The organism is Mycoplasma sp. 2248 (genome assembly GCF_034863245.1).
Lineage (GTDB): Bacteria > Bacillota_I > Bacilli_A > Mycoplasmatales > Metamycoplasmataceae > Mycoplasmopsis.
Window position 1 is genome coordinate 1 of record NZ_JAYFFC010000006.1, and the last position, 44,643, is coordinate 44,643.

Consider the following 44,643-nt stretch of genomic DNA (forward strand, 5'->3'; position numbering starts at 1 on the left):
ATCTTGAGGTGTTGTGACAAATTAAACTTTTGTCCAATTTTCGTGTCCTAGTTTAATAAAAAATCTTTTTAAATAGGTTATATAGAGCTAAATAATAATTACTTATTCACAAAATAATGATAGAATAAATAAGCATAAAACAGCAGTTTATTATGACTTTTAAATAAATTTAACATGACTATAACATTGCAAGTAGATTAGCTGATTTAATCCAAAGCATTAAGTTAAATTTAACTAGTTAGAAATAAACCCTCTAAGTTATGCAGAAAGAGGTAAAAATACTATGTCAAGATACACAGGACCTGTATTTAAAAAGTCACGTCGTTTAGGATTTTCTATCTTAGAATCAGGTAAAGAATTCGCTAAAGGTAAAAAGAGAACTTATGCTCCAGGACAACACGGAAACAAACGTGTTAAATTATCTGAATACGGATTACACTTATATGAAAAACAAAAAGTTAAACACTTATTTGGTTTAAATGAAAAACAATTAAGAAGAGTTTTTGAAAAAGCTGTTAAAGCTAAAGGGATTACAGGGACAAACTTACTTCAATTATTAGAAGTTCGTTTAGACAACTTAGTTTATAGAGCAGGATTTGCTACAACAAGAAGACAAGCTCGTCAACTTGTTAACCACGGACACTTTGTTGTTGATGGTAAAAAAGCAAACATCCCTTCTATGTCAATCTCATTAGGTTCAGAAATTACTCTTAAAGAAAAATCAAGAGACAACAAACAAATTCTTGAAGCTATGGAACAAAAAGCTGCTTCAGCTTGAATGACAAGAAAAGACTTTTCAGTTAAATTAGACCGTTTACCAGAACGTAACGAAATTCACCCAGAAATCAAGGATGCTTTAATCGTTGAGTTCTACTCAAAATAGTAATTAGGAATATTAGGAGTTTTATTTATGAAAAAAGATATTCACTTACCATACCACGAAGTAAACGTTACTTGTTCAACTTGCCACAAAGTGTTCCAATTCAAATCAGTTAAACCAAACTTTACAGTAGACGTATGTTCAGGATGCCACCCAGTTTACACAGGGTCAAGAGCACAAGTTAAAGCGACAGGTAGAATCGACAGATTCAACAAAAGACTTGAAAAAATGAACGGTAAATAATTATTGTTTCATTTATACATCTAACTCAAATTACTTTATGTAGTTTGAGTTTTCTTTTTTTCACCTAGGAACAAGGTAATTTAGTTTATTTAATAAATTAAATAACTTAATAATAAAATTTCACTTTTATATATAAACAATTATAATTAATAGATATTTTATAAACCTTTAAAGGAGCATTATGAACTTTGAAGAAAAATATTTTTTCTTAAAACCTGGTTTCTGATCTTGAACCGGTGGAGGTCAAATATCAGAGACAATGCTAGCTCAAACTAATTTAGGTCTTAGATTATCTTGAGTTATTGCTATGTTGATTATTTTTGTTATTTGAATCTTCAAAAGACAAATACACGAAGCAATTAAGCGTAAAAATGTTTCTGCAAAAACTCAAGAAATATTAATTAGAACTGCAGGAGCACTAACGCTTACATTTATCGCTGCTAGAGCTATTGTATTTGGAGTGACACAATATCCAGGTAAATGAGAAACTATACCACTCCATATGTGTAGAATTTTAGGAATTTCAATTGGTATTGTGCTTTTGTTAAACAAACCACAATGAATGAAATATTTAATTTCACTTAGTTTCCTTGGTGCAACTATTGCGCTTATATTACCTGATGTTAAGATAACTTACACACCTGATGAAACATTTACAGCATTTGGTAAATTCTATGAAAAAGGTAAAGAATACGAGTTCCATATTTACTATGATAACTACATATTCTATGACTTAATGGCACTTCACGTATTTATGTTGCTTTCTACATTTATTGTTTCTATCGTGTATCCATATTCAATGAGAAACAAAGATATCTTAAGAACACTTGCATTATTCGGATTACTTGTTGTAGCTTGCTTCTTCTTAAACTGAACACTTGATGACTTAGCACCAAGTGCTTGAAAGAGCAATTACATTTACGTAGGAAAAGACAAATATAATCCATTCTCAAGTTTAATTGGGCCATTAATGAAATGACCATTTAATGTGTTTACATTAATTGCAATAGGAACGCTTTACTTATATGCATGTGCCGGTATCTTTATTCTTCAAGATAAAATTATTTTTAACTTTGGAAAAGGTAAGAAATTCTTATCATTCGGTAAGTCTTCAAAACAATTCTTAAAACCTAGATTCAATGTTAAAAAGTATGATAATTTATATGTATTTTAATTAGAAAATTAAGCAATCAAATTTGGTTGCTTTTTTTCTTTTACAATAGTCTACAAGCTGTAAAAAAAGAGCAGTCATTGCTGACTACCCTTTAGTTTTTTCATTGTAATATGTGCTTGTGCTTGATGAAAGTTCATCATCAATTGGTTGAAGTGTTTTGTGAATTGTTGAACTATTATTGATTTCATAAATATCAATTACGTTAGCATCTATTCCATCTTCAGCTGAAGCGAAGTAGTTTCTAAGCACTAATTCATAATCAACTGCTTGTGAAGGAACATAGTTAATGTAATTGAAGTTTGTTAAGTTTTTGTATGCACCAATAACATCTTCATTACTTAAATCGAGGTATGAAATTACTTTTGCAATGTAATACTTAATAAAGTCTGCTAATTTTTCAATTGTAATTTCTGCATTTTCTTCTTTTTGTTCTTTAAATGTTTTTTCATTTTCAAAAACTAATGCAAATAAGACTTTAATTTCATAATCTGCATTTTCAGGCAATGAAAGCGCTGAAGCTTCTTCATCTGCTTCTGGATATGTAAAGTTCTTAATATCAGTCGCAACTTGTGTAAAGAAGTTGTTTAAGTTTTCTGTTTTGCTAAAGTAATCTTTAAGTCTGTAAGGATAGATGTTAATTCTATCGTCTAGATCAACATCTTCTTCACGTTCGTGATTTAAGAATTTGTTGTGTTCTGCATTTAATTCAAGATACTTATCTAAGTATTCTTTGTTAGCAGGAAGTGATAAATCAAGTAAGTCAGCGTATTTGATAATTACGTTATTTAATTTGTCTTGATTTTCGTTTTCGTCTATGAGACCTAGCTCAACGAATTTATCAGTAGCTAATTCCTTAAATGCACTTGGTGAATCTTCTGTACCTGTTTGAAGTACTTTTCATCTTTGTGCAACAGCGTGCTCAATGAATAATTGTTTTTTAAGACCGAATTCTTGATTTGTATATTTTTTGTCGATGTGGTCGAATTGTTCTGCTAATTCTGGCAAGTTATCTAAGAATCCATCTCTAATTGTTTCTAAGTAGAGTTTGTTTGATTCTTCTGTGTTAACTTTAGATAAGATAAGTCCATCGACTAATAAAATGTTTTCTTTAGGTTTAATAACTCTAATTTCGCCATCTTCGACTGTACCTGGGAAGTTATCTTCTCCATAGTATGCATCAATAGCATCACCATTGTACATAATAGCTGCATTGACATCTCTTTTAGGGTTAATTAAGTTATTTAATAATTCAAGTCCATCTCCTTGGAATGAGATGTTTTTGTGTCCAATCGGAAAACCTGTTCCATCTTTAATAAGTGAAACAAATGAATCAATTAGACCTTTGTATGTTTCTTTTGTAACTGCACCAGTGAACTGATCTGCACTGTGAGTTCCATCTGCATTTGTTCAATAAGATGAACCATATAACAAGTTATCTCTGACTGCGTCAGTGATGATTCAAGAATCAAATCCATTATCAGCAACTATTTTAAGTGAGTTGATAATAGAATTTGTTTCATATCCATTATTAAATTTATCAGCGTATAAATCAAGATTAATTGCACCATCTTCAGTTTTCTTTTCAGGTGCAATTGGTTTTTTCTTAATGTTGTAAGCAATTACCATATCTTGAGAAAAGTAAGGGAAAAAGTATTCTCAAAGTTCAGGGTAATTACCTTTTTCATCTTTAAGTTCTTCACCATTAAATTTAGTCTTTAATTGTTCGTTGTAATCTTCAAGATGCTCTCAAACTTCTGATTTGATAATGTTTTTAAGATATTGTTTTGTTTTTTCTCTGTCGTTTTTAAGTTCAGGTTTGTTAAGTAAAATTGAATAATCAATTTTTTGTAAGCATTCTTTTTTAATAAGTGATGCAGCTAGGAAATCTCCACTGATTCCTGCAGCTGCTTTGTGGTTGATTATTGCATTATTAAACTCATTAACTTCGTTAAATTCAGCATAACTGAATACATCTCTTAACTTCTCTTTATTATCATCTGACATATATGATCTAAAGTTGTAAAAAGGTGGTTTATAACCATTAATTGCTTTTGAAACAATTAAGCCAGTCCCTACTGCTGCGATTGTTAAAATCCCAGCACTAATTAATGATGTTTTAATAATTTTCTTCATTATTATTTCTTACCTTTCTTAACTGCAACGTAAATAATGTTTCCGATAATAGTTAATACAAGGATAATAGCACCAAAAATAAGTCCTCAAGGCTCAAATGAACCTGCATATAAATCAGTTCCGATTGTTTGCATATTAGACACTGTTCTAGTGATGATAAAATCATCAAATGAAAGAACAGAAGCTACTATTACAGACATAATAATTGAAGGGATCATATAAACAAAGTAAGTTTTGAATCAAGATCTTAATTTTGAGTATCCTAAATCTTGACTTGCTTCATAAAGGTTGTTGTTGAATTTTTCACTTCTTGGTAACATAAGTGAAATTGCATATGGAAGCGTCATAATTGTGTGAGCTACTACAACACGTCCAAATCCTTCGCTATCTGTTTGAATAACTCCAAAGAAGATACCAAAGACAAGAACAAGTCCAATAGCTGTAATGTTGTCTGGGTTAATAAGAGGAATGTTAATTGTAGAACTTACGTATGATCTAACAATTTTGTTCTTCTGTCTGTATAGTGCATATACAGTTACAAGTGAAATTGTACATACTAAAAAGCTTACAATAAGAGCTAAAAGTAAGCTGTTTACAAGCGACATCGCTCTGTTGTTATCAAATAAATGAAGTCAGTTGTCAAATGTCCCTTTAGTTCAAGTTGGATTGAATTGACCTTTTGGTGTTGGTTGGTTAAATGAGTAAATAACTCCAAATAAAAGTGGTATATAAACGATTGCTAAAATGATGTAAATATAAGATCTTTTTAAGAATTTACTCATAGTGCGCTCCTTTTTTAAGTCTGAAAATTATTTTAGGAGTTAATAAAATAATTCCATAAATACTTAAGAAAATAGCTGATACTACGATAACTAAAACAGAAACTGCTGCTAAGTCAAATTTATTTCCTGGATTTGCTCTTGAGTTGATAATATCCCCAACTGTTTGATATTGTGAACCATCTGGCAGAAGTTTTGCTGAAATAACAAAAGTTGTAGCAGACGCAAGGAACACCATACCAAAACCACTTAAGATAGCTCTAATACCATATGGAATGATAACTTTGAAAACTGTTTGAGTTTGATTGTAACCTAAGTCGTGACTTGCTTCAATGATGTTTTTTGGCATATCTTTAAACACTGTGTATAAAGGCATAATCATTAAAGGTAAGTTAAGGTACATAAGTCCAAATACCATAAACGCTTCATTGTTTAAACTTTTTGTGTTGTGTGCCATAATCCCTAAGAATAAGGCCTTAATTGAATAAATTCTAGCAATTGTGAAAATTGCAAGTGGTGAAATTATTAAACTAAGTGCACAAATTTTGAAAATCTTAGATTTAGATGTTGAAACAAAGTAAGCATATGGGAATCCAATGATTAAGCATAACATTGATGCTGCTAATCCGATTCATAATGAACGTCCCATAATTTTTCAAGTACTTGATGACTTGATTAAAACTCAGTTATCAAAACTTTCGTTTGGAATAAGTGCATAAAGCACAATTAAAATAATTGGAAGAATAATAAGTAAGAGCGCAATTAGGAAATAAGGTCAAACTAGATGTGTTTTTTTATCAAAAGTGAAGTTGAATTTATTAGTTTTGGAATTCATTATTCGAATAATCTCACTTAGCGTCTTTACGCATTAAATGGATTGAGTCAATTGTTCAACTTAAGTAAACTTTTTCACCTAGTTCAAATTTCTTAGATGTTTCTACATAAATAACTGTTTGTTCATCGATTTCAACTTTAATGTAGTAGTAGCTTCCTCTGTAAGAAATGTCAGAAATGTGTCCTGATAATTTGTTTGAAGTTTTAGATGGTTCTGAGTAAATGTCAATATCTTCTGGTCTAATAAGTGCATCAAGGACTTCGCCTGGTTCAAATTCATCTGCTTCGTGAATTGTTTTGAACTCTTTGTTTAATATCTTAATTTTGCCTTGTTTTGTGAATTTAGCATCAAAGATGTTTGAATCACCGATAAATTTAGCAACTCAGATGTTAACTGGATAGTCGTAGATGTTTTTAGGTGTGTCATATTGTTCAATAACACCATCACGCATAACAGCAACTCTATCTGAAAGTTCAAGAGCTTCGTCTTGATCGTGAGTAACAAAAATAAATGTAAGACCTAATTCTTGTTGAATACTTCTTAATAACACTTGCATTTTTTGTCTAATTTTTGCATCAAGTGCACTAAGTGGTTCATCTAAAAGTAAGATTTCAGGTTCAATAACAAGCGAACGAGCTAATGCAACACGTTGTTTCATACCACCTGAAAGTTCGGAAATAGCTTTATCAGCATTTCCTGTAAGACCTACAAGATCGATGATTTTCTTAATTTTTTCATCCATTTCTTGTCTTGTCATTCTACGTTTGAAGTGGAGGTTTTGGAATGCTTCAACTTTTAATGCTGTGTAACTTTCTCAATATGAATAAACGAAGTCTGAGTTATCAAGTCATTTTTGAATTTTCTTGTATTGGTATGTTCCTTCTTTTAAGTTTTCAAGTTGTTGTTCATATTTTTCTTGTAACTTATCAAGTTGTTCCATTTTTTTATGACTTAAAGCATCTCATTTTTTAGTTAATTGTTCAAGAAGTTTTACTTTCTTTTGGTCAATAACTTCTTTAGGAATTCTTTTAAGTTTAAGACCATATGCAATGTTTCCATAAACGTTTAAGTGTGGAAAAAGTGCATAATCTTGGAAGATTGTTGAAACATTTCTTTTGTGTGGTTCAAGATCTTTAATGTCTAAACCATTGAATTTAATTTCACCACGTGTAGTTCACTCAAAACCACCGATTAATCTTAAAATAGTAGTTTTCCCTGAACCTGATGGACCTAATAAAGTAACAAACTCACCTGGTTGAATTTGTAAATTAATACTATGTAAAACTGTTTTATTTTGAAATTCTTTAACAACGTCAATTAATTCAATAATTGGTTGCTTATCTTTTTTTCTTTTAACTTTAATAGCCATTATTTTTAATCTCCTTTCCTTAATATAGTTTTAATAGCTATTTTATTTAAAAGGGAGACCGTATCAAATAAGTTTTCAATATATTCTTCACGTAAGTATTTTTTAGTTGAATAGTCAATATCATTGAATACTTTTAATACATTTGATATAGGTAAAATTTGAATTAAAAGCGCCTTACTTTTCATAAATGCTATTTTACTAAATTGATTAATTTTGGCCTTAATTTTTTTAACTTTTTTGAGGTAAATTTCAAGCAAAATTTTTTGTAAGAGCATAAAAAAATAAGTGTGTTAAAATGGTTTGATTTTGATTGAATTTTTGACCTTAAATTTAAAACAAAAACCACCTTGTGGTGGTCGACTTTATTAGAAAATAATATTTCTTTGAGGGAACTTCAGTTCTCTTTGTGTTGTGTTTTCAAAAGTTCTAAGAATTTGGTTTGCTCTATCTAATTCTAATTCTTCTAAATTTATATTGTATAGTTCTTCAATTTGTTGTGCATCAATTTGGCCTAAAGATGATTTGAATGCAAAGCAAATTGGATCCATAATAATTTGTGAAACACCACTTTCTTCTTTTACATAAAACTTATAGACAATGTTTGAAAATGCAACATAAAATTCATAGTATCCCGGTTTAATTCTTGATTCAGTTACATTTGAAAAACTTGTTGGCCACATATTTCCAACTGGTTTGATTTCATTTGTCATATATGTATAGTGTGTATGTCCTGAAGTTGCATTAGTTTCTGAGAAACTATTAACTTGGTTAATTGAATAGTGTAAATACTCATCTGAATGTTTTGGTTTTGAATCATCTTCAAAGTTAAATGATAATAAACCGTAATCATAAAACACAGTGCTAAAGTAGTAAATGTATTTTAAGAAGATGTAAATGTTTTCAGATAGCAATTGTGACATTTGTTCTAATGAAGCAGTGAATTCAGGTTTTTGTGTACCTTCGTTTTCCTTTTTAATTTTTAAAACTGTGTCTTTAAGTGTTGCTAATTTGCTTCTTAACTTAGTTAAATCTTCATTTGTGAAGTTATCTAATTTTTCTTTGTATTTAGGATCTAATGTAATGTTTTGTTCTTTTAAAAATTCATCAAATTTAGTTACTACGTAAGGTTTAGCTATTTTGTATTGATTACCACCTGTTAAATCAATGCAAGCTACAGAAGCAATTGGTAATGCCGAGAAACTAAGTAAAGAAAGTGAGAATAATAATTTTTTCATAATGAATGTTAATTAACATCTACAAATGTATATGTTAATTTAACCCCTCCATAATTGTCTATAAATAAAATTTCATTGGTGTTACCTTTGTTAGAGTTATCTACACCGAATGGAGCAAATAACTGCACATATTTGTTTAAATCAAAAATGTCTAATATATAGTCATTATTGATAATATTTGGAAATGTTTTTACATATCCGTGTAATTTAGGTTTGAGTAATTCAGGATTTTCTCAATCCTTTTCAATTCCAATTTCTAAGATAAATCCATTTTTAGATAACAAGTAATATAAATCATCAAGTGTTTCATCACTGTTTTTTGCATAAACATAATCAATGAATTGATTTGAACTTATTTTTGCATAGTTTGAATAAATTTTTTCAGGATCATTAGATGCGACATCTAAGTTTTCATTATCTAATAATGTTGATTTAATTAAATCAAATTGAGTAATTGTAAATAGTGCATATAGTCAATTTGTTGATAATAATTGATCTATTTGAGCAGTTGATTGTTTTACTATAAATGGTTTTATTCTTGAGAATGTTCCTCAATCAAATTCTCCTTGAATAAATGATTGAGTCATGTTGTTCCCGAATACAAATGCATTTTTAATTTGCTGTTTGTAATCAGGATTGCTTAGTAATTCAAATTGTGAGTCAATGTAAGCTTGTTTTTGGACTTCATCTTTATATACGATGTTAAGTAAGTTTCAAATTGAATCTTGTTTAATAAAGTTATTTCATTCAAGTTTTAAAGCGTTTTCTTGTTCGCTAGTTTCATCTGTTTTCGATACTGTGCTAGGTGTAAAAGATAAAGTTGCTAAAGGTAAACTTAATGGTGATATCATTAAAATCTTTTTAAATAATTTACTAATTTTCATTAGTCCCCTTTCATAAGAAGAAAACATTAGCAGGTTCTCCATAACTTAGATCTTTAACCATACTTTTTTCAAATTGAACTAATCCTGTTTCGTATCCGTGAATAAATCTTGAGTGAACAATATTAGAAATTAAGTTAAGTGATATTTTGTTATTTTTTAAATCTCCAAAGTATCAGTTTAACGGTTCTAATTTTAAATTAGAAACAGGTTGCAAAATGTTGTTGATAGTAATTCTGAAAACTAGTTTATTTTTCTTTAAATAATAAACTCTAGCATCAGACATTTCACCTGATTCATCACCTAATTTGATGTCGTCAATGAATGTGTTTGGTACGTTGTAGTTTTTGTATTCGCTTTTTGTTTTTAATGATTGTTGGTATTCGTCTGATAGTGTATAACCATTTCCGATTGGATCTAATAATCAAGATACAAATGTGAAGTCAAATTTATCTAAATTATTTAAGATAAAGTATCAGTTTTCTGAAATAAAATCTGAGAAACTATTAGCGAATTTTTCTTTTTTAGCAGGTGTATTATGTTCTTTAATTTCATTAATTTTTGCTGTTAATTCAGTTATTTTGTTTTCTGCTTCTGTTCTTTCATCACCTGAAAAGTAGACTAAGAGATCTTGCAGTCTGCTTTTTTCAGCAAGAGAATCATTTAATTCATCAGATCTAAATTCTTGTTTGTAACTTGTTGTTATTTCTTTGAATTTTTGAATGATTGATGATGTGTCTTGTTCTTGATTGTATACATATAAACTGCGTTCTCTTTGACTTTCTGGTTTGTAAACGTTGTTTAAAAGAGTTTCGATAATCTTTTTATGATTAACTTGCTGCAAGTTTTCAACTTTAGGGTTAATTTGTGTTGAGTTATCTATGTATGCTTCCAATTTATCTGAAGATGTGTAATTAGCACAAGAAATTGCAACTCCACTAATAAGAGGTAAACTAATTAAACTTAACATTTTTTTAATTTTAATCATTTTGCACTCCTACTAATGTGTATCTAATAATTTGTCAGTTATCTTGATTAATTTCTTCTAACGCTAAGTACAAGCTTTGAAAGTAATTGTATGAATTAAATAACATAATAAATTTAGCATAATCAAAGTTCTTATATATAAATGATAAATCTTCAACATTTATATTTTTACTGTATTCAATGTCATCATTTAATAGTTTATTGTGTGCAGCAACTAATTTGCTGTGCAAATTATCAATTGTTGCATCAATGTTATCTGTATAGACAACTTTTAAGATTTCAGCAGATGCTTTTAAATGTGTTTTGTCTTCTTGTGAATATTTAAATACAGGTAGTATTAAATTTTCGTTTAGTACAACGTAAATCACATCTAAACTTTGAAGTGTTGAGTTGCTATCTAACTGAATATTTTTAACAACATATTTATTCAATTTGTAATTATGTAAATCAATATTTAACTTAATACCATCATGTGTTGCTTTTGTGTATTTTGCTAATGTTAAATTCTCACCAGCATCATTTTTTTTATCTTTGAAACTTGATGGATAAAAGTTTAAATAGTAATTGAATTTATTTAGATTACTTAAGTATCAAAATCAGTTATCTCTAAATAGCATTTCTAATGTTTTTGATGCTTTTAACGTATCTTGAATTTGAGTGTTGTTTTCTAAAATTGGATTGTTTAATATTTGGGCATATACCAATGATGATTGAATTTCTTTAATAAATTCATCTGGAATATTGTTTTGTGCATTTATATATAAATTCAAATCTCTTGAATTATTTATAAATTCAGAAGATCCTAATTTCTTTAGAAATGCTTGATGTGGTCTTTTTTCTTTTGAAACTTGTGGAGTAGTTTTTTCTGTTGTATTAGTACAAGAGAGTGCTATTGTTGGTAAGAACAATAAAGGTGCAAGAAGCTTAATTTTGAATAATCTTTTCATAATAGATATCTTCAAGACTTCTATTTTTTTGTCCTGATGAAACTAATTTACCTTTATGAATAAGTGTGTATGAAGTTGCATACTTATCAATCTCACTTAAAATGTGAGAACTGATAATTATTGTCTTACCTTGTTTATTTAATTCAGATAATATTTCGAACAATTTAAATCTAGCTGTTGGGTCTAAGTTAGCAGCAGGTTCATCAAGAATGATTAAATCAGGGCCGTTTAATAATGCTTGAATTAATAAAACTTTTTTCTTTTGACCTGATGATAAGTTGTTAGGTTTGTTTTTCTTTAAATCAGAGATTTCAAACTTTTCTAAAAAATTATTGATTTTGTCTTTTAATTGTTGTTTATCTTTGTTTCCAAATAAAGAAACAATGTATAAATATTCAAATACATTTAATTCTTTAGGAAAAATTGCATTTTCAGGAACATAACCAAGTTTTGCTTTTGATTCAGGATTTGAGTTAATAATTCCATTAATGTAAATTTGTCCACTAAAGTTTGTGTATGAACCAATGATTGATTTGATTGTTGTTGTTTTCCCTGAACCATTTTCTCCAATAAATGCGTGGAAAGAGCCTTTAGGTACTTCAAAACTTAAATCAAATACTCCTTTTTTCTCATTAGAGTTATGATTATAAATCTTTGTTAAATTTTGAACTTTAATACTTATGTTATTCATTATTTATAATCCTTTCTAATGTATAAAAGTGTATTTGCAGCTAATAGAGAAGCTCCTAAGATTATTCAAATCACAACAAAGATTGATTTGTTAACAACTTTTTTGTTTCTTTGAATTGAATAAATTTGATCTGTTGTAGCAAATAAATAGTTATTTGATTTTGTTAAATCGTATCTGATGACAATTTGGTCATTGATGATTTGTTGTTTTGGTACATATGTTTCAAATCCACCGATTTGATAATTGTAATCATCTAATCTAACTTTGAATTGAGATGGTGCATATGTATCTGTGTAGTCATCATTTACTAAAAGAGCATTTAAGTAAATTGAATCATTGTATGTAAAGTAAATGTAGTAAATAAGTGCTGAATATAAATAAATTTGTTTTTCAACTTTTGATTTAACTAATTTATTTTTAATAGCATTTTCATCAAGAACATTTGTGTTGTTATCAATTAAATTGTTTAATTCAGAGTTTTCATCATTTAAGTTTCTTTGAATATTGCTTAAGATGAAGTTTTTAATTGAAACTAAATCATTGTTTTTTACATATTCTTGTAATTCTTCTGAATTAAATAATTGAGCAAAGTATTTGTTTGTAAAACTATTAAATACATTTGATTTTAATAGTTGCTGTATGTTTTCTCATTTTAGTTTTCCGACTAAGTTTTCAGATGTAACAAAGTTGTATTTGTCTTCTGGGTAAATAATGTTAAAGTCTGAAGCACCATCTCTTGCATAGATGATATCTGTGTTGATGATATTTGTAATAGATGATTGATTTTTAAGTGCACCTGGAACTATATATTGTTCTTTGCCCTCACTTATTTGATACTTACGTAGGTTTGGTTGTTTCTCGAGGATATATGAATATACTTGAGAATCAGTGTTCTTGTAATATAAGTAATCACTTAAATTATTAGTGTTCTGATTATTTAGTTTATTAAATATATCTTCATTATTAATGTTGAATATTTCTAACATTTGATAAGGAATTGCTAAATAAGAATAAACACTTCACGAAGTAGATGAGTTTTTTGAAATCTCGTATGCCTCTGATAAGTATGCATCTTGTTTTTGACTAAAACTCGTTGCATCATATCCGTTAGGAATGATGTAGTAATTATCTTTATTGTTATCTAAATAAAAGTAATTAGCATTTGAATCATTACCTGATGGTTGATTAGGGTTTTTAGAATTTAAATAGTAAGCAAAGTTATTAGCTGTTGATGTTGAGTTTGATGAGATAAATCCTCCGGCTAAAAACATCGGAATACTGAATAACAGTGGAACTGTTATTGCAATCTTTGAATTAAGTTTATAGCTTATTAATGAAGCAATTGAACCAAAGAAGATAAATGCTAAAAATATTGTGATTAGCGTGATAAATACGAACGCTACAAAGTAACTAGCATCTAATTTTAAAGTTAATCCTAATATTAAATTAAATAAAGAACAAAATAATGCTCAATATAATCCCATTAATAAAAACATTAAAAGTTTACTTATAAAAATAGTCTTTCTGGATATGGGCTTAGAAAATGTAATTATTTCTAAACCTTCTTCCTCTAAATCTTTATATAAGTTAATTGACTTTAATGAAGAAAAGAAGATAGTTATAAATAACAATCCAAAACTAGCACAATAAATAACTAGCGATTTGTTTTGTATATTCATAATTGAAATAATAATTGAAAGAACAATCATTATTGTTCCAACTAAAGCAGGTAAGATTCAACTGCTTTTTTTCTTTAAAATTACCTTATGAAGAAAGTAGATATAGTTTTTTATTTGTGTCATTATTAACTCCTTTTTTTGCACTTTCATATTACTTTAATATTATTAATAATTTGATAATATTATACATTAATTAAATAACCTGATGGTTATATTCTTTATATTTTTTTTAAAAATAAATAGGTAAAATATATCTTATGAACGATGATTTAAGAATAAGCAGAATAAAAGAGAAGATTAAAAAAACTCCACATAAAAGTGGAATTTACTTATGGAAAAACGAATTAGATCAAGTCATTTACATCGGTAAAGCTATTGATTTAAACAATAGATTAAATCAATATTTAAATAATTCAATTAACTCTTATAAGACATACAAGATGATTGATGAAATCTATGATTTTGATTTTGTTACATACAATACAGATCAAGAAGCTTTTTTAGCTGAAAAGAACTATATTGAAAAATATCAACCCAAATATAACATCAAGTTACTTGATGATAAGAGATATCCATATTTAAAATTGAATATCAATACTAAAGATCAATTAGAGATATACAAAAACTATGTATATTCTAAAACAACAGATACAACATTTTCATATGGTCCTTTTTCAAATCAACACGAGTTTAAACATTTGTTAAAGGTTTTAACTAGATTTTTTATGTATGAAAATGGATTACCAATTAAAAATCAAGCTTATTCTGTGTCAAAATACAAATTTGACAAAATCATCGAAATTTTAAAATTTCAAAATAATGACTTTTTAGATAAGTTAATTTCTTTAAGAGATAAAGCAAGTGAAAATTGAGATTTTGAACTTGCTAAAGAATATAATGATTCTTATCATTTATTGAAAAGAATCAAGGACACACAATTGGTTGAACTTCAAAACATCAAAAACATTGATGTGCATTCATTCATTGTTAAAGATGAACACATATCTATACAAAGTTTATTTTATAGATATGGAGTGCAAACTGCACACAATAATGAAATCAATAAATTTAATAACTATTACATTGAGAATGTAATTGATTATGTATCTGATTATTTAGAAAGATACTATTCAGATAAAGATTATCCAGATCACATTATTCTACAAAGTGAATATGAACAAATTCAACTTAATACAAAACTGAATAATAAAATCATCTTCCCTAAAAAAGGATTGTTTTTGGAAATCTTGAATTTATCATTGTTAAATAACAATGAATATTTAAAGATTAATATTAATGATGCAATTTTAAAAGAAGAAATCAATATTAAAACACAAAGAGAATTAGAAAATATTTTAAATGCTGAAAATGAAATTAAAAATATTTATTTGTTTGATAATTCACATTGATACTTAGAAAATCCAATAGGAGTTTCAGTTTGTTTTTCAAACGGTAAAAAAATTCATGAGAATTATAGATTTTTTAATCATGAAGAAGAATTTAAACAAATGAGCAAGCATTCTGATTTAGAACTTATGTATCTAACTGTTTTTAAATTTGTCAAAACATTTGCAAAACCTTTAAATATTGACGAAAATGATATTTTTATTGTCGATGGATCGTTTGAACAATTAAAAGAAGCAAAATATGCATTAAAAGAATTAGAATTTGAAAGTATAAAAGTTTTTGGTCTTGTTAAAAATTCAAAACACAAAACTGAAAAATTGATTAATGATAAAAATCAAATAATTAATATTTCACAAGATGCTTTATTTTTGTTTACAAGAATGCAAAATGAAGTTGACAGGTATGCTAAAAGTAAAATGAAACATAAATATTTAAATAAATTCAGAGAATCAGATTTAAACTCAATACCAGGGATTGGCGATGCAACTGTCAAAAAACTTCTAGATTATTTTAAGACATTTGAAAATGTTAAAAATGCATCAATAGAAGAATTGAACAACGTTATTGATAAAAAGAAATCTAAAATTATTTTCGAAACATATTCAAAATAAAATATTTAACTTTATCATAAACTAGGGCAAGAAAAGTAGGTAGTTTTTTATTTTCTGTCTACTTTTCTTGAACTAGTTTCAATGACTATCTTTTTTAATCTTTTTACAAAAATTTTATAAATATTATAATATCTATTGTATAGACAAAGGAGAGAAAATGAAACTATTACCATCTAATATTTCAAGACATTTAGAAACAATGTTCGCAAATGATATTAACCAAGTCATTGCTTTGATTAACAATTGGTGGTTAATTAATTACAACCAACCGTTTGGTTTAATTGAAATGGATGCTATTAGATTTGGTAATAGCATTAGTCTGAACAAAGAAACTACCGAAGAAAAATGATATAACGGATGTTTAATTAATTGGGGACTAAAAGCAATATTAAGATTAGTTTTTGATTTACAAACAACTAAACCCATTGCACTTGAAAATGCTAATCGTATTCTTAACACTAACCTTTTTAGCACAACTTATTGTCGCATTCTTGAAGAATTAAGGAGATTAAAAAGAAATAATTATGAAATATAAAGATTATTCTAAACAATTGGTTGGTATATTACAAGGGCAAGTTTATTTTGAAAATTTATTAATTACTAAATTAGAAACTGAAAATATTTTAAATGATAAGTTTTTAAATGAAAACGAAGAAAAGTTTATTATTGCTACCAATATTAAAAATGCTTGAAAGTTCATTTTTGATACTTATGATTTAGACATTAGCCCAAGTTATGTTTTACAATTACATAAAATATTAATGGAAAATCTTGATTATAATAATGGTAATTTTAGAAACATTAATATTCAAGTATCAGGTTCTAATTATTTGCCACCTTTATTAATTGAAAGTCAATATTATGAAATGATTAGAGATTGTATCAACGATAATGATGATATATATTCTTTACCGTTGCTAATAGCAAGAGAACAATTTTTTAATGATGGTAATAAAAGAACGGCAACAATGCTTTTACAAAAAGAATTATTAAAACAAGGAAAATTATTTAATTTAGATATAAATGTATGTAAAGATTACCGTAAAGCACTTTTAAAGTACTATCAAGAATTAGACGATAATTATTTCAAGCAAGTGATTAACGATAATATTATTAATTTAAAAAGAAATAAAGTAAATAAAAGATTAAACTAGGACAAGAAAAGTAGACAGAAAATAAAAAACTGTCTACTTTTCTTGTCCTAGTTTATAAGTAATAATAGTTTTGACTTTTTTATTTATGAATTAAAAACATTATAATTTGTCTATGAAAAAATTTAAAAGAAAACTATTTTGTGCAATTGCCCCATTATCGGTTATTCCTACAGCATTGCTAGCTTCATGTGCGAAAAAAACAAAAGATCCTTGAACAAATAGCACAAATTCAAAAAATTTAACTGAATTACAAAATAGTTCATCAAAAATTAAATTATTAAATCCAGAAGTTACACCAGGAGCTGATTTTAGAGATTTTTATGCTGATTTAAAAGACTCGGCAGATAATTCATATCCAACGGTTGTTCTTTCCAGAAACGCATCACAAGTATTTTTATCATCATTTATGCAAATTGTCGGTCATTTAAACGCAGCTAACAATGAAAAGCAACCTTACAACGATGTTGTTTATTTAATTGATCAAGATGTTTGGGACATTGACAAAACTAATGAAAATCCAGAAAGTCAAAGGTTTAATTTTAAGTATTTATTAAACAAATTTACACCTGTGCTAAATAAGGAAACAGGTGAAATGAATGTTAAAGATGGAAAATTGTTGGTTTTAGACAACTTGAAATATGCAACTAACACCCAAGAGGATAAAGCTTATTCAGTAACACCAACAACTTTAGAAGAATTAACAACTTATTTACAACCATATCTAGAAGCCGGAATTGATAAATTTGATTTTTATATACCTGATGTATCTTTAATAGCTTTATCCGATGAAGATCGCATTGTTGTAAGAGATTGAATTTTTAAACATGCTAATAAAATAGTTATTTTAAGTGATGGTAATTCTCAACCTTATGATTTTATTGAGAATTATTATTTAAACTTTGCTCTAAAAGCAGGTAAATCATATACTCAAGCAGAATTGCTTAAATACTGAAATGATTTACAAGCAGATGAATATATTAAAATACCTATTGATTGTCGTTATTTATTCACTTTACAAGAGAAAGTTAAAATTTACAACTTAGAAAACACATACATTAATGCTTTTAATCAAAGATTAGAAAACGCAGGTAAAGCTTGAGCTAAATTAAACATTAAGTCGTATCCAATTAATCCATTTATGCATAAGGATTACATACAATTTACCGAAAACATTGATTATCAAGGCGATTTTGAACGCTTAAATCAAATTTACGGCAAGAGCTTTTTAGATCTTATTGTTGAAGGTAAAAACAATTATTCTGCAAACAAAAAGAATTTAATCTTTATGGGTTCTTCATTATTTAAAAAAAATGACAGAGGCTGAAGATTGAATCAAAACGAAAATGCTTACAATGAAGTCAAAGCTTATTTCGCCAAAATTAAAGAGTTATATCCTGCAGATCAATATAATTACTTCTTTAAATTGCATCCAAGTTATAGTGCTCAAGATGCTGTTGAATACATTAAATTGCTCGTTGGCGAAGATGAATATGCTAATACAATTACATTAAATCCTACAATTGCTTGAGAAAATATGTTGGCAATTGATTATCGCAACATTGAAAAAGGCACATCAGTATTATTTGATCAAAATAATAATTCAAGAACTGAATTATATGGTTTACAAGGTACAACAACAGTGCTTTTAACCACAATGACATTTCTAAAACAAACATTCGGTTGAGATTTAGAAAAAATGAAAAGCTTTGTCAATATACAAAACTTCCCATTAGCAAATACCTTTAACATTTTATCTCGTGATACTTATTATACTGACCACAAAAAAGGTTATCAAGCTAACATATCTAAAATGGATCAAGTTTATAAATACTTTGTTGACACTGGTGCTTTCTATCCGAAAAATGAATGAATTGATATGGATACTTTTCTTGCAAAAACCAATCTTAATTAACCTAAAAAACATATAAAAAAGACAAAATTATCTAAACTAGAACACAAAATACGGACAAAACTGTATTTAAACTGGGACACGAAATATGGACAATCCATATTTCGTGTTTTTTGTATAGGAGAATATATGAGACAACTTAAACAGCATGAATGACTTGAACTTTTTTCAGATTATGATGATTTTAAAAAGGGTCTAATGTCAAAAAATAATTTTAAAAACAATTTTGTTTTTTGTCAATTCACATTGACCACAAAACTAAATTTATTGTAAATTACAATTTGTCCAAAATAAATGATTTAGATTTAGTTATGAAATACATGTCAAAATAAAATTAAACAAACAATGAATAGCACATTTAGACCATTGTTTCCAATATTTAACTAAAGATTATTTGCAAACAATATCTAAAAATAATGGCATTGTTTCAATGGAGAGAGTTAGCAACTCGCCATACAACATAGAAGCAGAATATTTATTTTCGATTTTAGAATCTGAATGTTTAAAACTAATTTATATAACCAAGATAACTTTTGATGATCTTAGCAAAATAATTAATGAGTTTATTTTTGATACATCAACGAAAGTATTCAATCAAAATCAGATTGAAAAACACCCCGACAACGTTGAGATGATATTATGTCTAATTAACCCTTCTATCCACCTTTAGTGTGTCTGTTTATTTATTTTGTTTAGAATTTTCACAAGAGGCAACAAATTCCACAAGAATTAACGTCATATCTGAAATTGATTTAATTTTCAAAAAAGTTTGAATTTTTTCATAATTCTCTTAGTAATTCTGATACAATTGACACTTATATTACATATATATATATATATATAATTTTGAGTTGCTGATATCACAAGCAAGTGGTGGGTGCTAAGAAAAAAAATAGGGTCTATGTTCATTTAATCACAACACAAAATTTCAACCAATAATCTCTTTCAAAATTGAAGGAGATTTTTTTGTATGCAAAACTTTGAAAATATCAAAATCAAAGGTGTAGGTTCAGTAATAACTGAATGAATGGAAAAACCAAACTTGAATCAAATGACTTTAAAAGGGACAGGGTTTAAGTTTATAGACAATGAACTTCAGGGGTTAAGACCTTCACAATTCATTGTTTTAGGGGGAAGACCAGGAACAGGAAAAACAACCTTTTTAATTAACTTGATAAATGAACTCAATAGTTCATTAGATAAAGATGAATGTGTCTTGTTCATTTCATTAGAACAAACCGCTTCAGAGATTACACAAAAGCTTTTCTCTATGAATACGTTCTATGAATTAAAAAACTTTTATGAGTCTTTAAATATAGTTGAAGATTTAAAAGCATTCAATAGAATGGGTTTTGATAGAGTGATTGAAAACTCAAAATGTTATTTTGTAGATGACCCTGATATAAGAGCAGAACACATTAAAAACTTAATTGTATTTTTTGAGCAAAGAACACAAAAGAAAGTTAGAGCTGTTTTTATAGACCATATACAAATACTTTCAACAGCAAAACATTTCTCTAGTAAGTATGAACAAACTTCATATATATCAAGAATATTAAAAAAGCTAGCTTTAGATACATCCATTCCTGTCGTTGCTCTTTCTCAAATGAGCAGAGACTGAACAACTTCACAACAAAGAAAACCAAAAACAACAAAAAAAGCAAATGAAAAAGGACAGCAACCTACACCAGTTGAAAAGTTAAAAGCAGAACCACCTGTTCTTACTGATTTAAGAGACAGTGGAAGTATAGAACAAGATGCTGATATTGTGTTGTTTCTATATGAGAGAGACATTGAAGAGAATAAAGAGAGAAATGATTATTCAATGGTTAATTTATCAATTGCTAAAAACAGGAATGGATGTATAGGTAAAGAACAAGAAATTGTATTCATTCAACCTTTAGCTTTAATGATTGAATTAACACAAGAAAATCAATCTTCAATTGTTAGTGCTTTTAAAAATCTAGAGAAACAAAGAAAGGAAAAAGAAAATGGAAAACAATAAAACAATCAACTACACCTTTCACAAAGGTTTCTCATATTGTGAAGGTGTAGTGTATGTTAAAGAAGTAGGTCAATTAATTACAAAAACAACACAAAGTGGTTTTGAAGTTAAAGAATTATATGTTGATGTTCTTTATGCTGATAAATTCCATTCAGAGAATTACAGACCAACACCTGCTTCAGCTAAATTAAAATTCACAGGAAAGCAAGCAGAACAAGCGTCTAAAGAAATTCAAGTAGGACACTTCTTAAATTTCTATGGAAGTGTGTTAGCAAATGATTTCAATAATGAACACACCAATCATATATTTAACACATTTATGTATCTAATTTATCACTATCAGATACTTAACAAATACGTATCAGAGGTAATTGCTTACCATATAGCAGATGCTTATAAAGCAGTGCAAGGAACATTTATTTTTGTAAATGCTTCAGTCGAATTATTAACTGATGAAATTAGAACAGAGAAAAACTTTGTATATTGTAAAGCTGCTATTCCATTAAAAGACAATCAAAAGAAATTTTTAACATTAATCAAAACCTTAAAAGTAAGACACCCTGCTATGATGGATGGAGCAGTTCCACCAATATATGAATCACCTTATCTAAACAAAAAAGGTTCAAGAGCATTTGTAAAGTTTGTCCCTTTAGTTCAAAAGAATTTATCAAAAGATGAAAAGACAACTTATTATCAAGTGTATGGGAGTTATGAAGAACTTTCAATGGTTGAAGAACCACAAGAAAAACCAACAGAGACAAAACCAAAACACGAATCATGTTTTGAATTTGTAGAAGAAAAGTAGGAAGTTAATATGTCGTTGTTTCCACTTGAAAAATTAAAGGAGATATTACACTATACAGACCTTCCAGATAACCCTGCTTTTGATGCTTTTGAAAGCTCTGAATTCTTTGAAATTCAGAGTGGAGCAAAAGGGGTTTCAAAGTCTTTCAATGGTGCTATTATCACACTTTATAGATTAGCTAATGAAACCAACTTCAACTCTGTTTGATGTAGAAATCAATACAACCATATTAAGAATACATTGATACCAATGTTTCAAAAAGCAGCAGACTTTTTAGAAACAAAACACAAAATCAATATCAAGAGATATTTAGTCTTTACACAAGATGCTATCTACTGAAGTGATGGGACTGATACCAAAACATGTAGAAAAATATTGTTTCAAAACTTCGAAAAGATTCAAGCATTCCAAGGTATTACATTACCAAAAGCAGATTATTATTTTGGGGAGTTAGTTATTGATGAACCAATTGAAGACCCTGAGAATACAAACTATACACCAGGACAATTAAGGGACTTATACCAAAACCAAAAAGAGAACATACCCTTATTAATTCAAAACACTGTTTTGAGAACTAAAGCACCGCAAGATACAAAATTAAAAGTTAAGTTCTTTTATAACATTTTTACAACAGAGCACTTTTTAATAACTGATTATCATAATAAGGTTATTCCATTAATTTCACACAATGGAACAACTAACATTCAAGTGTTAGATAGATTAGTTAAAGATAAGTTTATTTATGAAACATCTTCAACATTCTCTGAAGGTTTAGGTATCAATGTAATTATGTATTCAAAATTATTCACTCCAAACAGTGAAATGAGCGAAATACAAAAAAAACAATTTGAACTTTTAAAATCAACTAACTTCAGATTGTGAGTTATTACTGTAGCAGGTTTTGCTTTTGTTAATGAAGATAAACAAAGTGCTTTCTATCTTAAAAGTTTAATCTACGATAACAACAACTTTAATAGCAATATTGAATTCATTACAAATGAGCAAGTATCAGAGTTTATAAGAGCAGGAAAAGTTTTAGGTGTTTTTGATGGATACGACCCCGGAAAGAGCGATAATGCTTCTTGATGTAGAACGCTGCTTTTAGATGATGGAAAGATTGTAATATTAGATGCTATAGAAGACCTTAAAAGGTTCTTCAAACATAGACCAACAAGAGTTGAAGTTAATAAGTTATTAATTGATTTGATTATTAAAAGCAATATCTGAATATTTGAAGAGTTAAAAAATTCTTATCATACAAATGAATTTTTTAACTTAAACAAATTTGAGAATGTTATCTTAACAGATAATGACCATGTAAGCGATTACGTAAATCTGGAACTTCAGCAATTAGCTAGCAAGTTTCCAGATTTCAAAATATATTCAAGATTAGCAAATAGAAAAGATACAAGAACTGAAAAGTTTGGTATCGAAAGCAGACAAAGATGAACAGAGTGAATCTTTGGAAATAATATGGTGTATATCTTAAATACAAATGATACAACAAAGCTATTAGAAAACTTATCAAAGCAATATGTTGAACCTGGAGAAAAGAAAAGAGATGAAACTGTTTTTCCAGAGATATATGACTTAATAAATGCTTTTGAAATGTCTAACAGCTTAACATACAAAAAGCAGAAAGTGCTTTGAAATTTAGCACAGCAAGGAGAGAATTATGGCGTTAGATAATGAAGCAATTTTCAAAAAAGGAGCTATGGTCATAAATAACTCCATTATTCCAACAGAGATTGATAATGAATTCAAAATCAACTCAAGAAGCTTTTTTGAAAAGCAGGGAGCATTACTTCAAGTTTCAGAATTAGCAACTGAACTTCCAACTTTTGAGTTTGTTAATGGAAAAGAAGAGTTTGATGCTTTCTTAAAGAGAAATGATTTTCTTTCAATTATTCAACAACTAGAAAAGTTCTTATTCACAAAAGGAATTTGAGCTTTAGGAATTCAAAACAATAAAAAGGTGGTTTTAGCTCAAGTTGTCGATTATGAAACTAATGATGATAATGAGTTAGTTTATTTACAAATTAACACAGGTAAGTTATCAAATGGAGTTGATGAATATAGCACATTTACAACATATGATTTATTAAACAATAAGGGTTATGTTGAAAAGTCAATTATTGATAAGAATGGAAAGAGACAACCACTTTCAAGCTTATTAGGTAAAAGATACAAACAAGAAATATTCAAAGATAACTTTATTCCTTTTGTTATCTTCAAAAACAATTCAACAGGACAAGCAGAAATGGATTTAATCGACCAAGAACTTTTTGCTCTGTTGGACATTAAGTTGAGCGCTTTATATTTTGATAGTTTCTTATCTGCTCCAATTCCTTTAATCAATTGAGATTTAGGAAACTCTAAATCTAACAGTGTGTCTAAATCATTGTTCTCATTAGGAAAAGATAGAATCATTCAAACACACTCAATAGCACCTTATAGTGACCAAATGGTTAAACCTTTCGAAATAGCGCAATCACAAAGCACAGCGCTTTCAACAATTCAATCAATTGAAAGCATTATGTATTGAATCAAACAAGCTTTAATCTTCAAAAAGGATTCTACTGATGGTGGAACTCACAACATTCATTCAGTGGAAGCACAACAATTAAACAGTTCATATAATCACTATATTGAAGGTAAAGCAAACTTAAGAGAGATATATTATGAAAAGTTTGCTAGATTAGTGTTGAGAGTGTTAGGATTGGATTATTTACAAGATATCAATGTTATAACAACTAGCTCTTCAAAATATTTAGAACAACAAGCAAAAATATTATCAACTGACCAAAATGGGGTTCTATTAAATAGAAACCAAGACATTAGACAAACAAAAACAAATGAGGTAAATGATGAACTTCAACAATAACACTTCAAAGCTTTTTGTTTATAAGATTGAATCAAATAAACCTTTAAGTTTCATCAAACATAGTATCAATGTTATTAACTTACCAGAACCTGAAGAGTTTGATGTTATTAAGTTAAACCACACAAAACTATCAAACACCTTATTAGATGATGGTAATGTTAGCAATGAATTGTTTAACTCTTACACAATCACAGGAGATAGTGATTTATATAACTATCTAGAAGTTGAACCATCTAAAAACATCTTTTATCTTTTCACATTTGATAGTCCTTATGTGACTCAATTCAATGAGTTCTATATTATCGAAAACAAAATTGATAATATGGAACTTAACGATGTATTAGAAGCATATGCTGATATAACACTTACGCAATTAGACTATTACAAAGAACTTCATAATATTGACTTTGTTATTAGGAAAAACAACCCTGTTGATTTAACAGCTGATAACTTTGTCTTAAAGATGAATAAGGGAGCTTTAATCAACTCTATTAACTTCTTAAATGATAAAGATAGATTGATTAAAATGGACAACAGGTCTCAAGCTCCATATATGCTTACAATCAACCCTTTTAATGTGTTTAAAAATAGATATTCATTGAACTTCTGAAGTTTAGCAAATAACAATTTTTATTTATTAAATGAATATTTGAAAAACCAAAACACAATACCACAAAATGAGTTTTTGATTTTCTTAAAAGAATTAATAAGTGTAACTAATACAGTGAAGTCAGGTTATAAAGGACTTAATGAAGAAGCTATTAAGAAGTTTGAAGAAAAAAACGGGAAGATATCAGACTTAAAGAATTGAACAGATAATGCAATTAAAACAAAGTTAAATCAATATTTTGTATCTGGTGAGTTTGAAAAGACAAATATATTAAAAAACTATATTCTAGCTTTCTCAAATATGCTTATAACAACATATGCTTGAAAAGGTGGTCTGAATGATGAAAACTTCCTTTATTCTCCTTTAATCTCTTGATACAACAATGGAGAATATAAATGATTTTCTTACTTATATGATGTTGATAATAATGGAGACATCATATCAAGGACAAAAAACACATTTTTGAATAATAACACTTTTATGTTCAATGGTTCGAATGTTCAACTTCCAATTTTAGGCGAATCATTAACAGAGATTGATTATTCATCAACACCTGTTGAATTTAATGATAAGTCTTATAACTATAACTGACCTTTTTACTTATTTTTAAAACCATCAGGGTTTAAGAAACTAGTTGAATATAGCGCTACTATTGACCAAAATATAGGAGCAAGCACAAGGTCAGTAATTGTTCCTTATAGAGTGATGAATGTTGTAATTGGTGAAAGTAATAATTATCCTTCAGAGAGATTTTATATTCCACCAACTGTTATTTCAAAATTTATAAATGATAACCCTCAATATGGGGGAGAGTCGATTTATCATTTTTATGACTTTGAAAGATATTCAAACAGTTTTATATCAGTAAATACCGATTTAATTTATGGTGAAAGATATAACTGATATAAAGACCTTATAAAAGGAATTAAGGAATTTGAAAGTCAAGCAAGATATCATTATCATATTAGTGATGAGTACGAACTTATAGATTATAAGTTAGCATCTAAATGGATAAGGTCTGATGTTATTCAAGCACACGGTGGTCACGGGGGAGTTGCTTACACTTCTTCACTTGGAAGTGCTAGAAAAAATTATATTAATAAATGATTAAAAGAAGCAGATGTGATACTTCCTGAATTAGATAAGTACCCTGATAAATATCTTCCATTGTTTGATAAAAACGGAAATGAAATAAGTCCAACTCCAGGTTGAGCTGATAGACCAAAAGATTCAACAATTGGTCTATCACAATTTGTTTTCTCAAACAAACCAAAAGCAATTAAACCACACCAATTCTATGAAACACTTAACAATACAATATTTAACTCACCTGATGAGTTTGTTAAGTCAGTAGGTCTAGTTAATGATGACTTTCAAGACCATAACAGTATTGTTATTCATAAAGAGAATAATGATACTGTTAGATGCATTGAAATTAGAGCATTATGACTAGATTGAATTATGGTTAATGATATGGAAATTCCAATCAATAACAAACCATATAACAAAATTATTTTCTGATAAGAAAGGACAAGGAACTGCAGCCTTATAAAGACAGAACATTATGGAAATTATCAAGAAGATTTCACAAAAATTAGGTCTTTCTGACCAAGAAACTTTTCAAAAATTAGGTTTATCTGAAGATGCTAAAAGAACTCAAATTCTTAATGCTTTAGATACATATGCTATTTTTGAAACAAAAGAAGAATTAGAGAACTATATTAAAACGAAGTTATCAAATAAAGAACAAGAGATTGAAACTCTAAAATCAACTCTCTCTGAATTTGAAACAACAAAAGAACTCTATTCAAAACTTATTGAAGAGAATAAATTAGCAAAAGAAAATATTAAGTTAATTGTTGATAATACCATTGATACAATGAACTTTAAAGGAAAAGTTAACAAAGAAAAGATTGAGCTCAATAATTTAGATTTTGCTAATTTAAAAACTTCAATATTAAAACAAGCTTCTGAATTAGGTTGAGAAGTTAAAGAAGAAACACCAGAACCAACACAAAGCAAAGAACCACAACAAGAGTTCAAAGCTAAATATTGAGGTAATGGAATAATCATAGATTAAAGGAGATAAACATGTTAAATACACAAATTAAATCAATTTTAACAAGTGAAAAGAGTTTAGTAGATGCATCAAACTCAAATTCACCAATTACACTTTCACAAATCACAGCAACACAATTAGTTGATTATTACAAAGATAGATCACTTTTCTCAAAATACGCACAAGGGAACACAGTTTTAGAAGTTTCACAAAGAAGCATTTCTGTTATGTTGAACCCTTCAACTGTTTTCAAAAATAGAGCAGAAGGAATCGGAGCAGGAGCACCTGATAAGTTCAGATTAGGAAAACAAGTTTCAGTAAGTTGAAATGAACCTTTAGTTGCTTATGAAGGACTTACAGCTCAAGAAAAGGAATTATTACCAATTGATATTGCTTCAATTAAGCTTTCAAAGATGTCTCAAGACTTCGTTAGATTAACAGAAAGAACAGGATTCAACCTTTTAGAAAATAGAGCTATTGAAAACAGCAAAGTTTCAGTTATTGATTACGAATCAAAAACACCTGCTGAATATAAAAAAGAAATTGTTAAGTTAGCAACAAAACTTACATTAACATATTCACCAGAACAAGGAATTGACCAAATTGCACCAGATGATATCTTGGTATCAATTCACCCTGTAGCATTTGACTATTTAGCAGATGCCGGAGTTGTTGGAGATAGAGCAAAAGAAACATTCGATGGTGGTCAATACTCAATTGGTTACATCGGTGGTTACAAAGTTGTTTCTAACCCTTTTCTTAACCAATTAGATGTGTTGGTTGCTCCAACATTCGTTGGTTTAAGAGCCGTAAATGCTATCAAAATGTATATGGGACCAATTGATAATGCTTCAGCTGATATTGTTGTAAGAGCTGAAATTGCTAATGCTTTAGGTGTCTTATACACTGGGTTAGTTTATGGTATTGCTTCAAGCTCTAAATCTAAACAAAATGAAGACAAATTCATCACTGAACCAGCTACAAGAGATTAGACAGTTATGCTTTTAGTTTTCAAAGAACCTCAAATTAAGTATCAATCAACACAAGAGAGATTATCTTATTTAAGAGCTATCAGAGAAGACAAGGAGAAAAAAGATGAAACAATTTGAAGCAAAATATTCAAAGCTGTTTCATCTTTTTTTATAGATATTCTTTTAGAAGTAGCGATTGATGCTTTGAGTGTCGTTTTACCAATTGGTGCTATTCCTTTACAACTTATCAAAATAGGAGCAAGATTTGTAAAGAATGTAATTGTTTCATTGGTTGAAAATAATGGAGCAGTTGATTGAGCTTCTGTTGCTATATCAACCGCTATTGAAACAGCAACCTTTGGTTTAGCAAAAGGATTTTCATATATTAAAAAAGTAACTAAATTTGGAAAAGGTATTGCTAAAGGTATTCAAGCAACTAAAAAAGCTGTTTCATTTATTAAGCAAGGATTAACACAAAAGATTGAAACAATTACAAAGACTGCTTTTAAGTATGTTGATAAATACAAACTAATTAAAAGCAACACAATTAGAAAGTTTGTAAATGCTAAAACAATAAGCAAAGCAATTCAAACAGGAAAAGAGTTTTTCTCAATTGTAAAGAACCCTTTTAGTTTAGTGACTAAATTATCAACAAAAGCACAACAATTAGTCAAAAAGAATATTAAAGACAAAATGGTTAGATTACAAGCTGCTTATTATAAAAAGCAATTACAAAACCAAATCATTAAGAAGAAGGTAATTAGTCCAAAAACAGCAAACAAATATATCAGAGCAAATAGATTAGCAAATAAAGGACAATTCTATTTTAATAGTTCGTGAATTAGTGGAATACGACTTTATGATGAAAGATATTGAGACCAAAGCAATGATGTTTCATTCTTCTTATACTTTAAGAGAGATGCGACTAAATCAAAGAACTTTCCAAAAGGAAAAAGACCCTTACAATTCACAATGTCTTATGAAGAGATGTTTAACTTCTTAAAAGCTCCATCAAAAGGACAATATTATTTGGACAATTGAGCTTGAGGTTGAGATATGGGAAGAATAAGAATAAACACATCAACAGAGTTCGAAGTTGATAAGTTAGTTCAAAGAGATTTCCTTAAGAGATTTAGATTAGCAGAGCATTATGCTACAGCTGATGCTTTAGATGAAACATTATTCCAAACAAACCAATATGATAAATATGTTAAAAAACACAGAACAAACAAGACACAACTATTTGCTTATCAAACCACAAATGCTAAAGGTAAAAAAGTACTTAAATTTACACCTTATATTTACGGTAATGAATCACGAACATTTACAAAACAAGCAAAGAGAATAAAAAGGACAAAATAAGATGGACAGACAAGAAGTTTTATTTATCAAAAATATGGGTCTATCATTTGAAGAGTTTAAAAGCTCTGAGTTCAATATGCTAGTCCCTTTCAAGACACCAAAAAAACTCTCTAATTTAATGAGTGAGTTATCAGATGAAGAAATATATAACAGAGTAATTTACAGTGTTTATAACTCTGTTAATGCCTTAATAAACAGTGTTGTATCACTAGTTGCTAAAAAAGTGGATTACAATGTGGAGCAGTTCAAAAATGCTATTGGAGATGATAGATATCAATTGCTTAAAAAATCAATGTTCCACGAAGTAAATAACAGATATACAAATAATGCTATTCCTGAAGTTAATTCAAGACTTACACTTTTAGGTGGTTCAGCTCAAGTATTAGGAACACAAAGAGAGTTTGTATTTGCTGAACAACATTTAAACCCGATTGCTGCTAAGTTGCTTTATGATGGAGAATGAGACAGTTTAGGGGTTGAAATTGTTAAAGGTTTAGACAAGTTGTCGGGTTTTGTTTCAACAACTGATTTTGATAAGGTAAATAAAGATATTAAAGGGTTTAAAAAGACAGTTGAAACAAAGACAGAACAAATAGACACAGATATTAGAAACCTTAAGTTATCAGCTGAAAGAATCCCTTCGTCAATGGAGTGAACAGAGATTAGAAAAAATATTCAAATGGACAAAGTCCAAGCAAATCAAATTTTAGATAACATTAACAAAATTGAACAACTAGAAGCCGAAAGAACTAGGTTAGAGAATGCTCTAAATCAAGAGATTGAAGCTTTTTCAACATTCAAAAGAAACTATGAAGAGCAATACACTAACACGCTTCAAAGTATCAATGAAGTAAGAGCGGCAGATGAAGAGAAATGAAATTCAATATATCCTAAATTAACACTCTGAAAAGAAAATGTTGATTTGAAAGTTAAAGAAGTTCGCGACAGCTTATTTGGAAGTGATGATGCTGCTGAAGGAGCACCAGAACCAGGATTTCTGAAACAAGCTGAAGAAAAGTTTAAAGAGCTAGTTCAAAACATCGAAGAGCTTAAAAAGACAAAATCAAACGGTGAAGCTACCAAATATCTTTATCAAATTGTTAAAACAATGAGGGAAGAGTTAGATTCACATCCCTGAAATAGTGATATTACGGATTTAGGAGAAACAGTTGACGAGATGGGAACAACACTAGCTTGAGCTATTAACACAACTGAGCAGGAGCAATTCACAGGTGAATATCTAGAAGGTTTCCCTATATATAAGAAATTAGTTAAATATGAAACTGAATGAAGTAACGACACACCTTCAACATTAATAGCAGGTGTTAAAGACTTAGTGAATATTGAGGGGAGTTTTTCTGCTTACACATCAACTGAAGAACCACAAAATAGAAAGCAATTTCCAATCTTACAAATATCACATGCAGCTATTGGTGCACAAGGAGATTACTTCTATGTTGAGAATAATGAACTGAAGTTCAAAGCAGGACAAAAAACACCATACATTTACAGAAAAGCAGTTGAAAAAATTGCAATCAATGTTGTTATCAAATATACAAAATCAACAGACACACAATTAACAATATGAGATAGAGCATCTAACCATAGAAACCCTATATCTCCAAGTGAATATGCTATATTAGTAGCACGCTTTAAAAATAGTTCAAGCTAAAAAATGAGTGAAAATGTAATTACAGCAATAGCAGGAGCAGGTGGTTCTGTGACTGTTATTGCTTTGATGTATGTTGTTTATTGATTAATAACTAAATACAAACAAAACAAGCAGTCAAACAATGTAAATAAGTCTGCTAATCACATTAATATAACAAACACAAAACAAGGAGATGAAGTGACTGCATTGATTCATCTAATAGAACAGCAAACAAAGAAAATAGATGATATTAACAAAAGATTAAGAAACATTGAACTTTCACAAGATAGATATAATGCTGCTTTTAAAGTATATGTTGAAAACAATGGTGTATCTAACGATGTGAAAAAGATAGTTAAACAAATTATTGATGGAGAAAATTAAAATGGACAAGATAAGACAATTTTTCAAAAAGGTTTTAGATTTCTTTAAGTGAATGAAAGTTCATTCAATAGATGCTGCTATTACAGTGCTAGAGAATGTCCCTTTAGAGCAAGAAGAGCTCGAAAGACTTAAAGAGATTATTAAGACCAAGAACAAAGAAAAAACAGCAGTTTAAGCTGTTTTTTTGTTTGTATTGAGTTTCTTAATCTTTCATTGTTGGTTCTGTTTGAAAGCGATGTAAGGAGTAGCAGAGTGCTTTTTTGAATATTCTAACAAGTTAGTCAAATCATATTCATTATTATGATTATCGTGTGGTTTAACTTGTATAAATATAAGTTCATTATTTGGGTTGGTTCCATATAAATCAACTTTGTATTTCATATCAACAAAAGAAGAAGTTGCTTTGATTTTGAAGTTTGCTTTATTAAGTAAATTAGCAAGCTGTAGTTCTTTTCTGAAGTTTATAAAAGTCATATACATTAAAATATGTTTATATTGTGGGTATAAGTCAAGGTCGATTTCTTTTGTATGCATTCACTTTATCATATAAGTTTTAAATGTTTGTGAAAACTTCGAATCAAATTCAGTAAATGATGAAGGAAGGTTTTTTCAGAGATATTCTTTTATATCTATTCCAAGCTCTCCGAAGTTTGGAAGTTTGATTTTTTCTTTAATCATAATTATTTTAAAAACTTATCCCTTTGATATTTGTCTGAGTAATGCGTTTTTAAATAATATGTCGTTGTTCTATGAACTATCTCATAGATACCTTCAAAAACATCATTAAAGTTATTTGCATCGTTTTGATTTTGTCTATCAATATAATCATATAATTGTCTCTTTAAGAAGTCTAAAAATTCTGTTTCAACACTTCAAAATACTTCTAATTTAGAAATAAAGGAAATTACAGAAAACTTCTTATATGTTCAGAACATTTTATCAGCAAAAGACATTTGAACCATTAACTTCAAAGATTCTTTATTTGCAAGTATGGTAATTAATGAAATAACATTCTCATAGCTTTGTTTTTGTTTTCTGAAATCTCTTCATTCTCTGAAGTATCTTTTAAGCTTTTCTCATTTTCTTTCTTTTGGTTCTGTGAATAGCAAAAGTTCAGATGGTATTTTTGTTTTCTTCATTATTTCTCCCCTTGAGTTTCTTTGAATGCTTTTATTTTTTTAACTAATTTAATAGCTTCTGTTTCAGTTAAGTTAGAACATACTTTATTGGTTCATAACTTCAAAACTTTAAGGTATGAATGAAAGACTGTCCCATCTTCTTCTATTTTGCAAATATATGAGTTAAAATCATCAGAAATAGAGTTTTTGAACTTACTATCATAAACATAGTTTTCTTCCCTTACAAAGTGATTTATTTCTTTAATAGGACAAGTTATAAATTCCTTTGAAGTTAAAAGCTTTGAAGTGATTTCTATTATTCTTAATATTTGTGATTGATTAATTGTTTTCATTGTTTCCTCTTTCAAGCAATTCAATTTGTTTTCTTAATTTTTCATTTTCTTTTGCTAATTTTTGGTTTTCTAATCTTTCAGCTTCTAACAGTGCTAATTGTTTCTTTTCATTGATGAGAGCAATATCTTTAAAGTCTCTAAGTTGTTCAATTTCTCTCATCATTTCAGCTTGATTAATGAGTTTAAGTCTTGCTGGGTCAGTAGCATCTTTAACTATCTTTGCTAACTCTTCAGGTGTTTGAATTATGTATGTATTTATTAATGTTGTTGTGTCTTTATGACCTGTTGATTTTTGGATTTTTACAATGTCTGTATTGTTTCTATATTGATTGGTAACAAATGCTTTTCTGAATGTGTGAATTGTAATTGGTTTATCAGCGAACTCTGGTAAGTCTCTTTTTAGTTCAGCTATAAACCTTGTGAATTGATAATTCATATCTCTAGGGAATTTTGAATTATCAATGAATTCTTCATATAAAGGTCAATACTCTTTAGAGATGTTGTAAGCTCTAAAATTGTTGTTTTTGTTAGCTTGTGTATATGATGAATACACTTCTATTTCTTCCATATATACAAAGTTGTCTTTATTAGCTAAAACATTGCAAATTTCACTAAATCTAGCACCATTTTCGATAGCGAATAAGACAAACGAAGCAACACCCTTTGAATTATCATAGTTGAGTGCATATTTCTTTATTTTAGAAAGTTCAACAACATCTGGAACATATGTTGCCGCTTTAACTGTTTTGATATTTGGAATGATTGAAACATCATAAACAAACTTTTGTTCTAGTTGGTTGTATTTTGTTATTAATGATTTAAGCATTGAGAAGAATGTTTGTTGTGAGCTAGGTTTTAATCTATCTCTGTAATCTTTTATTACTGTTTTAAGTTCTTCATTTGATGGTTCTGGTGTTGAGAAACATTTAAAGAAGTTATCAAAGAAATATTTATATGTTTGTCTTGTTTTTGAGTTATGTAAATTATTAACATAAATTTTTGAATATTCTTTTAAGTTCATTGTATAAATAATCAAACTTTAAGCTTTTCCCTGTTGATTTTTGTGCTATACTATACATGAGGAAATCAACAGGGGTCAATTTAAGTTGATTTCCTTTCTTTTTATATTTTCAAAGTATGATGCAGTTAAGTTAACAAATAAAGTCAGAGATTAAACAAACATCTCTGACTTCTCTTTTTTAACATACTTAAAGAATATATCACACAAATAACTAAAAGAAGTTATAAGTTCGACTGTATGCTAAACAAGGGGTCAAGTTTGTTTAACTGCATAAATATTATAACACCAATTTTTTATTTTTCTCAAAATATTTTTTTATTTAACAAAATATATATTTTATTTATAAAATAAATAAAATATATGGTATAATATAAATGGTATTTAAGGAGAGACAAATTCACAAAACAAGCATACAAAAAATCTCTTTCGTTTCTTAAATATCACTGAACTCCAATCAGCCATAAGTGACCTTTCTTTGTAGAGATAAATGTAATACAAAAGCTAAAGCAAACTCACTTTTGGAGTTCTTTTATTTTGAAGAGTAAGCTGATACAAAATCAATTTATTATAGTTATAGATGCTGCTAGGGATTGAAAAGTTTTTTTTCATTAATTATTCTTTTCTAAATTTAAAGAAATTGAACATTAATATATTATATTTTTTGAACTCAATTGTTGAGTTAGGTTATCACAAATAAGAATAAAGGGATTCTCACTCCTTAAAAGAATTTTCAAATAGTCAGAGTAAAAGAGCGATTTAAACAGTAATTAACATTGCTGTTTTTTTATTGCTTTGATGCTATCAACTTACACAAAGACTACTGATAAAAAGAACGTAAGCATATATAGTATATAAATATACTATATATGCAATAACATAATATGTATTTAAAAATATGTTAGAATAGTTTTTAAATACATATTATGTTATATATACTAATATATAAAATATATTCATTAAAAATATATTTTATATATTAGTTATTAGTGTATATATCTTATATATACCTTATTTAATTTTTCCACTGTAGGAAGAAATTAAATAAGGTAATAAGGTATATATTTATATTTTAAAAATCATAATATTGTGTCTATATAGTTTGTTTTTCTCTGTTAAAATAATAGTAAGAAGATTATTGGTTGTTTTATGTCTTTTTAAAATATAAATAACAACACTTATTCTAATTAACTACTGAAAGACTTACTGTCCTCGTCTTGTGCTCCTGTTTGCTGACGACAAAACAAGGAGCTCAAGAACTTCGGACGGTTACTATTATGTTAGTTAAGTTATCATATGTGTAGTATCAAATTCTAAAAAGACATTGATAGACTTTATTTCTTAACACTTTTTAACTCATGATTATATATATATATATATATATATATATAGAATAGGAGATATGTATGAAAAATAAAGCATTAAAAAGGAGCCTTTTAATTATTCCTGCATCAGTACCATTAGCAGGACTTGTTTTGACTCTTTCATCGACTACAAGCTCAACCAATGTGACAAGTAAAACTACTTCAGGCACTAATTGAACTTTTGATAAAGTTAATATTGATTTACAGGATAATCTTTGAAAGAACTATAATTCACTTCCAACTTCAAATCATAATGCCAGATATGCACCATATAGATATATAAATATTTTTAATTCAAACGGTAATCAGAATTTCAACGACACCAATGCTAATTGACAATATCGAGCAGTTGGAGATTCATGATTTAGATTATTTGATGCCTCAAATCCAGGTTTTCCAAACAACGTAAATGTTTCCGATTGAACAGGTACTAATTATGCAACAGAAAGTGGAACACTTTATTCTTGACAAGTAGATGGTTTTAGAGACAAAGGTGTAGATCATGGACCGTGATGAAATGGAAATGGATATAATGCAAGTACCGATACCAAAAGATTTAAAATAGGTTATAACTTAGTTAATAAACCATTACATGGTTCTGCAACTCAAGGTGCGCAATCAACATTCTATACAGGAGCATTTTATTTTTCAAATGATATGAAAATAGCAAGTGATATTAAAATTCACTTGTATATTAAAGTTGATGATAGAAATAATTCAAATGTTTTACAACAAAAAACTTATACTATCAAATTAAAAGAAGAAAAAAATGCTAACTTATCTGATTATGATATTTCACCTTGAATTGGAAAAGTGCAAAAAGTAAATAAAGATCCTCTTCGTGCTTCTCAAGCTGGAGATAATTTAGAAGCATGATTAACTAATTATGCATACTTGCCTTATTACAAAAATATTCCAACAGCATATACAAATGGATTGAGTGCTGATTTGCTTAGTCAAAAAAGAACTTGAGACAATTATAGGTCTTCAGAAAAACATAACGGAATGTATGATATTTTGGTATCTACTCCAACTAATATGTCAGATATTAGATCAAGAGGATTTCAATTATCAAATAATAGCGGTTCATATGTAAATTTTGGTTTATTCCAAAAAAATCTTATTAATAATGACAGACCAGCTGACATTATATATAACAATCAAGGTGGTTTATTTGTCTTTAATATTGAAATGGATAAAAAGCTTGATTATTTAGTTGCTGGAGCAGTAGCAGAAGTAGAATTTGAGCCATATAATGATGTGGCTAATCCAAGCACTACAACATTTTTTGGTAATACCGGTTCATCAACAACCAATAAATCTTTCTTTGGATCAGCCGAATACCGTCAAAAAGATGATGACGATAATCAAAGAATTGTTTCTGGATTTTGAAAAATAGCTGATAGATCAGAATCTCAACGTAAAAAATTCTATACTTTAGAACTTGTTGATTCAGAACTTGGTTCTGATCTTTATGATCCTAAGAGTGATGCATTTCCAGAAACTACTTTAAGAATTACTGAAAATGGAAATTCAAATATTAATTATGAGATTAATAAAGATGGAATTAATAGAAACAAAAAAACAATTAGTACCAAAAGTGTTTATCAAGATACAAAAGCAGTAAATAGTAAAAATTCTTTACGTTTAAGAAGTACAATTAATAGTAGAGATGCTAAAAAATGAAAAGTTAAAAACGGTAGTTCATTAACTGCTAGCCCATTACCATCAAGTAGATTTGATAGTGATGGAATTGAATTCAATTCAATTACTTATACATATACTGATCTTGAATTAGCTAAGAAATATGTTGATAATAAACAATGATTAAATAAAGGTCAAAAAGATTATTTAAAAATGGTATTAGATAATGAATCAGGATTTGAAGCAAGTAAGCAATATTCAGATAGTACTATTTTAACTAAATGAAAAGAGAAAATTGATACTCTTGATAAACAACAAGAAGCAATCGAAAAAAAATATAAAGAAATTCGTGATTTTCCTTTAAGTAATAGTGTTTATGATTCAAAATACGATGCAAATATAACTAACAAAATCATTTATGCTTTGGCTACAAAATCATCTAAAGATTCTTTAGATTCAATAATAAATAGAAATATTAACAAAATTAATTTCCGTTCAACTGAATACAATACGGAATCTGGCGCAATTGATAGAACTACTTCTACAGAATATTCAATTTCTAACCCAAGTGGTGCATCATATAATAGTTTAAAAACTTCAATGGATTCAGTCTACAATGCACTTAATAATTATTTAACTGCTGTAATAAATAGTGGTAAAACTGAAATTGAAAAATATTTTGCAAAATTAGCACAATATCCAATTACTGAACAAAATTCTTCAACTTATAGTGGAAATTATAATAAAGCTAAAGACCTCATTATCAATACAATTAAAGATCAAGTTAAAGACCTTAGTTTAAAAAGCAAACTAAATCCATTTGCTAATTTAGATGCTACAAACGAGCAAATTAAAACAATTATTGAATTAATTGGCAAAGTTAATAAATTAAATAATGACAAAAATTCAGTTAAGTCACAAATTGAAACTTATAAACAATCAGAAAATGACTTTAATAATTTAGGTTCTTTTGAATTTGCAAGTTCTACAAGTCAGATTGATTTAGAAGCTCTTGAGGCATTTGATAAAAACTTAACAAATGCTTCTGATAAAACTGTTCAAAATATTTTTGAATCAACTGCTATTCTTACTAAGTTTTATAATGATAATAATGACATTTTTACTCAACAATGAATAGAAAAAGCAAAAGGTCTTGACGGTGCGATTAATGAATTTAATACCGAAATAGATAAATTTAACTATTTAGACGACAATCAAAAAACAAGTGCTAAAAATAATTTAAAAAGTGCTTTGAGTACATTCAATATTTTTTCTTATAATGAAAATACAGTCAAACTTATTCTAAATAATGAATTTATTAAAAAAATAAATAATCATATGTCTAGTGCTTTTGTGACTGCAAAAGAAGAAGCTAAAACTCAAATTTCAGCATTAGATAAGTTAACAGAAACAGAAAAAGATCAAGCTAAACAAGAAATAGATAATGCTACTCTTTACAAAGACAATTATGATGAAAATAAACCATTTACTGACAAAATTTTAATAGGTTCAGATAAAAACATTAAAGCAATTGTTGATAAATGAACTGAAAGAGCTAGAATTAAAGACTATACTGCTACTTTTGATTATCCAAATAAAAATATTGAACCTACAACTGCTGACAAAAGTTTAGTTTCTCAACTAAGTATTTCTCCTGATGCAAACGGTTTAGAAACTAAAGTTATTTCTATTAGCGGTAATGATAACACCGGAACTTTAACCGTTACTTATAAAATAGTAAAAACAAGTGATAAAACTAATGTTTATACTCAAGATAAAACCTATGATATTACTGGTTTTGCTAATGAGCAAAATAGAGTTAATAAATTAAATGCTACTCCAGATTATAAAGATGTGAGTGAAAAACCAAATATTCAAGCTTCAGCTGTTGTAAAAAGAGATAATAACGATGAAGATATTACTTGAGTATTACCAACAAAAACGCAAATTTATGCAGGTAGTGTTAAATATCTTGGTTATAACGATATAGACGGTAAAATTAAAATTGCATATAAATTGCAATCAACTGTTAATGCAAATGCAATTTCTAATGAAAAAACTGCAGTAATTACTGGTTTTCAAACAGAATCTACCAGATTAAATAATTTAGTCAAACAAGACACAGATGCTAATCAAAATACAATTCTCAAAATCACTGCAGACCCTATTAAACGTGCTTCAGATTCAACTGTAGTTACTGATTACACAATTGCTTTAGCAGAGAATTATGGAACTAATAACCAAGTTGAATTAACTGATTTATCATCTCCTACAGCTAATGATACTGATGGTTCAGTTTCATATACATATAAATTAAAAACTACAAGAACTAAAGAAGATTTAGTAACAATTACTGAAGAAGCAGTTAAAAACAATAATATTTATAGTGATGTTTCAGCATCACAAACAAGAACTGGCTTTTTAACTCAAGCTGAATATGAAAAAAATCAAAAAGATGCAAAGAAAGAAGCAATTAATAATTGTGAACATTTAAATGATGCACAAAAAACAGCACTTAAAAATAAAGTTGATGAAGCTAATCTAGATCAATTAGATCAAATTGCGCAAGATGCAAGTGATTTAAATAATGCAATGGAAGCTTACAACGATGCAACTGATAATATTGAAACAATTAAACAAGGCACAGATTATACTCAAGCAGATGCAGATAATAAGAGTGCTTTAGATAATGCGGTAAATCAGCAAAAAACCGATGTTAATAAAACTCAAGGACCTAATTTATCATTAGAAGAAGTTAAAAAGAGAACTAAAGAAATTCAAGAAGCAATTAGTAATTTAAATGGTGATGAAAAATTACAAGAAGCTAAAGATGAAGCGATTAGAAAAATTAATTCTGATTATTCATCATTAACTGATAAACAAAAAGAAAAAGCAATTGCTTTAATTAATGAACAAACAACAATTGATAGAGTTACTACTCAAGATGCAACTAATAGTGAATTAAATTCTTCAATGAAAACCTTGCGTGATTACATAGCGGATCAAGATACTGTAACAGCAAGCGGTGATTATATTTACACAACAAATGATTTAAGAGCTGCTTATGATGGTAATCCTGCTAAAAATAATAATCAAAAAGGTGGAGTGATTAAAGAAGCAGAAGATTTAGTGGCTACTTTAAATACTGAAAATAATTCTGATTTAATGAATAAAGAAACAATTGATGCTTTAAACAAAAAAATTAAAGGCGCAATTGATGCTTTAAATGGACAAGAACGTTATGATGAAGAATTAGCAAGATTAAATGATTTATCTCTTGCTTTAGCTAAAGTTAAAGATGCAAATCGAGCTACAGATACAGCGAGTGAAATTACAACTGATGAAATTGAATTTAACGATTCTACAATCCCTGCAGATGTTAAACCAGTTGATTTAGTTATTTCAAATAGAAATGAATTAACAGGTAAATTAGACTTAAGTTACAAATATCAATCAACTAAAGAAAATCTTGAAAGTGTTCAATCAAGTAAAACTTATACATTAAATAATAATAATGCTTTAAGCACTTTAACTGAACAACAAAGAGTGGATGCTATTTTAGCTGATTCAAAAATTCCATTTACTATTAATGAAAGTGATACTAACGCAATTAATAGAAATCAATTGCCAAGTGAAGTTGCTAAAGAAGCTATTAAAGCCTTTAACAATCCAGCAAACTTAGATGTTGAAGGTTATTTAAACAGCATTCAATTATCACCAAACAATGACAATGGTACATTAGATATAACATTCAAAATTGCTTCAACCAAAGAGATATTGAATTCAAATAATGATCCACAAAACCCAGTAGTTGTTTCAACTGACACAAGAACAATTACTTTAACAGGCTTTAAAACAACTTTACAAGTTGAAAAAGAAAAAGTTACTCAATACATTAATAACAATGTTCCTGAAGAACAAAAACAAGCTTTATTAGATGAATTAGCAAAAGCTAATACTCTTAATGAAGTAGCTAAAGTTCAACTTAAAGCAGAAATTGAAAAAGCTATTGCTGAGGCAACGAATAATTACCCTTATTTAAATAACAATCAATTAGACGCTTATAAATCGGATTTAAAATCAGCTACTTCAACTGAAGCAATTCAAACTCGTAGCACAACAGCAAACACATTAAATGCTAAAATGAAAGAATTAAGTGATGCTGTTAAAACTGAATTAACCGTTTTAACTAAAAAAACAGTTAAAGATGATCAAAACAATTATGCTAAAACAGCCGTTGTTTATACTTTGGCAGATGCTGATAAAAAACAAGCTTATGATAATGCTTTATCAGCGGCTCAAGAATTACTTAATAAAACTAATGGCGCTAACTCAGAATTAAGTGCTGTTGAAACAGTATTAAGCAATTTACAAACTGCTTATGGTGAATTAAATGGTGATCAAAACCAAAATGCATTAAACGAAAGAATTGATGCTTTAAACAATTTAACTGATGATCAAAAAGCACAATTAAAAGAAAATATTGCTAACGCCGACGCTCAAGCAGATGCTGAAACTATTGTAGAAGCAGCAGAAACATTAGATGCCAAAATTGCCGATGTTAAAGAACAATTAGATGAATTAAATAATTACAAAAACAATGATGTTTATAAATTAGATAAACAAAATAAAGACGCTTATGACACAGCGCTTGAAAATCTTCAAAATGCTTTAGATGAATTAAGCAACAAAGACTTAACTTCTGTAAGTGCTGACGATCTTAACAGTGAAGCTACTAATTTAGACACCAAAGTAAGTGAAGCAAATCAAGCTAAAGACCTATTAGATGGTATTAGAAGCGATCTTAAAGATAAATTAAATAATTTTGATAACTTAACCCCTGCCAACAAGCAAGCGTTAATCAACTTGATTAATGCCGATGACAAAGAGTTAAGTGCTGAAAAAGTGACTGATTATCTAAACCAAGCATTAAACTTAGTTAAAACTAACGTTAATAATGAAATAGACAAATTAACACATTTAACACAAGCAGAAAAACAAGCTTATAAAGATGCAGTTAATGAGGCTGAATTAAACACTGCAGACGGTGAAAAATATGACAAAAATATTAATGACATCTTAACCCAAGCCAAAGCCGATGATGAGGCCAAAAAAGCTTTAATTAAAGCTATTAATGACAAGCAATATTTAAACGATGCTCAAAAAGCGGCTTTAATTGACAAAGTTTATAAAACTCCATTAGCTGAACTTAATGAATTTGAAAAAGATGCTAAATCATTAGATGACGCAATGAAAACATATAACGAAATTGCCTCTGTTGATAAAGATAGCATCAAATATAAAGAAGCATTCGAAGATAGACAAGCCGAATACAACAATCAAATTACTAATCGTGACAATGCTTTAAATAAAACTGATGGTGCTAATTTATCATTAGACCAAGTTAATGAAGCAATCGAAAAATTAAATAAAGCAATCAACGATTTAAATGGTGAAGAAAGATTACAAAGAGCTAAAAATGAAGCGATTGCTAAAATCAATGGTGATAATGCAACTTACACTGATTTAACAGATGCTCAAAAAGCAGCTTTAATTGACAAAATTAATGGCCAAACATCAATTGCTGATGTTAATGCAGTTGATGCTAAGAACAAGCAAATTAATGATTTAACAAAAATGCTTAAAGATAATATTAATGGTGAAAGCGGTATTAAAGAATCAATTCACTACACCGGTTCAGAACATGATGTAAAAGGCGAATATGATGAAGCTATTGAAGCAGCTAAAGAATTATTAGCTCAATTAAATGAGCCAAATTCTGATACTAATAATATTGTTGATTTAGATAGAATTAAAAACCAAAACCAAGCGGTTCATGATGCAATTTCTGCCTTAAACGGTGAACAAAACATTAAAAAACGTAGAGAAGAAGCTTTAGCTAAATTAGAAGAATTAGAACACATTAATAATTTACAAAAAGCTGCTTTAACTACTCAAATCGATAATGCAACATCACCAGAAGAAATTGACGAAATTGTTACTAATGCAACTAACTTAAATGACCAAATGGCCTTATTGAAAGAGGAATTAGCAAATCAAGCGCCAGTTAAAGACACACCTAAATACTTAAATGCTGATGAAGATCCTCGCAATAAATATGATGATTTATTAAATGAAGCTACATTTTTAGTTGACAAAGAAAATGGTGGCGCTCAACTAAGTCCAGAAGCAGTTGCTAACTTAATTAATGACATTAAAGTTGCTGAACAAGCTCTAGATGGTAATGAGAAATTTGATGAAGTAAAACAACAAATTATTGCTGATATTGATGCTTTAGAACATTTAAATCATGCTCAAAAAGCAGCTCTTAAAGAATCATTAAATGAGAAAAAATTAATTGCCGACCTTAAACAAGTTGGGGAAGATGCTAAACTTCTTGATAACGCAATGGCAGAAATTAAAGCTAAAGCTCAAGAAATAGCTAATGATTTAGCGCAAGAAGGTAATTATAAATATGTAGCAGCAACCGAAGAGCCAAAAACAAATTATGATAATGTTAAAGGCCAAGTTGATGCGTTAGTTGCTCCTAGTGGTGATAACTTAAACTTAAAAGAAGTACAAGACTTACAAAAAGCTTTAATAGCAGCTGAAAAAGCACTTGATGGAGAAACTAACTATGATTACTTTAGAAATAAAGCAATTGAAAAAATTCAAAGCAATCCTAATTTAACAGATGAAGAAAAAACAGCCTTAATTGACCAATTAAATAATGTTCAAACTCCTAATGACGATGAAAGAATTACTAAAGAAGAATTTTTAAACAATTTAGACAAAATTGTTGATAAAGCAAAATTAATTGAAACAATTAAGAATGATGACAATTTAACTCCTGAACAAAAAGCAGACTTGATTGATGACATTGTTAAAGCAGATTCAACACAAGCAAACTATGATGATGTGCTTGGCAAAATCAAAGCTAAAGAAGATGCATATAAAACATTGAATAATGATGATTCATTAACAGAAGACGATAAGACTAAATTAAGCGAAAACATAGCTAACATTGAACCTAATAGTCCTAAATTTAATGAAGAGTTAAACAATGAAAAAATCAAACAAGATGCTATTAAAGAAATTAGAAACGATGACAATTTACCTGAAACAACAAAGAACAATTTAGCTAATGAAATTGCTGAATTAGAAAATAAACAAGCTAAACCAGCATTAAATTACCAAATTGATAAGGTTAAAGAAAAACAAAAATTAATAGACGAAATTCAAGCTTCAAATCTACCAAATGAACAAAAAGAAGCTTTAATTGATGAAATAAATTCATTCAAGGGAAACGATGACAAAGCTCCAGTAATCCTTGATAAAATTCGTGATCAATTCAATAAATTAAAAGAAATTCAAGAAGATCCAAACTTAAACCAAGAAGACAAAGCTCAATTAGTTGATGATGTTTTAGCTAACGATCTAAAAGATGAAAAATACTATGAAATAGCTAAAAACATTAACAAAAAACAAGAAGCAATTGATC

Annotated in this window: 34 protein-coding genes; 19 read left to right on the forward strand and 15 right to left on the reverse strand. The window is 28.2% G+C overall.

Annotation, left to right across the window (positions count from 1 at the left end):
- Positions 1 to 283 precede the first annotated feature (283 nt).
- From rpsD to VBM91_RS02140, 3 genes are all read left to right on the forward strand, one after another.
- Positions 284 to 883: a 30S ribosomal protein S4 gene (rpsD, locus tag VBM91_RS02130; protein WP_257088713.1), complete on the forward strand. Its 600-nt coding sequence runs from the start codon at positions 284 to 286 to the stop codon at positions 881 to 883.
- Positions 884 to 910: 27 nt separating this feature from the next.
- Positions 911 to 1,123: a 50S ribosomal protein L31 gene (gene rpmE, locus VBM91_RS02135; protein ID WP_323177431.1), complete on the forward strand. Its 213-nt coding sequence runs from the start codon at positions 911 to 913 to the stop codon at positions 1,121 to 1,123.
- A gap of 181 nt (positions 1,124 to 1,304) precedes the next feature.
- Positions 1,305 to 2,297, forward strand: a complete 993-nt coding sequence (locus VBM91_RS02140; RefSeq protein WP_323189128.1) for a YwaF family protein — start codon at positions 1,305 to 1,307, stop codon at positions 2,295 to 2,297.
- An 84-nt stretch (positions 2,298 to 2,381) separates the two neighbouring features.
- On the opposite strand, the gene VBM91_RS02145 is transcribed toward VBM91_RS02140, so the two are convergent.
- The 11 genes from VBM91_RS02145 to VBM91_RS02195 form a co-directional block, all read right to left on the reverse strand.
- Positions 2,382 to 4,430, reverse strand: coding sequence for a hypothetical protein (locus tag VBM91_RS02145; protein WP_323189129.1), 2,049 nt, complete (start codon positions 4,428 to 4,430; stop codon positions 2,382 to 2,384).
- Between the two features lie 2 nt (positions 4,431 to 4,432).
- Positions 4,433 to 5,212, reverse strand: coding sequence for an ABC transporter permease (locus VBM91_RS02150; protein WP_257088705.1), 780 nt, complete (start codon positions 5,210 to 5,212; stop codon positions 4,433 to 4,435).
- Positions 5,205 to 6,044 carry an ABC transporter permease gene (locus VBM91_RS02155; protein WP_323176581.1) on the reverse strand — a complete coding sequence of 280 codons (840 nt, stop codon included), beginning with the start codon at positions 6,042 to 6,044 and terminating at the stop codon, positions 5,205 to 5,207. Before VBM91_RS02155 ends, VBM91_RS02150 begins: the two co-directional genes overlap by 8 nt.
- On the reverse strand, positions 6,028 to 7,413 hold the full coding sequence (locus VBM91_RS02160; protein ID WP_323189130.1) for an ABC transporter ATP-binding protein: 1,386 nt from the start codon (positions 7,411 to 7,413) through the stop codon (positions 6,028 to 6,030). The genes VBM91_RS02155 and VBM91_RS02160 overlap by 17 nt, the downstream gene beginning before the upstream one ends.
- Before the next feature lie 5 nt (positions 7,414 to 7,418).
- Positions 7,419 to 7,598: a hypothetical protein gene (locus VBM91_RS02165; RefSeq protein WP_323189131.1), complete on the reverse strand. Its 180-nt coding sequence runs from the start codon at positions 7,596 to 7,598 to the stop codon at positions 7,419 to 7,421.
- A 180-nt stretch (positions 7,599 to 7,778) separates the two neighbouring features.
- Complete coding sequence (locus VBM91_RS02170) at positions 7,779 to 8,648, reverse strand: hypothetical protein (protein ID WP_323189132.1); 870 nt, start codon at positions 8,646 to 8,648, stop codon at positions 7,779 to 7,781.
- A gap of 8 nt (positions 8,649 to 8,656) precedes the next feature.
- Positions 8,657 to 9,532, reverse strand: coding sequence for an aromatic motif membrane protein (locus tag VBM91_RS02175; protein ID WP_323189133.1), 876 nt, complete (start codon positions 9,530 to 9,532; stop codon positions 8,657 to 8,659).
- The gene (locus tag VBM91_RS02180) at positions 9,522 to 10,517 is read right to left on the reverse strand and encodes an aromatic motif membrane protein (protein ID WP_323189134.1); all 996 of its coding nucleotides are present in this window, start codon (positions 10,515 to 10,517) and stop codon (positions 9,522 to 9,524) included. The genes VBM91_RS02175 and VBM91_RS02180 overlap by 11 nt, the downstream gene beginning before the upstream one ends.
- Positions 10,510 to 11,463, reverse strand: a complete 954-nt coding sequence (locus VBM91_RS02185) for an aromatic motif membrane protein (RefSeq protein ID WP_323189135.1) — start codon at positions 11,461 to 11,463, stop codon at positions 10,510 to 10,512. Before VBM91_RS02185 ends, VBM91_RS02180 begins: the two co-directional genes overlap by 8 nt.
- Complete coding sequence (locus VBM91_RS02190) at positions 11,441 to 12,154, reverse strand: ABC transporter ATP-binding protein (protein ID WP_323189136.1); 714 nt, start codon at positions 12,152 to 12,154, stop codon at positions 11,441 to 11,443. The genes VBM91_RS02185 and VBM91_RS02190 overlap by 23 nt, the downstream gene beginning before the upstream one ends.
- Positions 12,154 to 13,956: an ABC transporter permease gene (locus VBM91_RS02195; protein WP_323189137.1), complete on the reverse strand. Its 1,803-nt coding sequence runs from the start codon at positions 13,954 to 13,956 to the stop codon at positions 12,154 to 12,156. The genes VBM91_RS02190 and VBM91_RS02195 overlap by 1 nt, the downstream gene beginning before the upstream one ends.
- A 134-nt stretch (positions 13,957 to 14,090) precedes the next feature.
- Here VBM91_RS02195 and VBM91_RS02200 point away from each other — a divergent pair, with 134 nt between their 5' ends.
- The 15 genes from VBM91_RS02200 (at position 14,091) to VBM91_RS02270 (ending at position 31,820) form a co-directional block, all read left to right on the forward strand.
- On the forward strand, positions 14,091 to 15,851 hold the full coding sequence (locus VBM91_RS02200; RefSeq protein WP_323189138.1) for a GIY-YIG nuclease family protein: 1,761 nt from the start codon (positions 14,091 to 14,093) through the stop codon (positions 15,849 to 15,851).
- A 157-nt stretch (positions 15,852 to 16,008) separates the two neighbouring features.
- Positions 16,009 to 16,386 carry a hypothetical protein gene (locus VBM91_RS02205; RefSeq protein WP_323189139.1) on the forward strand — a complete coding sequence of 126 codons (378 nt, stop codon included), beginning with the start codon at positions 16,009 to 16,011 and terminating at the stop codon, positions 16,384 to 16,386.
- A complete protein-coding gene (locus VBM91_RS02210; protein ID WP_323189140.1) occupies positions 16,376 to 17,005 on the forward strand; it encodes a Fic family protein in 630 nt (209 codons plus the stop codon). The genes VBM91_RS02205 and VBM91_RS02210 overlap by 11 nt, the downstream gene beginning before the upstream one ends.
- A 112-nt stretch (positions 17,006 to 17,117) precedes the next feature.
- The gene (locus VBM91_RS02215) at positions 17,118 to 18,917 is read left to right on the forward strand and encodes a hypothetical protein (RefSeq protein ID WP_323189141.1); all 1,800 of its coding nucleotides are present in this window, start codon (positions 17,118 to 17,120) and stop codon (positions 18,915 to 18,917) included.
- A gap of 967 nt (positions 18,918 to 19,884) precedes the next feature.
- The gene (locus VBM91_RS02220) at positions 19,885 to 20,919 is read left to right on the forward strand and encodes a DnaB-like helicase C-terminal domain-containing protein (RefSeq protein WP_323189142.1); all 1,035 of its coding nucleotides are present in this window, start codon (positions 19,885 to 19,887) and stop codon (positions 20,917 to 20,919) included.
- Positions 20,906 to 21,724: a hypothetical protein gene (locus tag VBM91_RS02225; protein WP_323189143.1), complete on the forward strand. Its 819-nt coding sequence runs from the start codon at positions 20,906 to 20,908 to the stop codon at positions 21,722 to 21,724. Before VBM91_RS02220 ends, VBM91_RS02225 begins: the two co-directional genes overlap by 14 nt.
- Before the next feature lie 9 nt (positions 21,725 to 21,733).
- Entirely contained in the window at positions 21,734 to 23,413 is a 1,680-nt protein-coding gene (locus VBM91_RS02230) for a hypothetical protein (protein ID WP_323189144.1), read from the forward strand.
- The gene (locus VBM91_RS02235; RefSeq protein ID WP_323189145.1) at positions 23,400 to 24,608 is read left to right on the forward strand and encodes a hypothetical protein; all 1,209 of its coding nucleotides are present in this window, start codon (positions 23,400 to 23,402) and stop codon (positions 24,606 to 24,608) included. Before VBM91_RS02230 ends, VBM91_RS02235 begins: the two co-directional genes overlap by 14 nt.
- Positions 24,592 to 26,742 carry a hypothetical protein gene (locus tag VBM91_RS02240; protein ID WP_323189146.1) on the forward strand — a complete coding sequence of 717 codons (2,151 nt, stop codon included), beginning with the start codon at positions 24,592 to 24,594 and terminating at the stop codon, positions 26,740 to 26,742. Before VBM91_RS02235 ends, VBM91_RS02240 begins: the two co-directional genes overlap by 17 nt.
- A gap of 40 nt (positions 26,743 to 26,782) precedes the next feature.
- The gene (locus VBM91_RS02245; protein WP_323189147.1) at positions 26,783 to 27,298 is read left to right on the forward strand and encodes a hypothetical protein; all 516 of its coding nucleotides are present in this window, start codon (positions 26,783 to 26,785) and stop codon (positions 27,296 to 27,298) included.
- An 11-nt stretch (positions 27,299 to 27,309) separates the two neighbouring features.
- Entirely contained in the window at positions 27,310 to 28,269 is a 960-nt protein-coding gene (locus tag VBM91_RS02250; protein WP_323189148.1) for a hypothetical protein, read from the forward strand.
- 6 nt (positions 28,270 to 28,275) lie between these two features.
- A complete protein-coding gene (locus VBM91_RS02255; protein WP_323189149.1) occupies positions 28,276 to 29,610 on the forward strand; it encodes a hypothetical protein in 1,335 nt (444 codons plus the stop codon).
- 1 nt (position 29,611) lies between these two features.
- Complete coding sequence (locus VBM91_RS02260) at positions 29,612 to 31,282, forward strand: hypothetical protein (protein ID WP_323189150.1); 1,671 nt, start codon at positions 29,612 to 29,614, stop codon at positions 31,280 to 31,282.
- 3 nt (positions 31,283 to 31,285) lie between these two features.
- Positions 31,286 to 31,645 (forward strand): hypothetical protein, encoded by a 360-nt coding sequence (locus VBM91_RS02265; protein ID WP_323189151.1) that lies wholly within the window; start codon positions 31,286 to 31,288, stop codon positions 31,643 to 31,645.
- 1 nt (position 31,646) lies between these two features.
- On the forward strand, positions 31,647 to 31,820 hold the full coding sequence (locus VBM91_RS02270; RefSeq protein WP_323189152.1) for a hypothetical protein: 174 nt from the start codon (positions 31,647 to 31,649) through the stop codon (positions 31,818 to 31,820).
- Here the strand turns inward: VBM91_RS02270 and VBM91_RS02275 are convergent.
- The 4 genes from VBM91_RS02275 to VBM91_RS02290 are packed head-to-tail and all read right to left on the reverse strand — an operon-like array spanning position 31,817 to position 34,137.
- The gene (locus tag VBM91_RS02275) at positions 31,817 to 32,323 is read right to left on the reverse strand and encodes a hypothetical protein (protein ID WP_323189153.1); all 507 of its coding nucleotides are present in this window, start codon (positions 32,321 to 32,323) and stop codon (positions 31,817 to 31,819) included. The genes VBM91_RS02270 and VBM91_RS02275 overlap by 4 nt on opposite strands.
- Before the next feature lie 2 nt (positions 32,324 to 32,325).
- A complete protein-coding gene (locus VBM91_RS02280; protein ID WP_323189154.1) occupies positions 32,326 to 32,784 on the reverse strand; it encodes a hypothetical protein in 459 nt (152 codons plus the stop codon).
- Entirely contained in the window at positions 32,784 to 33,116 is a 333-nt protein-coding gene (locus VBM91_RS02285; protein ID WP_323189155.1) for a hypothetical protein, read from the reverse strand. Before VBM91_RS02285 ends, VBM91_RS02280 begins: the two co-directional genes overlap by 1 nt.
- Complete coding sequence (locus VBM91_RS02290) at positions 33,103 to 34,137, reverse strand: tyrosine-type recombinase/integrase (RefSeq protein WP_323189156.1); 1,035 nt, start codon at positions 34,135 to 34,137, stop codon at positions 33,103 to 33,105. The genes VBM91_RS02285 and VBM91_RS02290 overlap by 14 nt, the downstream gene beginning before the upstream one ends.
- Positions 34,138 to 35,540: 1,403 nt before the next feature.
- On the opposite strand from VBM91_RS02290, the gene VBM91_RS02295 reads away from it, so the two are divergent.
- Positions 35,541 to 44,643, forward strand: a 9,103-nt coding sequence (locus VBM91_RS02295; protein ID WP_323189157.1) for a hypothetical protein, incomplete at its 3' end; no start/stop codon positions are given.